The following is a 57,671-nucleotide window of genomic DNA, read 5'->3' as shown; positions in this document are numbered from 1 at the left end:
CGAGCGGAGCATGCCGAGCCCCGCGTACTGGGTGAAGGTGTCGCGGTCGACCATCGTCATAACGGTGTCGAGGTGCATCAGAGCCCGTCGCTTGGGCATGTCGAGCGCCACGATGGTCCGGGCCGAACCGGCCGCGAACAGCCCGCGGGCCAGCATCTCCACGGCCTGCGGAGTGGTCCGCTCACTCATCCCGATCAGTACCGCGCCATTGCCGATGACCAGGACGTCGCCGCCCTCGATGGTGGAGGGGTAGTCGTCCTGCCCCTCCGACCAGTGGTGGAACTCGCCCGCGCGCGGACCGGTGAAGAGCGGATGGTGCTTGTAGATCGCCTCGAAGTGGACGGTCTCACGCTGCCGGGCCGGCCAGCGCATGGCATTGATCGAGACGCCGTCGTAGATCCAGGCGGAGGTGTCGCGGGTGAAGAGATGGTTCGGCAGGGGCCGGAGGAGAAAGTCGTCGAGATCCATCACATGGAAGCGGACGGACGTCGGCTCGGGATGACCGGCGAGGAACTCCCGCTTGGTCATCCCGCCGACCAGCGCCTCGACCAGGTCGGCCGTGGACAGCTCGTCGAAAGCGGCTCTGAGATGGCTGGTGGCGAGCGGACCGTACTCCTTCTCGGCGAAGACCCGGTCCAGCACGAGCTTTCTGGCCTCCGGGATCTCCAGCGACTCGCGGAGAAGATCGCCGAAGAGGTGCACCTCCACCCCGCGGTCGCGCAGCACGTCCGCGAACCCGTCGTGCTCCTGCCGGGCACGGCGCACCCACAGCACATCGTCGAAGAGCAGGGCGTCCTTGTTGCTGGGTGTGAGTCGCTTCAGCTCCAGATCTGGTCGGTGCAGTATGACCTGGCGCAGCAGCCCGGTCTCGGAGTCGACATGGAATCCCATGCCCCCATCCTCACCGCGCGGAGCGCTGTTCACCCGGCGAACGACCTGACTTCCTACGTGACGCTCATCAGCGTCACGATCAGAACCACAGCGACCACGAGTACGCCGCCGAGAGCGAGGACGACCAGACGGCCGTCCTGTGCCGAGGAACGGGCAGACTCACGCGCGGCGGCGGCCGACGGCGGCGGGGGCCGGTCCGGGAGACTCCGCGGCGTCGCCGGTAGATCGTGGGCGCCGACGACGACACTCGGCTCGTACCCTCCGTGTGCCGCCCTGAGCAGTGCCAGCCACGCGGCTTCGGGCAGTCCGGGGCGCTCGCCCACCACGATCTGCCGGACCGCGGCCCGGCCGGCCCGGTCGGAGCCGGTGCTCAGCCGTGGCAGCAGCTCGGTCAACCGGTCCTTCGGCCGTGGGTCGTCCAGCAGGGGGCGTACCACCCAGCGGTAGAGGGATGCGGCGTTGGCGGCCCGGATCTCGTCGCCGGGACCACCGCCACCGCCGCCCGGACCGTACTGACCCGTCAGGAAGAGATCCAGGTCGAGGACGGTGTCGCGCAGTCCCCGCCGCAGGGTCTGGTGCCAGTACGGCCACCTCTCGGCGATCTCCGCCATCAGGAGCGTCACCGCCTCGTAGTGGATGGCGGCCCGCAGCGCGCGAATCAAGTCCCGGTCCACGGCGCACCGCACCAGCTCCCTGGCATCGCTCGGGGGGCCGGCATAACGCTCGGGGAAGGCGGAGAGCACGGTCAGCAGGTACTGGTAGTCCACCGTCGGCCGCCGACCGCGCCGGCGCAGCCGACGCAACCGGCGCAGCCGACGCGGGCTCACCTGCGGGGCCTTCCACTCCGCCGGGACGACCCGGACCTCGGACTCGGCAGTGCGCGAGGCCGCGGGCGAGCCGGCATGCGGCGGCTGCGCCGGGAGCGGCTGGTGGTGTTGCTGCGTGTGCGGCTGGTCCTGGTGCGTGGCATGCGGCTGGTGCTGGTACGTCGCATGCGGCTGGTGCTGGTGATACGTATGCGCCTGCGGCTCGCGCCCGTCGTACGGGTCCCGCGTCGACAGCGTCGACGACTCCCGCCCGTCGTAAGGTTCACGCGCCGGCAACTCCCGGCCGGGCGCTTCCTCCCATGGCGGCGGGCGATGCTCCTCCGCCCGGCGGCCGCCGGGCCCGCGTTCGGCGCCGTCCAGCGCCGACAGCGCGCGTTCCACCGCGTCCAGCAGCGTCCGCCCGCCGACGCCGTTCCCCGCCCGCTGCGTCGCAACCGTCCGCAGCGTCCTGTCCACCTCGAACTCCCGCCCGTCCCCCTGCGCCACCCCGCGCAGATGGTGGCGGACCAGCTCGGCCGCGAGTTCCTCCGCGCGGTCCCGGCAGCGCTCCCGCGGATCCGTACGCAGCCGCTGGGTGTCCTGAGCCGCTGAGCCCGGCCAGCTCCGTACGAAAACGAAGCGCAGCGCCGCCGTTTCGGCGGTGTCATGCGTCGCGAACGTCCAGCCTCGTGGGACGAGTCCGCTGAAGATGCCGGCCATGCCCCAGAGCACCCGGCAGGCGCTGTCCCCGCCCTGACGGTCCAGCAGAGTGAAGCGCTGACGGGGATGGCGCAGGAACTCCGCGACCGCGCCCGTCAGCTCTTCCTCCACTCCGGCCAGGGTCGCCGCGAGCCGTCGCTGCCCGTCGAGGGCCGAGGGCAGCAGCGCCGCCTCGCGCACCTGGTCCAGAGCTCCGCGGACTTCGCCCAGCGCCAGTTCGCTGCCCTCCCAGGACCAGTCGTGCAGCCCCAGACAGGTGTCGGGGTCCAGTACCTGGGACGATCCGAGCAGCGCATGGCAGACCGTGCTCGTACTCCCGCCCGCATCGCGCCAGGGAGTGCGGTGCAGCAGCAGCGCGCTGCCGTCGCGCTCGAGCCGGACGAGCGCGGGCACCGTGTCCTCGCCGGTCGCCCGCAGCAGCGCGGCCGCGCTGCGAAAGACGCCGTCGGCCTGCTCCGGGCCGCAGGACCAGGCCACCGGACCGAAGCCGGTGGTACCCGACGCGTTGTCGGCGTCCCAGCGGAAGACGATCTGGTCCACCGACTCCTCTTGCCGGACCATCAGGCGCCCACCTCTCTCGGCTCCGCTCCCGGCAGGAGCCCGCACATGGCAAAGATCGACAGCAGTGGCGCCAGCACCCGGCGGGGTCTGACACCGTGTGGAAACTCGTCGCCCCTCGCCTGACCGCCGGTCGCCGCGACGAAGTGCAGGGTGCAGCGGGCACAGTCGTCGAACGGCTTCAGCCAGGCGGAGCTGGCGTGGTGCGACACGAAGGCATAGGCGTCACGGCTCTCCGCGCGCACCGCGTCCGCGTCGAATCGCGTCGGCAGTGCGCGGCCCAGCCAGCGGTCCACGGAGGGGTCGAACCGCACCAGGTCGCTCTTGTTCACCGCGACCGCCGCCGGTGCGTCGATGTACGGCCCGCGCCGCGGTATCCGGTTGAGGACGGTGGTGAACGCCTCGTCGCCCAGATCGCGCCGGCGCAGCTTGTTCCGCTCGCGCACCGGGTCGAGGAACGGCAACCGCAGCGCGCGCAGCGGATCCAGTACGAAGATGAAGGCACCGACGCCCATCAGAAACCCGGTCACCTCTCCTTCCTCCGCCAGGTCCTCGCCCGCGAGGTCGAAGAAGACAACCGGCCGGGTCGCCCCGCGCCCGGAGACCAGGAGACCGTCGGCGAAGCGCGCGAAGGTCTGCTGGCCGGTGCTGGCCAGCTGCTTCCCCTGGTGCAGGCCCTGCACCCGCTCCCGCAGGAACGTACGGTGCGAAGCCGGGTTGAGCGGCAGGCACTTGAGTCCGTACGGCTCCAGTCCGCCCTGCTCGATCTCGCCGAGCATCGCGGCCAGCAGATGCGTCTTGCCCACGGCCGAGCTGCCCACCAGGGCGATGGAGAGAGGCTCACCGTTGGTGAGATACGGGACGGGCAGTTCGTGCGACCTGTCCCCGTCGGCGTGCGGGCAGCGGTGGAACGCCTGGCGCAGCGCGTCCTGCCGGTGCGCGGGGCGGTGTTCCGCACTGAGGTCGAGCGGGATGCGGTCGCCCTTGGGGGAGATGGTGAGAAGCATGCTCTCGTCGAAGGTGACCGGGAGCAGGCAGTGCGGGCACAGCCGGGGGCGTGGGGACGCCGGCGGCTCCTGCGCGGGCTCTGCGACGGATCGGGGGGCGGCCCCGTTCGGCGGAGGAACGGCTCCCAGCAAGGAGCGCAGCGAGCGGCGAGTGGGCCCGGGCGTCGGTGCGGCCGCCTCCTCCACCGGCCGGTCGAGCCCCAGCTCTCGTCTCTTGCGGGCGAGTTGGGCGTCGAAGTCGGCGCGCGCCCGGCCGAGCGGATCGTTGACTCCGGGTGCCGAGACAAGCGGGTCGGTGACATTGAGCAGCCGCATCAGTTCCGTCGGTGTGGGCCTGTCGGCCGCCAGCGGAGCGAACACACCGCCGTGGTCGAGCGCGGCCAGCCGACGGAAGTCGGCGAGGTCGGCAGGCGGGCCCGAGCCCCGGTCCGCCCGTCCGGAGAGCAGGAAGTACATCAGCTGGGCGACGGCCCACAGATCGTCCCTGGCGTCGGCCCCTCCCCTGCCTTCGCGCTGCTCCGGCGACGCCCACGGCGCCGCACCGAACGCGCCCCTGGGCTCCCCGGTGCGCAGCGCGCCGTACGGCTCGGTGAGCCGCACATGGGTGCCGTCCCAGCTGACGGTCTCCGGCGCGATGGCCCGGTGCACGAGCCCCACGTCCTCCAGCAGCCTTACCGCCAGAGTGAGTTGGGCGAGGACCTGGTGCTGCTCGTCCACGGTCAGGGCGCCACGCCGGGCACTGATCGGCTCACCGCTGTGGATCCGGTAGAGGATGAAGGGCTCGGGAGCCTCCAGATCGAAGCCGATCATCCGCGTGAACACTTCGCCGTACCGCTCGGAGCCGTACCTCCGCTCCAGGGCGACGGCCGCGGCCACTTCCCGCTCCAGCGTGCCGTACGCCTGCGGATCCGCCTGGCCCGACGCCGGAAGCCGGTACTGGTGCACCGGCCAGCCCGCGCCGAGTGTCACCTTGCGGGCGACCAGCGACGGCCGCCCGGGCAGCCGTTGGTCCGGCCCGAACCGGGCCGCGAACCCGACGGGATCCTCCTTGTGGGTGAGGAATTCCAGCACCTCGGACCACTCCGCCGATGCGGAGTACGCGCCACCTCCGGGTTCGGTCACGGCGCACCGCCCTCCTCTCCCCTGACGGTACGGACGGTCTCGGCACGCAGCGGTACGAGCCGCAGCACCCCGGCGTGCCGGCCGGTCGCCGTCCACACCACGTCCTCGGCCGCGCCGCGCCAGCTGTCCTGGTTCTCGTCCTGCTCCGCGCCACGGCGCATCGCCTCCGGCACGAACCGCACCTGCCGTACCGCCACCGGATCCTTGGACAGCATCCGCCGGTGCTCGGCGCCGCACAGCGGCACGGCCTGCTCACCCGCGCTGCCCGGTCCGAGGAGCCAGGCCACCCGGTCCGCGGAGACGCCGAGCAACTGGGCTGCGCCCGGGCGCCGTTCGGGGTGCGGGTCAAAAGGCGGCGGCGAGGCCGCTCCGTCGCGCTGCAGCCGTGCGTGCACCTCGTCGAGCAGCTCGCCCATCGGCCGGTCCAGCTGCATCCGGCCCGCGCCCGACGGGTCCTGCTCGACGGCTCCCCAGCAGGGCTCGACGATGCGGGCCACTCCGTCCATGAGATCCGAGACGAGCGTGTCGACCAGCGCGGGGCCGCCGTCGCCGCGCTCCCGTTCCAGCCAGGCCGGATCGGCGGCCGCCTCGAACTGCCAGGTGTCGTCGGCCGGTTGCTCCTCGCCGGTCGGCGCCTCTGCCGTCTCCGCCGTGTGAGGGCGCTCGAAGGAATCGACGGGTTCCACAGGGTCGACAGGGCGGCCGGACGGCTCCGGTGCACCCGTGAGGTCGGGCGCCGGTGCGGCGTCGAGCCATCCGTCACCGGCGGCGCTGTCGCCCCAGCTGTCCCAGCTCCAGGGCTCGGCCGCCGGCTCCGCTTCTGCCGAAAGCTCCGGCACCGGCACCGGGCCGGCCCCCGGCGCTTCCTCGCGGCGCGTTCCGGACGGCTGCGAGCCGCCCGGAGTGTGCCGCTCCGCCGTATCGGCGAGACCCCGCAGCAGCAGAGAGACAGCTCTGGCACCGTCCGAGCAGTGGTAGCGGGCATCCGCGAACAGCCAGTCGTGGACGGCCGTTTCGATCAGCAGCTGATCGACGTCCCGCACCAGCTGGGCGGCGAACTCCGCGTCCATCCGGCTCCACCAGGAGTCGACGGCCGCGCTCCAGTGGCGCAGCGCCAGCAGCACCAGCAGGGCGAGCGAGAGCACCAGGGAGGCCGCACCGGCCCACGAGGGTAGCCCGAGGAACTGCCCGGTTCCCGCCCCGGCCACGCCGCCCGCCAGCCCGCCGAACAGACGGGGCGCCGCCCCCGTGCTCCCCCCTCCGTCGAGCCTGCCGTCCGGTGAACGGCTGGGCCGGCGGCGCAGCATGAGTACGGCGAGTGCCGCCCCGGCCAGCCCGGTGGCCGGCCCCAGTACCCAGCCGAGTCCCGGCCACAGGCCGGCGGCGAACGCCAGCAGAAAGGCCACTAAGGCCGCGATGCGCCCGGAGCCGCCCGCCGTGAAGGGTACGGGCGAGGTCAGATGCGTCAGATAGTCCCGGTCGCAGATCTCGTCGAGCCGCGCGAGCCTGGCCGCGCTGCCGGCCGGAGCGGAGCGGTCCGACAGCGCCGCGAGCCGCGCGGCGACCGAACGCAGCGGAAGCCGCTTGGCGATCAGGCTCTCCGTGAAGCCGCGCAGACCGGGTCCGACACTGCTGCGGGAGACCTCGGGGATCTCCGGCAGGTCGATTCCGCGCTCCACCAGCCGGCCGCGCTGCTCCGGGGCCAGCCGCACTCCGCCGCCGTCCGAGAGCGCCCCGGCAATCGTCTCCTGGTAACCGGCGAGTGCCGCCGAGAGGCGTTCGAGGCGGCCCGGCAGGTCGGCCTCCCCGGCCGTCGTGAACAGCCCGGCCCAGCTCCGTACATGCTCATATCCGTCCACCGCGTGGCGCAGCGCCGCCCCGCACTCCCGGTGCCGTGCCTCGGCCCGGCCGCCGGGCAGCAGCCAGGCACGGCCCTCCAGGTTCCGCGGTACGGAGTCGCCGAGCAGGAGCGCCAGTTCGGCGGGGAGAGTGTCGCCCAGGACGGGGGCGGGGACTTCCTGGCCGACCAGACTCTCCAACGCCTGCCGCCAGGACCTTCTCCTGGCGTCATCCGTCAGATCGTGTTCCAGGATCCGCACGGCCGGGACCGCGACGCCGTGGACGACGTCCCCGAGCGCCCGCAGAACGGCGTCGAAGACCGCGGGGACAACGAGGAGTTCGACGAGGGGGCGCAGGGCTTCGTCGGCTCCGTGCGTTCCGGAACTCCGGCCGTTGCCTCTGGTGCCGGTCCCGCCGGACACGTCGATGAGCCACAGCACACCGGCGGCCGGCGGCCGCAGGGTGAGCGGCCGCCGCAGGGTCCGCTCCTCGCCCGGACCGACGGCCAGACAGATCACCTGGGCCGGTCCGTACGAGTAGAGCTCCTCGTAGAGCAGCTGATGGGTGATGAGACCGGGCGCGTCGTCGATGACGAGGAAGCGCCGCTCGTCGCCGGCCTGCGGCTCGTCCAGGGCGTCGGCCACGGCGCGGTGCAACGCGTCCCGTCCCGCGGTCGCCGGGGCCGGGGACCTCAGGTCGAGGCAGACCGCGTGGGTGGGAATGCGGTGTTCGGGTGTCACGGTCGGCTTCACTCCTCACCGCCCTCCCGGTCCCAGGGGTACTTCGCCGAAGACGCCGACGTGTCACGCTCCGACCACCTGTGCTCCGACGTCTCGCGTGCCGATGTCTCGCGTGCTGACGTCTCGCGTGCCGAGCTCTCGCGTGCTGTGCTCTCGCGCTCCGGCCGCTCCCACTCCGGCTTCTCGGGGTCCGGCCTCTCGAACTGCGGCCTCTCGTGGTCCCGCTTCTCACGCTCCGGCCACTCCGGTGCCGGTGACCCCGCGGTGCGCCCGCCGTTGGACCGCGCGTCCGGCTCCGCTCCTGCCCCCCGCGCATACCGCTGGTCCAGCGCCCACAGCGAGGGCCTGGTGGGCCGGGACGCACCCGGGAAGCGCATCTCCAGGGCTCCCTTGAGGGTCTTCTCCCAGAAGTGCCGCAGGGGTACGAGCCACTCCTCGTCCTCATCCCCGTACCGCCCGGAGAGCTCGTCCAGGAGCGCGATCTGCTGCGGAGCCACGTCGTGAACGAGCGTCTTGAAGAGCTTCGACGCAGGTACGGGAGTGTTGGCGAGCCCGGTCGGCTGGGTCCGCATCAGCCGGTCGCAGAAGTCCTCGATGATCTGCCCCTCGTCCAGCAGCGCCCACCGCTCGTACGCCGCCAGCAGCCCGGCCCAGCTGGAGACGGAGCCGTCGAAGGCCTCCAGCCGCAGGGTCATGGTGGCCGAGTCGCCTTCCTGGAGCCGGATCCGTATCAACTCGGGCGATGTGGCCGGACCCTCGAAGTCGACGCGCCCGTTCCACATCGCGCAGAGGATCCGGTGCAGAATCCGCTGCCGGTCGTCCTCCGTGCTGGCCAGCCAGTCGTCGCGGTGGCCCAGCCGCTGCCGCCAGTGCAGGAAGTCGTCCACTCCCGCCGCGTCCCGCGCCTCCGACCAGAGCCTGAGCACATGCCGTACCTCGGAGACATCGGTGAGGCTCATCCCGCTGCGGAAGAGCACCACCGTGATGGACTCGGTGTCCACGGCCCGGTACTCCTGGGTCGCCTGAGGGTCGCGCGGCAGATTCAGCTCCTGCTTCAGGAACTGTTCGGCACGTCCGTCCGCCTCGCTCGCCGGGTGCACGATGAGGACCTTCAGCGGACCGCTTCCGTCCGGGGTGAAGCCGACCGGCAGCAGTCCCGCCAGCTGCGAGCGGAACTGCTCCAGCCAGCGGCTGTCCACGGTGGCCTCGGCGTCCTCGTCGCCGGCCGCGGCCCGCAGCAGTACTCCCATCGAAGGCAGCAGGGGACGGTCGTTGAGCACACTCGCCTCTCCGAAGAGCCCCTTCACCCGCTGCTCGACGACCTGCTTGATCTCCTTGACGGCGGCGCGCGGCGAGCGGCGTACGGCCTCCAGCGCACGCTGCCAGTCCTCCGGCTGGACCAGTCGTGCCAGCAGCCCGGCGGGATCCGTGTTCTCCGGCAGCCCCTCGTGCTGGACGAGGCGATCGAAGACTTCGTCGTAGAAGGCTCTGAGGTTGTTCTGCGGCGGCAGCAGATAGGAGACTCCGGTGCGGTCGTCGCGGTAGAGCTCCTTGCGGCGTTCCATGAACAGCTTGCGCTCGTCCTCCTCGTGCGCGCGCAGCGCCCTGGCGAGCTCGCCGATCTCCTTGATGGCGCGGGCCATGGGTGGCCGCCACCGGGATTCCTGTTCCTTCCAGCCGCGGTGCCACAGCCGGTTGGCCCGCCAGCGGTACCAGTCGTCCTGCTCGATCACGGCCTCCTGGACGTCCGGGTCCCCCCAGCGGGCCGGCACGAGCCCGCCCACTCCCCCCTTGATCCGCGGGATCTGCGGGGCGGAGGGCTGGACGCCGTCCGGCCGTTCCGGATCGTTCTTCCGGTTCTCCAGCATTCCGGCGAACCCGGCCTCGGCGGCCCGCTGCGGATGGCCGTGCAGCCCGGCCAGTGTCCGTTCGAGCTGGAACGGTCCGATCAGGCCCAGGAGTTCGCGTGCACCGGTCTGCGGCTTGAAGTCCTCGACCAGCCGCGGGATCTCCCGGTCCAGCTCACGGCCGAGCCGGCCGAGCCGGTCCTCCATGTCACCGATCCGGTCGCGCAGCGCCTGGCCGATCTTGTTGTTTCCCTTGGGCAGCGGATCGGGGACCGGGATCTCCGGGGCCTCCCGGGTCCACAGCCGGCCGATGCCCGATCGCTCGAAGAGCTCCTGGACCCGTTCGGCGCCGTCCTCACGGGGGCGTCTGGCATCCTCGGCCATCCCGTGGACCGCCTGGGCGAGCAGCCGTCCGGCGACGATCTCGGCGAGGTCGTCCACGGGTACCGTCAGTGAGGCGGCCAGGCTGGTGGACATTCCGCGGTAGCCGATGCCGGAGCGGGCCGGGGTGGAGCGCTCCACGCTCTTGTTGACGAAACTGGCCGCGAACGACTGGTAGTCGTCCTCGGTGCGTCCCTGGCCGCTCTCCTCGCCCAGCTCCGTGCCGATGAGCGACATCACCATCGCGGTGATGGAGCGGCGCAGGTCCTCCGGCCTGATGACCGCGGGCCTGCTGAAGAGGAACGCGGTCTGCACGGTCGACGGGCGCAGCGCGACGACCCCGTCCACGGGATAGTGCACGCTGATCGAGCCGCGCTGTTTCACATCGCCGAAGTCGTTCCGGGCGTCGGGCACGTTCTGGTCGTCCACCAGCCGGGCGAGGTCCACCAGCGCGCGGGCGGAGTTCAGCTCGGCCTCGCGTCCGCCGCCCGCCTCGGGTGTGAAGGCCGAGGGCATGACCACCAGTGGGTAGATCTTCACCCCGGGCACCTTGGACTTGCGGAACTCGTGCCCGATGAGATGGATGAAGTCGTAGTAGATGCCGGCTCCGGTGCCTCCGGCCACCGAGAACGCCACGAACACATCGCAGCCGCGGATCTGCCGTCCGCCCAGGTCGCGGAGATCACCCGCGGAGTTGCTGATGGTGCTGATGGCCGCGCGCAGTTGCCGCAATACCGGCTCCAGGCCGCTGCGCAGCGTGGCGAAGAGCGCGGCCCGGCCCACCGTCGGAAGCTGCCCGGCACCGTTGTGCAGCGGGGCCACGCGCGGCTGCCGTTCCTGCGGCGGCAGCCAGCCGTGGGTCTCCTCGTGCAGGGCGACCCGCAGCATGCGGGTCACCTCCGGAGAGCTGTCGTAGCCGGTGGGCAGCAGATCGTGGATGACGCGTGAGGTACGGGCGTACGCGGCGGCCTCGGTGCCCTTGGCACTGAACTGCGGAAGCCGGTCGAGCTCCGACTCACTGAAGTCCGCGTAGACGAACTGCAGGTAGTCCGGCAGCTGGAACGGTGCGCGCCGGCCGGCGGCGACCAGTTTGGTGCCGTCGGGTCCGCACAGCTCCCGGCGCAGTCCGCGTTCCAGCTCGGCGCCGATCCGACCGCCGGTTCCGCCCAGGCCGACGAAGAGCATGGGCTGGTAGATCTTCATCTCGTCTCCCCTTGAGCCGTCGTACGACGGCCCGTCGTGACTCAGAAATTGGGGTCGAACCGGCGCGTACCGGCCGTCTGTTCTCCGGTGTCGGCCGGGTCACCGCCCGGGCGAGGGCGGCCGGCCGCATCGTTGCCGCGGTTGGGCCGGGACCAGCGGCCGCGCGATGGTGTGCCCGCGTCGCCGCCGGCCCGCCCGCCCCGGGCGCGGCCGGGCCAGCTGCGACCGCGCTCGCCACGCGAGGGCCGGCCGGCCGGGCCGCGCCGGTCGCGTACGACGAGTTCCAGGCCGTCGGCGATGCCGGTCGACTCCCCCGCGCGTACGGCGTGTTCGCGCCCCTGGTGCGGGCGGAGCAGGAGCTCGCCCGCCCCGGTGCGGCGCAACCGGTGGGAGGCGGGCGCTCCGGGGGTGCTGCGCTGGAGCGAGGGAGCGGCTCCCGTGGCCCGGTCCACGGTGAAGTGGAATTCGCCGCCGGTGCTCTGCCCCGAACGTATGGTGAGCTCGTCGAGCGATCTGCCCTCCGTGCTCAACTCCAGCTGTACGCCGACGAGATCGCGGCGCCGTCTGCGGGCTCCGAGCCGTACGACGGCGAAGGCCGCGAGCAGCAGCACCAGTGCGGCGCCGCCGATCACCGCGCCCCACCAGCGGTCCCACAAGGTGGGCGGCGCCTCGACCCGGAGATCGAGGAACGAGGTGTCCAGCACGCGCCCGTCGTCGCCCGTGTCGACGACGGTGATGCTTCCTCCCACCTCGCCGAGCGGAGTGCCGGGACCGAGCGAGAGAGCGAACCTGGCGCGGGTGCGCTCGCCCGGGGCAGCCGTGACGGTGGCCGGGCTGATCCGCAGTGCGGAGCCGGGCGCCTGGTCGTCGAGGGCCAGCCGCAGTGTGTGCGGTCCGCTGTCGTTGTTGGTGATGTCCAGGGTGCCGCCGACGGTGGCGCCGGGGTGCACGGTGGCCCGGTCGACCGTCAGCCCCGCTGTGACGGGCGGAGTGCCCGAGGTGACTCGGGCGTGCAGCGGACGGTGGTCGGCGGTGACCCCGGGTGCGGCCATCTGCGTGGTGAGTTCGAGGTCTCCCGATGCGCCGGCCGGCACGGTGAGCGTGCCCGTGAAGCGCACGTCGTCGGCCCGCTGGTCCGGTGCCCGGCCGTCGTCCGCCAGCCGCACGGTGACCGGGGCGAATCCACTTCCTGACAGCCGCGCGGAGACCTTGACACCGGCCAGCTGGCGCGGGTCCGTGAGCACGACGCCGCGCCTGGTCTGCATCCGGATCTCGACCACGGCCTGCTCTCCGGCACGCGGCGCGGCGGGGTCCAGGGTCACGGCGGAGCGCAGCCGGCCCTGCCAGATGGCGCGGACGGCGACCTCACGGTCCCGGTGGCCCTCCGGTGCCTCGACCCGGACCCGCCAGCGGCCGGGCAGTGGATTCTTCACGCGCAGCGCCTCGACCGGGCCGTCCTGGCCGCTGACTTCGAAGGTCGAGCCGTCGAACGCCCCTTGCGTGGGCACCTTGCGGCCGCTGGGGTCGTAGTAGGTGACCGACACCTTGGGGTCGTGTTTGCCGACCGTGATCGATCCGTCGGTGGCGATCGGCGGGATCGTCACCGTCAGATCGGCCGGCGGCTTTCCGACCGTGCCGTGTGCGATCTGGGCGCAGCGTGCCGCGGCGAAGGTCTCCTGCAGCGCCTTGTCGATCTGCGCCGAGCTGTCCACCACCCGCATCCGCGGGGTGGCGTCGGGCAGATCGGCGCAGCCGTTGCGGTAGCCGCCCTCGGCCATCTCGGTCAGGGCCGCCCGGTCTATCTCGCTCCCGAAACCGAGCGGCCAGACCTGGACGGATTCGCGGCGGGCGCGGGCGAGCGCCTCGGTCAGCCGTTTGGCGCCGTTGGCCTGGCGGCTGGCGGCGTCGGTGCCGTACTCCGGGCTGTCACGCACATCCAGTTTGCCGTCGGTGAGCAGGAAGACCACCTTCGGGGTGGCTTTGTTGCTCTCGGACAGCCGGTCGACGGCCTGGCTCAGGGCGGCCGGGAAGTCGGTTCCCGGACCGGTCCGCCGCGGATCCCGGCGGGACAGCTCCTGTACGCAGTCGCTCAGTCGCTGCCGTCCCGCGGCGTCGGCCACGGTCAGTCCGCAGACCTCCCGCACCGCTGTCTGTCCCGCCTTCTCGGAGCTGCCGAACCCGATGACGGCGGCGCGGGAGCGCTCCGAGATCTCGCCCTGGCTCAGCAGCGCGGCTGCTTCCACCTCGCGTGTCAGATCCTTGTCGGAGAGACTCTTCGACTGGTCGACGACCACGGCGAAGTCGATCGGGTCCGGGCCCTCGGTGGCGGGCGCCGGGGCGCGGGCGCTCCCCGTCGCCGTCGCCGTCGCGGGCGCCGTGAGCGGCCCGGACAGGGCCAGCAGCGCGCCGGCCATCACCAGGGCGCCCGCCTTGCTTCTCAGGTGCATCGTCTCTCACCACAGTTCGCTGAAGAGGGTCAGTAGCGCGCCGAGCGCGAGGGAACACACGCCCATGCGCAGCCACCGGTATTTCGCGGCGAGCACCGCTCCGTGCACGCTCGCCTGGTCCAGCAGCCAGCCGGTGACGTCCTCGCCCGCTGAGGCGAGGCGGGCCAGCAGTTGTTCCGAAGAGGCGCGGGCCGCCAGGTCGCGCAGCAGGGTGCGGTCGGCGCCGATCCTGGTGCGCGGCAGGATCACGGCGACGAGCATCAGCACTCCGGCACCCCAGAACAGGCCGCCCACAACAAGAAGCGCCGGTGTGGAGCGCGACTCGGGCAGCGGAGTGGATCCCTTGGAGAGGATGACGGCGAGGAAGGCGACGGCGCCGGAGAGCAGGATCGCCGCCTTCGTGTCGGCCCTGCCGATGTCCTCGCGGACCGACATGAGCAGACGCTCCGCCATGAAGCGGACATCCTCCGGTCCGGGCCGGTCCGGTCCTGGCCGTAAGGCGCCGGAGCTCATTCGTCGTCCCAGTCGTCGAATGCCTCACTGGGCCTGGACGTACGGGGCCGGGACGGCCGGCGCTCCTCCGGGTCCCGTTCCGCCGCGGATTCGACCCGGGTCGGTTCGTACACATGCGGCGGGTCGTCGCTCCCGGCCGGGCTGCCGCCCGTGCTCGCTCCCTCCGCGTCCCAGGAGGGCCGGTCCGGCTCCGGTCGCGCGGGCGCTTCCCCGAGCGCGGGTCGCTGCGGCCCGCGCTGGGGCAGCACTCGGTCGACGACGCCACCGAGCACGCCACCGGTGCTTTCCCGCAGGTACTGCAGCACCTCGTACATCGGCTCTCCGATGTCATGGCGCTCCAGGACCCCGGTGTCGATGAGCCGGTTGAACACCGTGAGGAAGTCGGCCTGGCCCTCACGCCGCTCCTGCCGGATCGCGCGACGGATCTCCCACTGCTTGTCCGGGTTCTGCGCCATGTGGTGGGCGATTTCGGCCTCTTCGCCGCTCCGCAGCAGGATCTCCAGTTCACGCGCCCGATCGGCGACCAGCCGCCGTTCATGGGCGTCCTTGCGCCGCTGGGCCTCCGCCATGCGCTCGTCCTTGGCCATGTCCAGATCGACCTCGTGCCGCTGCTGGACCTTCCTCTGGACCACCTTGCTCAGATCGATGAAGACATGGACACGGGTGCGCAGGCCGAGATCGCGGCCCAGGGCCAGCCGGCCCGCGCTCAGTTCGTCGCGCACCGCCTCGTCGGCGCGCTGTGCCTCGGTGAGTGCGAAGCGCCGCGATACCGCGCGCAGCCCGTCGAGGAGTTCGTCGTGCAGCAACTCGGCTACGTCCCAGACCCGTTGGGTGACCACCAGATACGGGTCGGTGACCTCCCAGTGCACCTTCGCCGACGCGTCGAAGAAGACTCCGTCGCCGGCGGCGGGCAGCCGGAGGTCGAATTCGGTGACGTTCCGGCCGAGCAGCACCTCGAACACGGTGTACGCCCGGCTGAGCCACTGTCTCTGGTGGTTCTCGCGGCGCTCCGGCCACACCACGCTGTGCCCGCCGTTTCCGTACATCACCACCGCGGCGATCTGGCCGCTCCGGCGTTTGTACGGCGGCGAGCACTCCCGTACGAGCGGCCCTTTCGGACGCTCCCGGTGCTGTTCCCTTTCCTGCTCCGGGCGCTGCTGTTGGCGAAGTTCCCGTTCCTGCGCCCAGTTCTGCCCCGGCTGCTGCATCTGCCGTTGTTGGCGCTGCTGTCCTTGGCGCTGCTGTGCCGCCTTCGGCCCCTCGTCGGCCCCGGGAGTGGTCATCGATCGGCTCCTTCTCCCACGGCGTCCCACATCCGGCTGGCCGCGGCCCTGTTCAGTGGCCTGTCGCGGTCTCTGACGAGGTCCTCCAGCAGACTTCTCAGCCGGTCGCGGTCCCGGCGCTGTTCGGCGAGCAGCGGGAGAAAGTCACAGACCAGCCGGAGTGCTTCCTCGTTGCGCGAGGCCCGGCGCAGCAGGCTGCCCAACTCGTCGAGCGCCGTCTCGCCGGCGCGGGCGGTGGCGAGGGTGTGCCGCAGCAGGGCCGCCAGCTCCGGCGCGAGCTGCGGCCGGGTCGCCAGCAGCGCGACGAGCAGCGGCTGTGCGTCGTACGGCTCCAGTTCCGGGACCTCCCTCAGACCCCAGAGGTAGGTGGTGCGCATCGTGAGCGTCCCGATCATGGAGATCAGCACAAGATTGGCAAGCTTTCGGCGCCCGTCCTTCAGCCAGTCGGCGAGCCGGCCGGTCACCGTCTCGGGCTCCCCGGAGGCGAGCAGCCTCATAACGCTGAACGAAGCCGTGCCGAGCACGTCGACGTCGTCGTCATCCTGCCTGCGCACCACACTGACCAGCGCGTCGAGCGAGGCGCTGACCGAGCCGGCCGGCAGGACATAGCCGTGGGCCAGCACGGCGGTGGCGAGCAGGGCGTCGTCGTCGCTCTTCGCCCAGTCCTTCACCAGCGACTTGACCGCCGGCTGTACCTTCGGGTCGCGCGCCGCCTCGGCGAGCGCCGTCGCCGCGGCCATCTGCGGTACGGGGTTGTCCAGTGCGGCCATGGGGCGCACCAGTTCACCGAATCCGTAGATCCAGTCCCAGGAGCAGAGAACACCTGCCGCAATGGAGGCGCGCACCCATACCTCGGGGCGCGGGTCGTCGCACAGGATCCGCAGCCAGCGCGCCATGGGGCCGCGGACATTGTGGTAGCCGTGCCACACCTCGCGGAGCACGGCCGTGGCCAGGCTCTCGCCCTGGAACCGGATGGCGCGCATCGGGACCCGGGCGTCTCCGAGGTCGATCTCGCCGTCCTCCAGTACGGACCGGGCGACCATCGGGCGGATCTCGGCGTGCGTGCCGAAGAGCCGGCGTCCCACGGGCTGTTCCGGGTCCAGGGTCACCGCCAGCTCCCACGCGAGCAGTTCGGCGGCTTCCGCGGTAAGGCTGTAGGCGGAGCCGTTGAACACGGCCACGGCGATCCGGAAGGCGGCGGCGCTCAGCGTCGGCAGTGCCTCGGGAAGCATGCCGGGCCGGTCGGCCCCGGCGAACCACGCCCGCGCCTGTGCCCGGACGAAAGTGGCGCAGTCGTCGAGCAGTTGCTCGTCCGTCAGCTCCCCCTTCTGACGGCGGGCCAGATGGTCGGCGAGCCGTGCGGCCTCGCGGGGCCGCAGTTCGTCGAGGCCGAGGGCCTCGGTGACATCGGAACGCCCGGCGAGCGCCCGCGCGCTGTCGAGGGCGCCTTCGGGCTCACTCTTCAGCAGCACCCGCAGATGACGGTGGAGCACCTCCTCGGCGGGTGCGGGCGGGCAGTACATGCCGTAGCGGCCGCGGAGCAGTCGGTCGGCCAGGTCTCCGCTCTCGACCAGCACCACTCCGTACGCATTTGACTTGCGCAGCAGTTCGCTGAACCTGTCGAGGTGGAGCTCGGAGAGGCGGCTGGGCCTGCGGGGCTCCTTGCGGGTCTCGCCCCGGTGGCGCTCGGGCTCCCGGCGTCCGTCGTCCGGCGGCAGCTCCAGGAGATGGCCGGCCCCGGCTTCGATCATCTGCTCGGTGATCTCGTGCACCGCGTGGCTCGGATCCAGCCGGGTCACTTGATTGTCCGCCAGTTCGGAGAGCAGGGCGAGGGCGGTGGCCTTACGGCCGCTCCCGGATTCGCCACACAGCACCAGAAGCCCGTCCGTACGCAGGAGTTGCTTCATCCGGTGGTAGCCGGAGGCCTCGCAGTAGACGTCGGCGAGGTGCTTCAGCGCCTCCAGCGGGACCGAGCCCTGGACCACGGGCGGGCTGCTGTCGGGGCCGAACTGGCCGATGAAGTAGTTGCCTTCGAATACCTGGCCGTCGCCGCGGATCTCATAGGTGCGTTCGGCGCGGCCCGGCGCGAAGGTTCGGCGCGCGGCGTGTGCGGTGCCGGCGCCGCCGGTGCCGCCCGAGCCGCCCAGCGGGTTGCGTCCGGCCTGCTCGAAGGGGTTCGCCTCGGGCTGCTGCTCCGCTGTGTCGGCACCGCTGTTCTCCGAACCGGAAGGCGGCGGTGACTGCGGTTCCTCGTTCTTCTCGTCCTGCGGCGGGGAGTCGTCCTGGTCGCTCATGCCTCGCCTCCCTCGCCGCGGGCGGAGCGGTCCCGGCCCTTGTTGATGCCGGTGAATCCGCCGCGGATCTCATTGCCCTTGAAGATCTGCATGTCTCCCTGGGCGTTGTACTGATTCGCGTGGTCCGGATCCGCGTAGTCCTGATCCATCGGCGACGGGGCGCCCGGAACCGGGTCGCCGGGTGTCCGGCCGGCGGACGTAGGTGGCGGTGGGCCGTCCCCCTTCACCGGCCCACCGCCGGTCTGCTCCGCCGCCCGGTCGCCGAGCGGCGGCTCGGGCCAGCGGGGTATGTGGAACCAGGCGGTCTCGTCGGTCTCCTTGTACTGGACCGGCGCCTGGCGGTAGTGACCCGGTTCGACGTAGCGCCCGCCCTCGGCGACCACATTCACGTACAGCCAGTCGGAGACCACGATCAGCAGGTCAGCCTTGTCGGCAGTGGTCATGATCTGCTTCGCCGTGGGGCTGTCGCAGAGCCGGCAGGCAAGATCCACCGCACGTCCCACGAGGCCCTTGCCGTCGTCGAGGACGAGGCCGGCGTTCATGCCGACGCGTAACCGCAGTGGCCGTGCGCTGCCGTCGTTGAGTTCCCGCAAGCTCTCGTACAGGGTGTCGACCCACCGGCCGACCATGAGGGTCGGCGGCACCTCGGGCCGCAGGGCCACGAGGATGCCGTCCCCCCTGTCCTCCTGGTGGACCCGCCCCGGCTCGATACCGACGGACGCGTGCGCCTCGGTGAACGCCTCGTACATGGCGGAGCGCATCCGCTTCTTGGCTTCCAGACCCAACTTCCCCGATCCACAGGCGTCTCCGAAGATCACCAGTCTGTGGACGGCTCCCGCACTGCTCACTAGGACTCCCTGCGTGCTGTGGCGCTTGGTGACAGGTCAACTCTGGGCGCGCGCGGCGGCCGGCGATGTAGCGGTTTACACAGCCGGCGGAGATTTCTCGGGCGGCTGTGTCCCGGGCGGCTGCCCGCGGCCCTGGGCGAGGAGGAGCAGCACCTGCATATCGGTGACGATCACCCGGCGGTTGGCCGTACGGACCACGTCCTGCTCCCGCAGCAGGCGGAGCGCCTTGGCGACCGCCTCTCGGGTCGCTCCTATGGCCGCCGCCAAGTCGTGCTGCGGCAGCGGGAGTTGCAGAACGGTGCCGTCGTCGCCGCGGCGGCCGGCCCGCTCGGCGAGCTCCACCAGCCGGGCGGCGAGCCGCTGCAGCACGGTGCCGGAGGCGAGGGAACGGCGCTCGATGTCCGCGCTGCGCAGCCGCGTGCTCAGCTGGCGCATGATCAGCGAGGTGGCGTGCGGTCTGGCGGCCAGGAAGCCCCTGAACCGGACTCCGGACACGGCCACCGCCTCCACCGGGCCGAGTGCGGTGACGGTGGCGCTGCGCGGCCCCTGATCGACGGCGGCGAGATCGCCCACGACCTCGCCCGCACCGCGCAGGGCGAGTATCAGCCGGGCGCCGCGCTCCGTCTCGACCGAGACAACGGCCCATCCGGAGAGCAGCGCCAGCACATACGTCGTTGTGTCGCGTTCGCGGATCATCACGTCACCGGGTTCGTACGCCCGCGGTGCACCCGCGCCGAGCAGCGCACGGCGGTCCTGAAGGGTGAGGGCGTCGAGGAACGAGCGGTCCTGGCCGAACAGACTCATCGTTCCCCCACAACGATCCAACTGGCCCTTTCCGGGGGACCACGCGATCTGCTGGTGTGCTCTTCCTCCCACGTCACGTGGCGCCCTCAGCACCAGAATCGATGGCTTGAATCGCGTCACGCGGTGGGGTGAAAACGCTAGGTGCTCGTCGAGACAGACGTCAACGAGAACGAACCGTGCGCCCCCTCAACCGCACCTGTGCGCCCCTTTTACAGCCGCGGGTCGACCGGCTCCGACTCCAGTGCGAGCACCGCGAAGACCGCTTCATGAATCCGCCACAGCGGCTCGCCGTCGGCCAGCCGGTCCAGGGCCTCGAGCCCCAGCGCGTACTCCCGCAGCGCCAGCGAGCGCTTGTGGTTGAGGAACCGGTTGCGCAGCCGCTCCAGATTCTCCGGGCGGGTGTATTCGGGGCCGTAGATGATCCGCAGGTATTCGCGGCCGCGGACCTTGATGCCCGGCTGCACCAGTCGGCCCTTCTCGTCGCGCGCGAGTGCCTGGAGCGGCTTGACGACCATGCCCTCGCCGCCTCTGCCGGTCATCTCCAGCCACCAGTCGACACCGGCGCCGACCGAGGCCTCGTCGCCGGTCTCGACGACGAGGCGCCGGGTGACCTGGAGCAGGCCGGTCGGGTCATGCTCCACCAGCCGGTCCAGCCACGCCAGTTGCTCGTCGTGCGGTACGGCGGCGAGCGAACGCCCCTGTACCGCCAGGATCTGGAACGGAGCGAGACGCACCCCTTTCAGCCCCTCGGTCGTCCAGCAGTAGCGCCGGTACGCGTCGGTGAACGCGGCGGCGTCGGCGGCGCGTTCGCGCTGCTCGGCCAGGAGTCCGTCCACATCGACGCCGCGCCCGACGGCAGCCTCGAGAGCCGCCGTGGCACCGGGGAAGACGGCGGCGGACGCGGCGCCGACCGCCGCGTACTGCGAGCGCAGCAGTCCGGCCGCCTTGAGCGACCAGGGCATCAGCTCGGCGTCGAGCAGCAGCCACTCCGTACCGAACTCGTCCCACAGGCCGGCCGCGGTGACAGCCGTACGCAACCGGTCGAGGACCGCCTCGGTGACGGACTGGTCGTCGAAGAAGGGCCGTCCGGTACGGGTGTGCAGCGCGCCGGTGGGGCCGTCGACCCCGAACCGCTCGCGCGCGGCCACGGCGTCACGGCAGACGAGCGCCACCGCCCGCGAGCCCATGTGCTTCTCCTCGCACACGACCTTGGCGATGCCGTCCGCCCGGTACTGGGCGAAGGCCTCGGCCGGGTGCTCCAGGTATCCGGGCTCCTTCGATGTCGCGGTCGGCGACATGGTCGGCGGAAGATAGGCGAGCAGTCGCGGGTCGACGGCGAAACGGCTCATGACCTCGAGCGCCGCCGCGGCGTTCTCCTCGCGCACACCGATACGCGCCATGTGCCGGGTCTCCACAACCCGCCGGCCCTGCACATCGGCGAGGTCCAGGGGACGGCCCTCGCGGCCGCCCGGCGCCTCGGTGGTCAGCGGCTTGGCCGGCTCGTACCAGACCTTCTCGGCCGGTACGTCGACGAGCTCGCGCTCCGGCCAGCGCAGCGCGGTCATCCTGCCGCCGAAGACCGCTCCGGTGTCCAGGCAGATGGTGTTGTTGATCCACGAGGTGCTGGGCACGGGTGTGTGCCCGTAGACGACGGCTGCCCGTCCTCGGTAGTCCTCCGCCCACGGGTAGCGCACGGGCAGGCCGAACTCGTCGGTCTCGCCGGTCGTGTCGCCGTACAGCGCGTGTGAGCGGACCCGTCCCGAGGTGCGCCCGTGGTACTTCTCCGGCAGACCGGCGTGGCAGACCACGAGCTTGCCCTCGTCGAGTACGTAGTGGCTGACGAGTCCGTCGATGAACTCCCGCACCTGCTCGCGGAAAGTGTCGTCCTCCTTCTCCAGCTGCTCGATGGTCTCGGCGAGTCCGTGCGTGTGCTGGACGTTCCTGCCCTTGAGCCAGCGTCCGAGCTTGTTCTCGTGGTTGCCGGGCACGCACAGGGCATTGCCGTCGGCGACCATGCTCATCACGCGGCGCAGCACACCGGGGCTGTCGGGTCCCCGGTCGACGAGGTCGCCGACGAAGACCGCCGTACGCCCTTCGGGATGAGCACCGTCCTGGTAGCCGAGCTTGGCGAGCAGGGTCTCCAGCTCGGAGCGGCAGCCATGGATGTCGCCGATGATGTCGAACGGGCCGGTGAGGTGCCTGAGGTCGTTGTAGCGGCGCTCGAGGACGACCTCGGCGCTCTCGACCTCCTCCACGCTGCGCAGGATGTGCACCTTGCGGAAGCCCTCGCGCTCCAGTCCGCGCAGCGAGCGGCGCAGTTCGCGCCGGTGGCGCTGGATGACATGGCGGGGCATCCCGGCCCGGTCGGGGCGTGCGGCGTTGCGTTCGGCGCAGACCTCTTCCGGCATGTCGAGGACGATCGCGATGGGCAGCACGTCGTACTGGCGCGCCAGCTGCACAAGCTGCCGGCGGCTCTCGGGCTGCACGCTGGTGGCGTCGACGACGGTCAGCCGCCCGGCCGCGAGCCGCTTGCCCGCGATGTAGTGCAGTACCTCGAACGCGGCACCGCTCGCGCTCTGGTCGTTCTCGTCGTCGGCGACGAGCCCGCGGCAGAAGTCGGAGGAGATGACCTCGGTGGGCTTGAAGTGCTTACGGGCGAAGGTGGACTTGCCGGAGCCGGTGGCTCCGATGAGGACGACGAGGGACAGGTCGGTCACCGGGAGCATGCGCTTCGCCGGCGCGGTGGTCGGAGTGGTACTGGTCATGCGGCCTTCGCCTCCTTCTCGGCCTCGGTCTTGTCGGTGTTCCGGTTCTTGTCGGTGTTCGGGGTCTTGCCGGTGTTTCGGGTCCTGCCGGTGTTCTTGGCCTTCTCAGTCTCGTCGCTCCTGGTGAAGACAGCCATCTGGGTGGGCGGCCCCACCTCGGGGTCGTCGGGCCCCACGGCGACGAACTCGACTCCGTAGCCGTCCCGTTCGCCGACGGCGTGCGCCCAGGAGCGGAATTCCGCGCGCGTCCACTCGAAGCGGTGGTCGCCGTGGCGCACATGCCCGGCGGGCAGCGTCTCCCAGCGGACGTTGTACTCGACGTTCGGCGTTGTCACGACCACGGTCTGCGGCCGGGCGGACCCGAACACCGCGTACTCCAGCGCGGGCAGCCGCGGCAGATCGAGGTGCTCGATGACCTCACTCAGCACGGCGGCGTCGTACCCGCCGAGCCGCTTGTCGGTGTACGTGAGCGAACCCTGCAGCAGCTTGACGCGCGCGGCCTGCCGCTCACCCATCCGGTCCAGCTTCAGCCGGCGCCCTGCGACGGTGAGCGCCCGCACGGACACGTCCACCCCGACGATCTCGGTGAAGCGCACATCCTTGAGCAGCGCCTGCACCAACTGGCCCTGCCCGCAGCCCAGGTCGAGCACCCGGCTCGCCCCGGCCGTGCGCAGCGCCTCAAGAATCGCGTCCCGCCGCTGCTCGGCGAGCGGCACCGGCTTCTCCTCGGTGTCCGTCGTCTCGTCCACTGCGTTGTCCACGTCCTCGACCTCGAGGTCGTCGGCCTCGGCCAGCCGCACCAGCTCAAGACGTTCCATCGCCTGCCGGGTCAGCCCCCAGCGGCGCGACAGATAGCGGCTGGTGATCAGCTTCTGCTCGGGGTGCTCGGCCAGCCAGCCCTCGCCCGCCCGCAGCAGCTTGTCCACCTCGTCGGGAGCGACCCAGTAGTGCTTGGCGTCGTCGAGCACCGGCAGCAGGACGTACAACTGCCGCAGCGCGTCGGCCAGCCGCAGCTCCCCTTCGAGCACCAGCTGTACGTAGCGGGAGTCGCCCCATTCGGGGAACTTCGCGTCCAGCGCCACCGGCTCCGCCTCGACCGAGGCCCAGCCCAGCGGCCCGAAGAGCTTTCGGACCAGCTCGGCGCCACCGCGCGCGGGCAGCGCGGGCACCTCGACGCGCAGCTGCATCGGCTCCTCGGCGCGCCCGGGCAGCGCGGCGCACACACCCCGCAGGGCGCTCTTGAACACGGTGCTCAACGCGACGGCCAGCAGCGAAGACGCGGCGTACGGCCGGTCGTTGACGTACTGCGCGAGCGCCGAATCCGGCGCGCCACCACGGCCCTTGCCCTTGCCGCGCCGCACCAGCGCCACCGGATCCACCTCCAGCAGCAGCGCGGACGTGCAGCGTTCGGCGGACGCCTCGGGGTAGAAGACATGCGCCGTACCGTGCGAGGTGGAGAACGTCTGCGCCTTGTCGGGATGCTTGTGCAGCAGAAAGCCGAGGTCGGTGGCGGGACGTTCGGGGGTACCGGTCGTACTGATCGTCAGGAACATCCGACGTACCTCTTTGACCTTCGCTTAGACGGGCTGAAACGGCTGTGACCTGCTAGGACGGGTTTCAGAGGCTATCGGAGGCAGTCAGAGGTAACCACTGAGTTTCGGACCCGGATTCGATCCGGTCCACTCGGAGCCAGGCATACGAAAGCCCCCAGCACGGCAACTTGGAGGCTTCGCTCGGCACCGATCGGAGGTCGGTTCCGGACACCACCCCTGGTTTGCCCTCCGCCGAGGGGAGCCCGGCGGAGGTTCGGGGAGGGGTTTGGCGCTACAGGCCGATGTCCCGGCGGCTCATGTCGTCCAGCGATTCACGGCGTATGAGCATCCGTGCCTGGCCGTCGGAGACGGCGACGACGGGCGGGCGGCCGACAAGGTTGTAACCGGAGGCCATGGACAGGTGGTACGCACCGGCCGCGGGTACCGCGAGCAGGTCGCCCGGGCGTACGTCACCGGGCAGTGGCACACCGTCCGCCAGTACGTCGCCCGCCTCGCAGTGCCGGCCGACCACAGTGACAAGGCGGGGCGGGACCGATGAGGGGCGGCCGATGAGCCGGGGCGCGTACCGCACCCCGTACAGCGCGGGCCTGGGGTTGTCGCTCATGCCGCCGTCGACGGCGACGAAGGTGTGCTCCCCGGTGCGCTTGACGGCGAGGACCCGGTAGAGGGCGACGGGGTGCACGCGGGCGCCGGGCAGGGACGGGTCGACGTCCTCAGGCTGATCCGCGCTGACGCCGTGTCGCTCGATGGTGGGTGGCCGGTTGCGGGACTTGGGGCGCCGTAGCTGTGCGCACACGGCTCACGCATGAGCGGGTCAGCGTTCCATGGCTCGATGTGTCCAGGCCGCATCCCGGGGCGCCGAGGCTCGCATCGAGTTGCCGTGACCAGCCGAATCACCCATGGGCGGCGTTGCGTACGCTGACTGCGCCGTCCCATCGATGGCTGATTTCCGTTTGCATACGACAGGAGTACCCGGTGGCCAGCCCAGCCCCTGCGGCTTCCGATTCCGCCGTCACCCCACGGCAGCGCCTGCGCGCTTGGATGCTGGAGGGCCTGTCCGACATGGCCAGGCACCAGCAGGGGCCGCAGGCCGAGACGGAACCCGCGCCCGCGCACAAGGGGCAGCGGTGGTGGCGGGTGATGTGCCTGACCGGCGTCGACTACTTCTCCACACTCGGCTATCAGCCGGGCATCGCCGCGCTCGCGGCCGGGCTGCTGTCGCCGGTGGCCACGATCGTGCTGGTGATCGTGACCCTGGCGGGCGCGCTGCCGGTGTATCGGCGGGTGGCCGAGGAGAGCCCGCACGGCGAGGGCTCGATCGCCATGCTGGAGCGCCTGCTGTCGTTCTGGAAGGGCAAGCTGTTCGTCCTGACCCTGCTCGGCTTCGCCGCCACCGACTTCCTGATCACCATCACCCTGTCGGCGGCGGACTCCTCCATTCACCTGGTGGAGAATCCGCATGTGCCCAGCGTGCTGCACGGACAGCAGATGGTCGTCACGCTGGTGCTGATCGCGCTGCTGGGAGCGGTGTTCCTCAAGGGCTTCCTGGAGGCGGTCGGCGTAGCCGTCGTCCTGGTCGGGTTGTACCTGGCCCTGAACGCGGTCGTCGTGGTCGTGGGCCTGTGGCACGTCGCCACCGCCGCGCACGTGGTCACCGACTGGTCCAGCGCACTGACCGCCGAGCACGGAAACGTTGTGGCCATGGTCGGGGTGGCGCTGCTGGTGTTTCCCAAGCTGGCGCTGGGCCTGTCCGGCTTCGAGACCGGCGTGGCGGTCATGCCGCACGTCGAGGGCGATGCCGGCGAAACCGAGGAGAAGCCCGCAGGACGTATCCGCGGCACGAAGAAGCTGCTGACCACCGCCGCGCTGATCATGAGCGTGTTCCTGATCGCCACCAGTTTCATCACCACCCTGCTCATCCCCGCAAAGGAGTTCGAGCCGGGCGGCGAGGCCAATGGGCGCGCGCTCGCGTATCTGGCGCACGAATACCTCGGAGACGTCTTCGGCACGGTCTACGACGTCGCCACCATCGCCATCCTGTGGTTCGCCGGCGCCTCCGCCATGGCCGGACTGCTCAACCTGATGCCCCGCTACCTGCCGCGGTACGGCATGGCCCCGCACTGGGCGCGCGCCGTGCGCCCCATGGTGATCGTCTTCATCCTGGTGGCGTTCCTGGTCACCTGGATCTTCGACGCCGACGTCGACGCCCAGGGCGGTGCCTACGCCACCGGCGTACTGGTGCTCATCTGCTCCGCGGCGATCGCGGTGACCATCGCCGCCCACCGCGCCCGACAGCGCAACTGGACGATCGCCTTCGCCGTCATATCGGCGGTCTTCCTCTACACCACCGTCCTCAACGTCATCGAACGGCCCGACGGTGTGAAGATCGGCGCCTGCTTCATCGCCGGGATCATCCTCGTCTCGCTCCTGTCGCGGCTCGCCCGCGCCTTCGAGCTGCGTGTCACCAGCGTGACGCTGGACGACATGGCCGAGCGGTTCGTACGGGACGTCGCCAGCCGCAGGATCCGGTTCATCGCCAACGAGCCCGACAACCGTGACATCACCGAGTACCGCGAGAAGATCGAGCAGATCCGGGCGGACAACGACGTCCCGGCCCAGGAGGACTTCGTCTTCGTCGAGGTGACCGTCCTTGACCCCTCGGAGTTCGAGGCGAGCCTGAACGTACGCGGCGAAGTGCTGCACGGCCGCTACCGGGTCCTGACCCTGGAGTCCTCCTCCATCCCCAACGCCCTGGCCGCCCTGCTCCTGCACGTACGCGACAAAACCGGACAGCAGCCGCACGTCTACTTCGAATGGACCGAGGGCAACCCCTTCACCAACTTCCTCCGCTTCTTCCTCTTCGGCCAGGGCGAAGTCGCCCCTGTCACTCGCGAAGTCCTGCGCGAGGCCGAACCCAACCGGTCGAAGCGACCCCGCGTCCACGTCGGCTGAGCTGCGCCGCGCCACGGCAATCGGAGCACGGGCCGCCGCGAGGCCCGCGTGAGCGGTAGGGCCCGGAAGGAGGGCGGACGGCTCCCGCTTCCCCTTGAGCGCCGGTCTCCGCGTGTCGTCGCGATGGGGCGGACGTATTGTCCGTATATGGGTGATGGTGGGTGTGGCTGGCGAGGCGCAGCCCTGCCGGAGTCGGCGGGACGTGGCCGCCGCCCGCCGGGGCCGGCCGGCGGGTGTCCTTGTGCTGTGGTTGCCGAGGTTCCGCAGTGGGCGGGGCAGCTGGTGCGCTCGGCGGTGCCGGCCGACCGGCAGGCCGGTGCGAGCTGGGCGGAGACCGGGACGAGCCTGGGCGTCAGTGGTGTGGCGGCCAGGGCGCGTTTCGGTCGGAGGCGGAGCTCTGCGCCGGCCGATGCCCGGGGAGGCTGAATGAGCCAGAACCGGGTCGGCTTCCTTGCCGATGCGGGTCCCGGCAGGCAGCTGATGGACGCCGCGTTGGTGGACGTGGTGCGGGAGAGCGTCGCGTCCAGGGGCATGCTGTATGTGCTGCCGCCGGGCGGGAACGCTCTGTGGCTGGCGGCGGTGACGGGGACTCCGCGTGAGATCGCGGCTCCGTGGACACGGGTGGGGCTGGCCAATCCGATTCCGGTGGCGGACGCCGTGCGGGAGCGGCGCCTGGTCTGGGTCGTCGGCATGGAGGAGATGGCTCGCCGTTACCCGCGATTGTCGCTCGTGCTGCCTTATGACTTTGCGTTGGCTGCTGCCCCACTGGCTTCCGGCAGCACGGTGTGGGGCGGGCTGGTGCTGCTGTGGCCGGGGGCGCATCCGCCGCAGCTGAGCCCCGGCGAGCGTGACGCCATTGACGCAGGTTGCCACCGTCTGGGCCGCATCCTGCGGGAGGTTGCCGATCACGGCGACCTGGTGCCGCAGGACCGGCCGCGGATCCTGGTCCCAGCGCCCGGCCGCGCACTGGGACCGGCCGAGGAGATGGCTGCGTTCATCGACCGCCTGCCTGGCGGGTCCTGTGCGCTGGACCTGAGCGGCCGGATCACCTTCATCACCGCAGAGGCCGCCGACCTCGTCGGAGCCGACGCCGGCGATCTGCTGGGCGCCCGGCCCTGGGAGGCGCTGCCGTGGATGGACGTCCCCGAAGTCGAGGACCGGTACCGGGCTGCGCTGGTCGGCCAGCTGCCCACCGCGTTCACCGCGCTGCGCCCGCCTGATACGTGGCTGTCGTTCGAACTGTATCCGGACACTTCCGGCATCAGCGTCCGCATCACCCCCAGCAGCCCCGCCGAGGACAGTCCTGCCACCCAGCCCGCGTCGGCCGCCGGACCGAGCCGCGCCACTGTGCTCTACCACTTGATGCACCTGGCCGCCACACTCACCGAGGCCGTCGGTGTGAAGGACGTCGTGGACCAGACGGCCGACCAGCTCCTGCCCGCACTCGGGGCGCAGGCCATGGCATTGATGGCCGCGGAGGAGGGCCGTCTGAAGATCCTCGGCTACCGCGGCTACGACGACGCACTCATGGACCACTTCGACGCCATCCCTTTGACGTCGGACATCCCCGCTGCCCGCGTGCTGGCCACCGGCGTCCCGAGCTTCGTCGCCAGTTTCGACGACCTCAAGCGCGCCTACCCTCCGGCCGTGGATGAGGACGGCATGGCGTCCTGGGCCTTTCTGCCGCTGATCGCCTCCGGCCGCACGATCGGCTCCCTCGTCCTCGCCTACGACCGGCCCCAACGTTTCCCGCCCACCGAACGCGCGGTCCTCACCTCACTGGCCGGACTGATCGGTCAGGCCATGGACCGCGCCCGCCTTTACGACACACAGCACAACGTCGCCCACCGCCTCCAGGCCGCCCTGCTGCCCCACACCCTCCCCCACATCCCGGGCCTGAACGTGGCCGCCCGCTACCTGCCCGCCGGACACGGCCTGGAAGTCGGAGGCGACTTCTACGACCTCATCCGCCTCAATGACACCACCGCCGCCGCGGCCATCGGCGACGTCCAGGGCCACAACATCGACGCCGCCGCCCTCATGGGACAGGTCCGCACCGCTGTCCACGCCCACGCCACCATCGGCGCGCCCCCCGGCGACGTCCTCAGCCGGACCAACCGTCTGCTCATCGATCTCGACCCGGGCCTGTTCACCAGCTGCCTCTACGCCCACCTCGACCTGGCCCGCCACGCCGTCTGTCTGGCCAGCGCAGGCCACCCCCGGCCCCTGGTGCGCCACGCCGACGGCCACACCGAAGTCCTGCGCGTTCCTCCCGGCCTTCTGCTCGGCATCGACCCAGAAGCCGACTACCCGGCCCTGGAGCTCCCCCTGCCGCCCGGCTGCGTGCTCCTCCTCTACACCGACGGACTCATCGAAGAACCCGGAGTCGACCCCGACGACGCCATCGCCGCGCTCGCCGGACTCCTCGAACACGCAGACGCAGGCAACCTCGATGCCATGGCCGACACTCTGATCCGGCACGCCCCCACCCCCGTCGACGACATCGCCCTGCTCCTCATCAGCCTCCAACAGACCCTCGAATGACCAGGCTGCTTCCGGTACGCCGCCGAGCGCCATCGGCACGACTTCGTCCAGGTCGATCTCGCGGATGAGCGGGGTGACCGTGCCGGTCTGCAGGCGGGACATGTCGAGGAGGTTGACCACCGCCGGCTGGACGAGCAGGGCGACAGAGTCCGTCCGCAGACCCCGTACGGCCACCGGAACCGTCGACCTTGACGACTCTCTGACACCACTCGGACACGGAAGCTCAGGCGCGGAACTCGGCCAGCCGCGGGCGCAGCGCTGCTCCTCTGCCTGCTGCTGGTGATCGACTGCGGCTCCGGCGGCCTCACCATGCTGCGCGCCGCCCTGTGGGCGGGGCTCGCGATCCTGCTGTTCGTCGTGCTGCTGCCGCCGCGGGTGACCGCCGGCGAGGGCTGGCTGGCCTCGCGCGGCCTGCTGCGTCAACGGAAAGTACGCACGGACTGCCTGGTGGCGGTGCGCTGGTCCGACGGCGTCGCGCAGCGGCTGGTCCTGCGCGACCTCGACGGCGGACGGGTCGAGCTGGACCCGCATGTGCTCATTGCCAATCCGCAGCTCTGGCGTCTGCTCGATGCGGGCGCCCGAACCTCCCTGGACCGAGGGACGCTGCTGTGCGGGGCAACGGCATTGCGGCAGCTGTCGCGGAGGATCGACGGTGAGACGGCTCATTCGGTGTTCAAGGTCTCCGGCCTCGAGTAGGGACAACCGGCCACTCCACCTGTGCCGGCTGTGACCGGCCCTACAGCTCGCCTCCCGCAGAGGTCGCGAGTGCCGCGAGCTCCTCGATCTGTCCCGGTCCCACTCGGCAGCAGCCGCCGACCAGCCGGGCCCCGGACGCCAGCCAGTCCCGCACCCTCAGCGGGTCGTAGGTGACTCCGCCGCGCCACGCCCCCTGGGCGGCGTCCCACCGCTCTCCACTGTTCGGGTAGACGACCACCGGCTTGCCCGTCACCGCCGCCGCGAGCTCCACCGCACGGTCCGCGTCACCCGGCTCGCAGCAGTTCACCCCGACGGCGATCACCTGCTCCCGGCCGGCGGCGAGAGCGAAGGCCGCCATCAGCTCCTGGCCTGCCCGGGTCCGCTCACCGGCGATGCTGTACGAGAGCCAGACCGGCACCCCGCACCCCTCGACCGCCCGCAGCAGCGCCTCCGCCTCGTCCGCGTCCGGCACCGTCTCCAGGGCGAGCACATCGGGGCCCGCCGCCGCCAGGGCTTCGATCCTCGGCCGGTGGAAGCGCTCCAGCTCCGGCACGGACAGCCCGTACCGGCCCCGGTACTCGCTGCCGTCCGCGAGCATCGCGCCGTACGGCCCCACCGAGGCCGCGACCCACACCTCCCGCTGAGCCGCGTCACCCGCACTCCGTGCCAGATCCACGCTGCGGGCGAGCAGCTCCGCGGCCTGCTCCCGCGCCACGCCTCTGCGCGCGAAGCCCTCGAAGGTGGCCTGGTAGCTGGAGGTGATGAGGACCTGGGCGCCCGCTCGTACATACGCCGTGTGGGCCGCTTCGATCTGCCGTGGATCGTCGGCCAGCAGCCGCGCCGACCAGAGGCCGTCGGACAGATCGCAGCCCTGTGCCTCCAGCTGATTGGACAGCCCGCCATCGAGGACGACGACCCCTTCGGCGAGCGCGGCGGCGAGTGTGCGGCCGGGTTTCACGAGAACTCCCGGGTGCTCGGGTCGGCGGCGGCTCAGCCCAGCTGGGACTGGACCTGCGACGAGATCAGCTCAAGATGGTCGAGGTCATCGAGGTCCAGCACCTGGAGATAGATCCGGGACGAACCGATCGCGCCATACCGTCCGATCTTGTCGACAACTTCGGCGGGCGAGCCGGCCAGCCCGTTCGCCTTCAGCTCGTCCGCCTCCCGTCCGATGACCGCCGCTCGGCGTGCCACCTCCGCGTCGTCCTTGCCCACGCAGACGACCAAGGCGTTGGAGTACACCAGGTCGTCCGCCCCGCGTCCCGCCGCCTCGGCTGCGGCGCGGACCCGGCCGAACTGCCGCTCGCTGTCCTCGACGGAGGCAAACGGAATGTTGAACTCGTCGGCGTACTGCGCGGCCAGCCGTGGGGTGCGGCTCGCCCCGTGCCCGCCGATCAGCACCGGCACCTTTCCCTGGGCGGGCTTGGGCAGCGCGGGCGAGTCGGCCAGCTGATAGTGCGTGCCCTCGTACGAGAAGGTCTTGCCGACCTCTGTGGCCCACAGTCCCGTGATGATGGCCAGTTGCTCCTCCAGCCGCCCGAACTTCTCCTTCGGGAACGGAATGCCGTACGCCTTGTGCTCCTCCTCGAACCAGCCTGCGCCCAGGCCCAGTTCCACCCGGCCGCCCGACATCTGGTCGACCTGCGCGACCTGGATGGCCAGCACGCCCGGCAGCCGGAACGTCCCGGCGGTCATCAGCGTGCCGAGGCGGATCCGCTTGGTCTCGCGTGCCAGCCCGGCCAGGGTGATCCAGGCGTCGGTCGGCCCGGGCAGTCCGTCGGCGGAACCCATGCGCAGGTAGTGGTCGGAGCGGAAGAAGGCGTCGAACCCGAGGTCCTCGGTGGCCTTGGCAACGGTCAGCAGGGTGTCGTAGCTCGCCCCTTGCTGGGGCTCGGTGAAGATTCGAAGATCCATGCATCCATCCTGCACCTTCGTACGCCCGTCAACCCCACCGTCCCTGCCATGCCCCCACCGGCTCGCCCGGGTGAAAACCGTCAACCCGGCGGCCCGCAGGAAGCCGTACCCGAGGTCACGACGGCCCCGCCGCCGAGTCCACCGCATCCATCTCATCCGCTTCCTCCACCGAGTCGGACAAAGAAGGCGAAGAAGGCGTGGAAGGGGAAGAAGGCGAGGAGCGCGGGGGGAGCAATCGAGGCGGCGCGGGAGGAGGCGAGGGAGGCGAGTCCGCCATCGTGTCCCGCGCAGCCACCGGCCCGGCTCTGCCCCGGATGGTGTCGGGCGGTCTCTCCGAATCCCGCACCGCGAGCCTGCGCAGCATTCCCCGCACCCGGTCGCTCGACTCGTCAGCGGCGTCTATCGCCTCGATGCACTGCCAGTACAGCCCCTCCTCGTCGGTGGCGCACGCGACCCCGACCAGGGCGATCCCCACATCGCCCAACAGCACTCCCAGCCCGATCAATGTCCGCCGAGCGTCCACCACCTCGGACAGCTGCGCGGCACGGACCCCGCCACTGCGCACCATCGGATGGTCGAGCACCCCGCACCCTCGACCACCGATCTCGCTGAGCCCGCGCGCCTCGCTTCTCAGCTCCAGTGGCCCGTACAGCGCCAGCCGGCTGCCGATCGCCTGGGCGAGGGCTTGCGCCTGCCAGGCCTCGGCGACGATGTCCGGCACTGCCCGGCTCTGCGCCAAGGCGTGCCGACTGAGCCCGATCAGCCGTTCCGCATCCATCTGTACGCCACCCCCGTTCGTACGACTTTCTGCCCACTCAGTTCATTACCCAGAGTGAAGCTCCTTGAGCCTGAAAGCCAGGGGAATTCGGAAATCTGTGGACACCAAGGCCGTTGTGGATATCTCAACAACTCCATAGAGTGACGAAGGTCTGTGTGGAGGGGCCGCGAACCGGTCGAAAATCACTTCGCCGGGAAGCGAATCTCATTCCGGTCGATCTTGTCGGAGAGCGCCGCCAGCGCGTCGATCCCGAGCACCTCACAGAACTGCAGCAGATACGCGAGCACATCCGCGACCTCGTCCCGCACCCGGTGCGCCGCCCCCTCCTTCTCCATCACTCGCGCCGACTGCTCGGGCGTCAACCACTGGAAGATCTCCACCAGTTCGGACGCCTCGACGCTCAGCGCCACCGCCAGGTTCTTCGGGGTGTGGTACGGCTGCCAGTCCCGCGCCGCCGCGAACTCGGCCAGCCTGCGCTGCAACCCCGCCACATCCAGTCCGTCTTCTCTCGTCACGGCACCAGGTCTACCACCGTCACACCGTCCACCCCGCGCGCATACGACGCATCGGCGACCGCCCCCACCAGCCGAATGTGCCCGCGCGCGCACATCTCCGCGCCCAGCGACAGCAGTTCGCGCGACTGCCGCGGGTCCAGGCAACGGTCGAAGCCGTCCGCCAGAACGGTGAGCGACTGGTACGCCGCCGGCACCTCGGCCGCCTGATCCATGGCCAGCACCCCCGGCCCGGTGAGCAGTACCAGCGCCAGCGCCAGATATCTCAACTCGCCCTCGCCGAGCCGCCCCACGGGCGTCGCTCCCCGTGCACCGCTCCGGCCGAGCAGCGCCCGTACCGTCCCGTCGCCGAGCTCTTCGACGGCCAGATCCGCGACGTCCCCCGCGCATCCCACCCGCGCCGCCGCGGCCAGCCGGGCATGCCGTTGGGCGCACTGGCTCCGCGTGCGGTGCAGCACCTCCGCCAGGTTGTCGCAGCCGCGCCGCAGCCTCCCCTCCCCCGCCGCCACCGGCTCGCGCATCCGCTGCGGCTGCGGGTCACAGGCGAAGACCGACCGCAGTGCCACGACGACCTGCTCGGCAGCAGCGAGGACTTGTAACTGGCCTTGCGTCTTGCCGGCCACACGCAGCGGCAGCAGCGCCGTGCCGAGCCGGTCGTCCGGCAGCGGGGCCCGCGTCACGGTCGCGGCGCCCGCCGTGTGCCAGGCAGCTTGCACCGAGGACCGTCCGGGATCGCGCAGCGCGGTGGTCAGCAGGGTGCGCCCGCCGCTGGTCAGCCGCTCGCCCACCACGCGCAGTTCGGGTTCCGCCTGTACTGCGAGATCGAGCTGTACGGGACCGGCCGGGCCGTCGACCGTGCAGCCGATCCGAAATCCCCGTCGGCCCTGCCCGTCGGCCTCCGCCCACTCCGGCACACAGGCCGCGGGTTCCGGGAAGGCCGTTTCGAGCTCGTCGCCCGCGCCGAGCCTCGCCAGCGCCTCGTACATCTGCAGGACGCTCGACTTACCGCTGCCGCTCGCGCCCGCGAAGAGGGTCAGCGGACCGAGGGGCAGGACCACGCCCCGGTGCGATTTGAAGGCGGAGAGCCGCAGTTCGGTGACTGTGGGGCGGGTGCAGTTCGCGCCGTTGAGCAGCGTGGTTACGTCCATGAGCGGGACGGTACGCAGCACGAAATGCGCCGAACCGTTCCGCCTCGATGACCTTCCTACGAACGGGGGACGGCTGCGGCGATCCCCTCGACCTCCGTGCCGACCGGGGCGAGCAGGAAGACATTCCGGTCGACCCGGTGCATCCCGCTGCCAAGACCGAAGACGACACCACTGCTGAAGTCCAGGATGCGCTTGGCCACTTCGGTTTCGGCGCCGGTGAGGTCCAGCAGTACCGGGATCTGGGCGACGAGGTACTCGGCGACCTCGCGCGCGTCGGCGAAGACCTGCACCCGCAGCACGACAAAACGACGCTGCTCGGCGGCCGCGTCCTGCGGGATCGTGTTGTGGTCGACCCGCGAAGGCCACTCGTTACGGCTGCGCAACGGGACGACCTGTGCCAGCCCCTCCCACTGTTCGTCGGTGACGTCGTACCTCTCGTACCTACTCATGCGCCCCATCCTCGCCCCCCTCACCCGTTCGGCCCAACAGCGACACGGGTGAGTGGGGCGCGGATCGGCTTGTTCGAATCGTCGCGAACGGCCCCGGCGATCCGTCCGGCCGTGACCTCGGCCCCATGTCCGGGCGAGAGGTCCGCGGGGGTCAGCTGCGTCGTCCGATCAGCTGTTGTCGTCCGGCTCGGCGCCGTGCCACACCGTGGTGACATTGCAGAACTCCTGGATACCGTGCCTCGACAGCTCCCTGCCGAAGCCGGAGCGCTTGACGCCACCGAAGGGCAGCGCGGGGTGGGAGGCCGTCATTCCGTTGAAGAAGACGCCGCCGGCGGCCATGTCGCTTTCGAACCGCTCCACTTCCCCTTCGTCGCGGGTCCACACATTGGAACTCAGTCCGAAGGGCGTGTCGTTGGCGATGGCCAACGCCTCGTCGAGGTCGGCCGCGCGGTAGACCGTGGCCACCGGGCCGAAGGCCTCTTCGTGGTGGATCCGCATACCGACGGAGATGTCGGTGAGGACGGTGGGCTCGTAGTACCAGCCCCGGTCCAGCTTCTCGGGACGCTTGGCTCCGCACCGTGCCGTCGCGCCGAGGCTCACGGCGTCGTCGACCAGCGCTTCGAGATCCGTACGGCCCTGTTCGCTGGCGAGCGGGCCGACATCGGTGGACTCCTGCATCGGGTCACCGACGGTCAACTCCCGCATTCCCGCGGTGAAACGCTCGCAGAAGTCTTCGTACACGTCGGAGTGGACGATGAAGCGCTTGGCCGCGATGCAGGACTGGCCGTTGTTCTGCACCCGGGCCGTCACCGCAGTCCGGGCCGCCCGTTCGACATCGGCCGACGGCATCACGACGAAGGGGTCGCTGCCGCCGAGCTCCAGTACGGTCTTCTTCACCTCGTCGCCGGCGATGGCGGCGACGGAGCGCCCGGCCGGCTCGCTGCCGGTGAGTGTCGCGGCAGCCACCCTGGGATCGCGCAGGATGTTCTCGACCGCGCCGGATCCCACGAGCAGCGTCTGGAAACACCCCTCCGGGAAGCCGGCCCGGCGGAAGAGGTCCTCCAGGTACAGAGCGGTCTGCGGCACGTTCGAAGCGTGCTTGAGCAGACCGACGTTGCCGGCCATGAGCGCGGGGGCCGCGAACCGTACGACCTGCCAGAGCGGGAAGTTCCACGGCATCACGGCCAGGACAACGCCGAGCGGACGGTAGCGGACGGTGGCGCGGGAAGCACCGGAGTCCTTCAGGTCGGCGGCCGAAGGATGCTCGTCGGCAAGGAGCTCCTCGGCGTGCGCGGCGTACCAGCGCATCGCCTTCGCGCACTTCGCCGCCTCCGCGCGGGCGGCCACGATCGTCTTGCCCATCTCGGTGGTCATGGTGCGGGCGATGTCCTGCTGGTCCTGTTCCAGAAGGTCCGCGGCGCGGTTGAGCAACTCCGTCCGCCGGCTGAACTCCGTGGTGCGGTGCTGCCCGAAGGCGGTCACGGCGAGCGCCAGGCGCCGTTCGATCTCCTCGGCTCCGAGCGCGTCGAACGTCCTGAGCCTCTCTCCGGTGGCGGGATTCACCGTGGCGATGGGCATGGAGCTGTCCTCCTCGAGCTCGGTCTTTCGACACTTGCGCGGTACGGACGGTCCGGCAACGCAGAGCGCCCGGGTGTCGGCCGGACATCCGGCCCGGCCGCACTGGCGGGCGCCGGGCCGTACTGGCGGACTCCCCGCACTGGCGGCTTCCTGGCCGGCCTGGTCTCTCCTGGACCGGACTAGCGGATTCCGCTCTCGAGTCGCAACTGGACGTCCTTCTCCTGATCGCCGGCGGCCATTCCCTCCACCTGCACGACGAACGCGGCTGCCAGCGTCTCGCCCAGCCGGTCCACCCCCCAGTAGGTGCCCTGCACACCGACTACACACGGTGCTGCCAACTGCACAGGTACGGCAGGGGCGTGCGTGGGGCCCACCTCGAACGTCGAGGTCCACACGGTTGTGTGCGGGTGGGACGTGTACTGCGGTGCATCGTCATCGGCACGGTCCGAGATGAAGGACTGCGCCAGCACGCGGAAGACGGTGTCGGCGTCCTCCTTCGAGCAATCGCTGAGCGTGACGACGACCGGTGTCGTGTCCTGCTGATCGCTACTCACGGTCATTCCTGCCTTTCCGTACCTTGCCCGCCGATGGCCTCCAGTCCGCACGGCGGACTGGAGGCCATGGGCCTGTGATGGCCAGGTGCTTCACGCAGGCGGGGACTGCTCCTGCCCACCCATCGCGCCCATCGAGCCCTCTTGCTGGCTCTGCTCCTTCAGTCGGCGCGCCTTCTCCTGCAGCTTCTGACGCTCCTGCGGGTCAGTCGCGCGCTCCGCGGCTTCGGACAGCTGCTGCGCCTTGTCGCGCATCTGCTGCGCTCGACCTCGGGATTCGCCTGCAACGCTCATTGTCACTCCTTGACAGTAGGAAGAGCGGGCTCAACCAGCGAACCAGGACCCCGTCACCCCCGCACGTCGAACGGTGACTGTCCGCTACCGCCCCAGGTCTTACGACAGCTTTCCGGCGGTGCGCAGGGCGACCGACACCGTGTTGACGGCCTCGGACGACTGGTCCTCGCCCGTGACGCGCCGGTGATGGTTCAGTCCGCCAGGGTTCTCCATGTTGATCTCAATCACCTACGGGAAGGCGAGGTCGACGCCCACGTAGAAGATGCCGTGGTCCATCATGCGCTTGCCGCGTCGGCGTACGAGCTCACGTTCGTCGGGGGTGGGTTGCAGCACCTCGTAGCGTGCTCCCACAGTGGCGTTGGCCCGGTTGTCGTTCTCGCGGTGGAAGCGGAGAAAGCCGGACACCGGGGTGTCGCCCGCGACTTGGCGACATGGGTACGGCAGGTCCGCACGCTCAGTCCGATGCGGCGGGGCGCACTGTTCCGGGCGCACTATTCCGGGCGCGAGGTGCGCGGTTCGACGTGGAAGTCGAACGCGACGGTGCCGGGGTCGACGGCCGTCACACCGCCGTCCACCGTGAGCACCGCTCCGTTGACGAAGGAGGCGGCGGGAGAGAGGAGCCACGCAATGGCCTCGGCGACCTCGCGCGGCTCGCCGGGGCGGCGCGCGGGAATGAGCCGGGTCGCCATCTCGTACGCCGCATCGATGCCGCGCTCGCCCGCATCGGTGCCGCCCTCCCCCGCGTCGCCACCGACCAGGCCCGCCTCGTCGGCGAAACGTGTCATCCGCCGGTCGGCCATGTCGGTGCGCACCCAGCTCGGGCACACGGTGTTGGCCCGTACGCCGCGCGGCCCGTAGTCGACGGCCAGGGATCGGCAGAGCTGGAGCAGAGCGGCCTTGGACGTCGCGTACGCGGCGTTGCCCACGCCGTTGCGCAGCGCGGACACCGAGGCGACGGCGACGACCGAGCCCCGTGCCTCCAGCAAGTGCGGGAGCGCGGCGCGCTGCAGAAGGAACGGACCGGTGAGGTTGGTACGCATCACGGCCTCCCAGTCCTCGACCGACAGCTCACCCACACCGCCGCCACGCCCGATGCCCGCGTTGAGCACGAGCCCGTCGAGCCGGCCGTACGCGGCCACTGCGGTGTCCACGAGACCGCGCACGGCGTCGGGGTCACCGATGTCGGCCGGGTGGGCCAGAGCTCCGGTCTCCTCCGCGAGGCGATGCAGCGGATCGGGTCGCCGCCCCGAGACGACCACGTGGTGCCCACTCGCGCGCAGCAGCCGGGCGGTGGCGGCACCGATACCCGTTCCTCCGCCGGTGATGATGACAACGCGCTTGTCCGCCATGCCTGTTGGCCTTCCAAGTGGTCCGTACGGTCTCCATGATCGTATGCGCGCCCGCTTCTCAACCGGTCATCTCTCAACCGGTCATCGCGGCTGCCCCTCCACGGGCCCACCCGCTACGGGCGGCGGTGCCAGTCCATGACCGACCAGGGCAGGGCGAGGTCGGCGAGACCGTCGCGTCACGACGTACATCGGTTCCGGGAACCGCATGACCCTTTGCACACCGGGCCGGATCGGGCGAGCCCGGGGGCCGGCCCCCGGGCGTTACCGGCTAGGGATGACCTGTCGCACGACCCTGGTCAGGATCCACGAGGGTACGCAGATGGCGGTGGAGAATCGCGCGCGCGGCATCGGGCGCCACCTGATCGGGATGGAGCACTCCGCCGAGGGTCAGACCGTCCAGGAGCGCGGCCAGCCGCTGGGTCTCCAGTGCGATGTCGAGATCGCCGGGGACACCACCGGACCGCTGGGCCTCGTGCAGCACGCGCGCGATCAGCTCGCGCGCCTCCTCATACATCCGGCGTGCGCAGGGCCGGAATTCCGGGCGGGTGCGCGCAGCGGTGATGAACGCCAGCCAGAGCACCGCCTCTTCGCGACGGGTCTCGTCGAGGGGAAGGAATTCGGCGAACAGTTCCTCGGTGCGGGTACGGCGGTCGATGCTCGCGCCCGGGTCGAGGAGCTGCTCGGCATGGCTGCGGATCCGGCCGTCGATGCGCCGCCGCAGCTCCTCCATCGTAAAAATCATCAACTCGGTCTGGCTGGCGAAGTAGTGCCTCACAGAACCGATGGCCAGCCCGGCCTCCTGGGCGACGTTACGCAGTGAGGCGCTTTCCAGACCTTCCCTGCCCACGATGCGGAGAACGGCCTGCGCGACATCTTGGCGCCGGGTTTCGGCTACGACGACTCTTGGCATGTTGCTGTTATAGCACGGGCGCGCTAAATTAACTTTCACGCCCTGCGGGGGCACGGACAGGCCGGGAACAAAGGGGTGCAGTGGTGGACACATGGTTGCTCGTAACGATCATCGCCGTCGGGGCGGTCGCGGTGGTGATCAAGCGACTGATGGGCGAACCGCTCAACGCCCGGGATCTGTTCGCACCACCGCTGGTGCTCACCGGCCTCGGTATCTGGGCTCTGACCGAAGTGAAGGGGCTGACCGGTACGGACCTCGGCTGGGTCATCGTCGGTTCGGTGCTCGGTGTCGGGCTCGGCGCGGTGCGTGGCGCCACCATCCAGGTCTACCCCAAGGATGGAATCCTCTATCAGCGCTACACCGGTAAGACGTTCCTCGTCATCATCGGGTCCCTTGCGGTGATGGCCGCCTTCGGCTTCCTGGCGGTGCACATGGGCATGCAGGCGGAGGCACGGCCCATCAACCTCTCCATCGGCGTCGGATTCCTGGGCGAGGCGCTGGTCGTCGGCGCCCGGGGACTGTCCACGGGAGTCCCCTTCGCGCCCGAGAAGCCGCGCTTCGAGAGGCCGCGCATCTGACGGCCGCACAGCTCGACAGCATGACGATGGGCCCGGAGACAGTGACTGTGACTGTCTCCGGGCCCATCGTCATGGCCGGGTAGGGCGACCTGGGATTGCGTGCGTTACGCGTAGAGCTCCGGGCGTCGGTCGCGCAGATACGTCGTGGAGGCACGGGCGCGCTTGAGGACCATCGGGTCGATGTCGACCACGAGCAGGTCCTCACGGTCCTCGGTGATGGCGTACGTCGTGCCGTTCGGCGCCGCGACCGTGGTGTGGCCACAGAAACTGAGGCCACCGTGGTCTCCGGTCCAGTTCGCGTACGCGATGTAGAGCTGGCTCTCGAAAGCACGCGCCGGCACCAGGGTGCGTGCCACGACCTCCCAGGGCCGCATCAGCCCAGTGGGCACCAGCAGCAGATCGGTGCCGGCCAGGGCGTGCGCCCTCACGGCCTCCGGGAACTCCACGTCGTAACAGATCAGCATGCCGAGCGTCATACCGCCGAAGGACGCCTGCACCACTGCTTCCGCACCGGGGGTGAACAGGGTGCGCTCGGCCCGCCCGTACAGATGCGCCTTGCGGTAGACCGCGAGAGTCTCACCCCGGGGCGCGACGAGGCGCGCGGAGTTGTACACGTCAGGGCCGTCCGTCTCGGGCCAGCCATGGACGATGGCGATGCCGAACTCGCGTGCAATGGCGGAGACTTCCGCGCATTGAGGTCCGTCGACGGGACCCGAGGCCTCCGCCAGATTGCCTGCCTGAAGGGGATAGCCGCCGATCGAGACCTCGGGGGTGACGAGCAGTTCGGCCCCCTCATCGGCCGCGCGGCGCGCCGCTGTCCGCAGTCGCTCAAGAAACTGCTGTACACCGGTCGCGCCGCACGCCGCCTGCAGACAAGCGATCCTCACTGGGTGTTTCCTCCGGGGGAACCATCGGGCCCGGCCGCCTGCGATTCCCGCGCGAGCCGCTCCAACTGCCGCTTGTCCGGCTTGCCGTTGCGGTTGAGCGGGAACCGGTCCAGGACGACGACCCGGTCGGGGTGCTCATAGGTGGCAAGCATCCCACGCAGCCGGTCCCGCCAGTACGCGGCCTCCTGCCCCTCCTCGTCCTCGACGAAGAACACCAGCTGCGCCCCACGCCGCTCGTCGGGCAGCGGAATGATCCGGGCGGAGCAGTCCAGAGCGGCGACCTTACGTTCGATCAGCTCGGGGTAGAGCGTGTATCCCATCCGGTGCACGGCGAACTTGCGGCCGAGCGGAAACACATTGCCGTGCTCGTCCAGGTGACCGAGATCCCCTGTGCGCTGCCAGCCGGTGTCCGCGGGGAGCAGAGTGCCGTCCTCGTCGAGGTGGCCCTCCATGCCGTCGGGGGTGTCCACCTCGATCTCGCCCGCCACGCCCGGTGCCACCTCCAGGCCGTCCTCGTCGACCACCCGCAGCCGGATGCCGTCCATCGCCTGACCGCAGGCGATCGGGTTCTCGATGGTGGCGAAGGCGATATTGCCCAGTTCGGTGCTGCCATAGCTGTCCAGCAGCGGCCGGCCGAACTCGGCGACGTACCGGTCGACGAGCGGCCCGTCCAGGGGCGCGGCGCCGACACAGAACATCCGTACCTGCTCGACATCGGCGCGCAGCGCGGGCTTGCGGCCGATCAGATTGAGCATGCTGCGGTAGCTGGAGGGCGTCGCGTCGATCACCGTGACCCCGGTCTCGCCCGCCATCCGCAGGGCGCGGTCCAGCCGCTTGTACGGGGCGATCACCAGCGAGGATCCGGTCATCCAGGCGATCAGCACCATGGACAGTCCGTACTGGTGGGAGAAGGGCAGCAGCGGCATGAGCACATCGTCCGCGACATGTCCGACCTGATCGGCGTTGCGCTGCAGGTTCTTGAGGAACTTGGCGCCCGACTTGACGACCCCCTTGGGGGAGCCGGTCGAGCCCGAGGTCCACATGATCAGGCCGTCGGGCCGCTCGCCCCACTCGTCGAACGACAGCCGCTGCTCGGCGACTTCGCGGCCGGCCGCGGCCACCAGGATTTCGTAGAGGTGGATGGCGTCCAGGTCGTCGTCGATCGGGGCGTCGTCGTCGACGAGGAGGACCTTGGCCCCGGTGCGCAGGATGATGCGCCGGGTCTCCTCGGCGTGCTCCTGCTGGTCGACGAGCACGATGGAGGCGCCGAGGTGCATGAGCCCCAGCAGCGTCCCGACCCAGCCCGCCGAGTTGCCTGCCTTGAGCAGAACGCGCTGGCCCGGGCCGACGCCGCGATCGCGGAGGGCGTCGGCGATGCGCAGGGCTCCCTGCTCCGATGCGGAGAGGGTTTGAACCGAGTCGTGGGCAAATATCTTCGAGGTCACTGTCGGGAGGTTCCTTCCTCGGGCTCGGACGTGACCGGCGCGCAGAGGTCGCGATCCGGGAAGGCGACCATCTGAGAGGACGGGCCGTCGTCCGGGACGGCTGAGGGACCGCGCTGCTACTGATGCGTAACACGGTTCCCACCAAGGAAGTTAGGCAGTATGCCCCGACCCGGGAACCCTTAACCTCCCCCTAGGCTCCCTTGTTCTCGGAAACGAGGAGCTGGTCGTGGACGAGGTTGGCGACCTGCCGGCGGCTGATGTCGAGATAGCCCCGCGCTCCCGGGAACACCTCGAGGTCGAAGGTTCCGCTGGTGCGGTGCCGCCAGTTCCGTACCGCCGACACCGGAGTCCTGCGGTCCGTCTCGCCGGTGAGTGCGACGATCGGGCAGCGCAACTCGGGTCCGCTGTCCGAGATTTCGGCCCGTTCGGCTCCGGCTCCCGAGACGAACAGCGTCGCCGGGATGGTCCCTGTCTCCCGCTCCAGCCGACGGGCCACCCGGTACGCCAGATGGGCGCCCCTCCCGTGCCCGAAGAGCGCCAGCGGCCGGTCCGTCCACTCCGCGAGGGTCTCAAACGCGTCGCCGGCCAGGTCCGAGAGGTCTCCGATCCGTGGTGGCGCGCTGCTGTCGTAGGCGTAGGAATGCTGGAACATCAGCATCTCGACCGTGGGCAGCAGGAGTTCCGCAAGACAGAGGAACGAGGATGTCGATTCGACACTGTGCGGAAAGCCGGCCAGCCTGAATTTGCTGGAGATCGAGGCGTGCCGGATGCATATCAAGTCGAGATCGGCACACTCATTTGACACCAATGACCTTCCCCTTTCGAATCGATAAGTGCATATCGCATGCATTGAGTGGTGCGACATTACGGTGCGACGAAACCGGCAACCTCGACCCTGTGGTTGAGGTCCGGGTGGAGATACTGGCATCCTAGGGCTCATTTCGGCCACCGTTGGCGGACCAAAGCTCCGACCTGGTCTGCACCACACCTCGCCCCTAGCCCCCAACTGCGGTCCGCAGGGGAGACTAGGGGTTGTCCGCCGAATTGAACGCGCAATACATTTTCCCCTACACGTACGCGAGTCTGCGTGTCACTGCATCTGCCACATCGCGCCGATCAGGATATTCCCTTCCGATGGAGACGGCGCGTTTTTCCATGCGCTCAGCGCAATCATGCGAGACCGGATGAGGCACCGCCGATGATCAAGGTACGAGACCTTGCCAAAACGTTCCGCAGCCGAAAAAACACCGTAGAAGCCGTCCGGGGCGTGGACATCGACGTCGCAGAAGGCGAACTGGTCGGATTCCTCGGCCCCAATGGCGCGGGAAAGTCCACCACCCTGCGGATGCTCTCCACGCTGCTGCGCCCCACGTCGGGCGTGGCGATGGTTGCCGGCTGCGATCTGCTCTCCGATCCCGCCGGAGTACGCCGCCGCATCGGCTATGTGGGGCAGGGCAACGGCGCCGGAGGCGACCAGCGCGTCGGGGAGGAGTTGATGACGCAGGCCCAGCTGTACGGCATGTCCCGTGGCCGGGCCCGCCATCGGGTCGAAGAACTCCTCGGCCAGTACGACCTCGCGGGTATGGAGACCCGGACCGTGTCCACTCTCTCCGGTGGCCAGCGGCGGCGTCTGGACATCGTGATGGGCGTACTGCACCGACCCCAACTGGTCTTCCTGGACGAGCCGTCCACCGCACTGGATCCGCAGAGCCGCAGCAATCTGTGGGAGCACATCAGGTCGTTGCGCGATCTGCACTCCACCACGGTCTTCCTCACCACGCACTACCTCGACGAGGTGGACGCCCTCTGTGAGCGCATCCTGGTGATCGACGACGGGCAGATCATCACTGAGGGCACCCCCGACGGACTCAAGAGCGAGATCTCCGGTGATCTGCTCGTCCTGGAGACTTCGGACCCGGCGGGCACGGCCGCGACCGCGGCACGCTTCCCGGGCGCTCGCGAGATCGCCGTCGACGGCTGGACCGTACGGTTCCGGGTGCCGCTGGGCGGTTCCGTCCTACCCGTTCTCCTGCGGGAACTTGACCGGTGCGGGATCTCTGTCATGTCCGTACAGACTCACCGCCCGACCCTGGACGACGTATTCCTCACCCTCACGGGCCGCAGTCTGCGGGACACGGACGCCGACTCCACCAACGATCAAGGAGAGTGACGGTGCATTACCTGAAGCAGACGCGACTCATCTTCATTCGCTCCACCCGCCCGTGGGCTCGCAGCCCGCTCCAGCTCATCGTCGGGATCTCCGGCCCGCTGGTCTATCTCGTGCTCTTCGGCCCACTGCTGAAGAACACGCTGCCCGGCAACGTGGACGCCTGGCAGTGGTTCGTGCCCGGCATGCTGATGCAGCTCACCCTGTTCGGTGCCGCCTACGCAGGGTTCTCGCTCACCCCTGAGCTGCGCTCCGGGGTCATGGAGCGGCTGCGCGTCGCACCCGTCAGCCGCGCCGCGCTGCTCTCCGGCCGGGTCCTCAGCGACCTGGCCCAACTGGGCATCCAGGGCGTCATGCTGCTCGCCGCGGCCACGGCCTTCGGATTCCGTGCCCCCATTCCGGCCGTCCTGCTGCTGCTGGTGCTGGCCTCCGTCCTCGCCGCCGGGATCAGCTCCGCCTCGTACGCGCTGGCGCTCATCCTCAAACAGGAGAACCGGTTCGCTCCGCTGCTCAGCATGGTGCTGGTGCCGCTCATGCTGCTCTCGGGCGTGCTGCTTCCGATGAGTGCGGCGCCGGACTGGCTGTACCACCTGTCCCGGGTCAATCCGCTGTCCCACGTGGTCGATGCGCTGCGCGCGATCACCGCCGGGGAGTACGCCTCCCGCACCACGCTGACCGGCGCCCTGGCCGCCCTCTCCCTGGTGGTCATCTTCGGCGCCTGGGGCATGCGGACCATGAACCGCGAACAGGGCTGACCGCCCGCGCGACAGCCGGACCAGGCAGACGCAACGAAGACATGAGCCGGCCTCCACAACCCGATCGGGTGTGGAGGCCGGCTCCGTCGTATGCGTCCGCCGACAGGCGGTCAGTCCTTGATCTCGCAGATGACCGCTCCCGCCGAGACCGTCGCGCCCACCTCCGCCGACAGATCCTTGACGATCCCGGAACGGTGGGCGGTGAGCGGCTGCTCCATCTTCATGGCCTCCAGGACCACGATCAGATCGCCCTCCTCGACATGGCTGCCGTCCGCGACGGCAAGCTTCACGATGGTTCCCTGCATCGGAGAGGTCAACGACTCGCCGGAGGCGGCCGCCGACGCCTTGGGACCGCCCTGCCGCCGCGGAGCCTTTCTGCCACCACCGGGCGCACCGCCGGCGACTGCTGCCCCCAGCGACTCGGGGAGCGAGACCTCGAGGCGCTTGCCGCCGACCTCGACGACCACGGTCCGGCGGGCCGCGTTCTCGGTCTCCGCACCGGCATCGGTGGGGACGGCGAAGGGCTTGATGTCATTGACGAATTCGGTCTCGATCCAGCGGGTGTGGATCGTGAACGGGTCGGCGGTGAAGGCCGGGTCGGTGACGACCGCGCGGTGGAAGGGGATGGCGGTGGCCATGCCCTCGACGGTGAACTCCTCCAGGGCCCGCGCGGCGCGCTGCAGTGCCTGTTCGCGGGTGGCGCCGGTGATGATGAGCTTGGCCAGCAGGGAGTCCCAGGCCGGGCCGATGACGCTGCCGGACTCGACACCCGCGTCCAGACGGACACCGGGGCCGGTCGGCGGCGCGAACGTGGTGACCGTGCCCGGGGCGGGCAGGAAGCCGCGGCCCGGGTCCTCGCCGTTGATGCGGAACTCGAAGGAGTGGCCGCGCACGGCCGGGTCGCCGTAACCGAGCTCCTCGCCGTCGGCGATGCGGAACATCTCGCGGACCAGGTCGATACCGGTGACCTCTTCGGTGACCGGGTGCTCCACCTGCAGACGCGTGTTGACCTCGAGGAAGGAGATGGTGCCGTCGGTGCCGACGAGGAACTCGACGGTGCCGGCGCCGACGTAACCGGCCTCCTTGAGGATGGCCTTGGACGCGGCGTACAGCTCCGCGTTCTGCTCCTTGCTCAGGAACGGCGCCGGGGCCTCCTCCACCAGCTTCTGGTGGCGGCGCTGCAGCGAGCAGTCACGCGTGGAGACGACGACGACATTGCCGTGGCTGTCGGCCAGGCACTGGGTCTCCACATGCCGCGGCTTGTCCAGGTACCGCTCGACGAAGCACTCGCCGCGGCCGAACGCGGCAACGGCCTCACGCACCGCCGAGTCGTACAGCTCCGGAACCTCCTCCAGAGTGCGGGCGACCTTCAGACCACGGCCGCCACCGCCGAACGCGGCCTTGATCGCGATCGGCAGCCCGTGCTCCTCGGCGAACGCGACGACCTCGTCGGCACCGCTCACCGGGTCGGGCGTACCGGCGACCAGCGGCGCACCGGCACGCTGGGCAATGTGCCGGGCAGCGACCTTGTCACCCAGATCACGGATCGCCTGCGGCGGCGGCCCGATCCAGGTCAGACCCGCATCCAGCACGGCCTGGGCGAACTCGGCATTCTCCGAGAGGAAGCCGTACCCGGGGTGGATGGCATCCGCCTCCGCATCCTTCGCGGCCTGCAGCACCTTGGCCATGTCCAGATAACTGGCGGCCGGGGTGTCACCGCCCAGGGCGAACGCTTCGTCGGCCGCGCGGACATGCAGAGCGTCCCGGTCCGGATCGGCGTAGACGGCTACGCTCGCGATCCCGGCGTCCCGGCAGGCCCGGGCAACGCGGACAGCGATTTCGCCACGGTTGGCGATCAGGATCTTGCGCACAATGAACTCCCTCGTCCCATGTGGTCGTTGATGTCGGAGATCGCACCGCGGCTGCGGACGGCCTGCCCGGCCGAGTCCTGGTCAGCCACTGAACCCGCCTCGCTCGGGCCAGTGCGTCATACGCTGCGCGGGAGCGCCCCAGCGGCGGCCCGCGCGCGGCGGTGCGGTTCCCCGGCCGGCGGCCCGCTCGATCAGCAGCGCCGTCACCGCGACCACCGCCGCGGCGAGTTCCTCTTCCGTCGGACGGCCGCGCACCACGCGCAGGCCGTCTGCCTCGTGGGGGGTGGCGGCCCCCTCTTCCGGTCCGCTCACAGGGGGATGTTGCCGTGCTTGCGCGGCAGCCGGTGGGCGCGCTTGCCGCGCAGTGTCTCCAGCGCGCCGGCAATGCTCGCCCGGGTCTCGTGCGGCATGATCACCGCGTCCACATAGCCGCGTTCGGCGGCCGCGTACGGATTGCAGAGCGCCTGCTCGTACTCCTCCCGCAGCCGTGTCCGCTCCGCGGCCGGGTCGTCGGCCTCCGCCACCGCACGGCGGTGCAGCACGCTCACCGCGCTCTCGCCTCCCATGACCGCGATCTCGGCCGTCGGCCAGGCCAGGTTGACGTCGATGCCCAGGTGCTTGGAGCCCATGACTCCGTATCCGCCGCCGTACGCCTTGCGGGTCACCACGGTGACCATCGGCACTGTGGCCTCGGCATAGGCGTAGATGAGCTTGGCGCCCCTGCGGATGATGCCGCCCTGCTCCTGCTCCAGACCCGGCAGGAAGCCCGGCACGTCGACAAAGCTGAGCACCGGCACGTGGAAGGAGTCGCACATGCGGATGAAGCGCGCCGCCTTCTCGCTGGCGTCGATGTCCAGAGCGCCCGCCTGGACAATCGGCTGGTTGGCGACGATGCCCACACTCTGGCCGTTGACACGCCCCAGGCCACAGACGATGTTCTGCGCGAACAGCGGCTGCACCTCGAGCAGTTCACCGGAGTCGAGGACGGTACGGACGACCCTGCGCATGTCGTACGGCTGGTTGGGGCTGTCGGGGATCAGAGTGTCCAGGGCCCGGTCCGCCTCGGTGAGGCTGTCGGGCTCGGTGACGTCGTAGGCCGGCGGGTCCTCCATGTTGTTGGAGGGCAGATGACTGAGCAGCAGCCGGACGTATTCGAACGCGTCCTTCTCGTCCTGCGCCAGGTAGTGGGCGTTCCCGGACACGGTGTTGTGGCTGAGCGCCCCGCCCAGCTCCTCGCGGTCCACCGTCTGGCCCATGACGGTGCGCAGCACCTCGGGTCCGGTGACGAACATGTGGGAGGTCTCCTCCACCATCACCACGAAGTCGGTGATCGCCGGCGCGTACACCGCACCACCCGCGCAGGGGCCCATCATCAGCGAGATCTGCGGAATGACGCCCGAGCCCTCGACATGGCGCTTGACCAGCTCGGCGTAGAAGGCGAGCGAGACCACACCCTCCTGGATGCGGGCGCCGCCGGAGTCGTTGATGCCGATGATGGGGCAGCCCGTACTGAGGGCCAGATCCATCACCTTGACGATCTTCTCGCCGTACTTCTCACCGAGGCTGCCGCCGAAGACCGTGAAGTCCTGTGCGAACACGCATACCTTGCGGCCGTCCACCTTGCCGTAACCGGTGACCACGCCGTCCCCCAGCGGACGGTTGCGCTCCATGCCGAAGTCATGGCTGCGGTGGCGGGCGAAGGCGTCCAGTTCGACAAACGTCCCGGGGTCGAGAAAGGCGTCGATGCGCTCCCGCGCCGTCATCTTGCCCTTCTCGTGCTGGCGCTTGACCGCGTCGGATCCGGCGTGCGCGGCAAGTTCGTCGCGACGTCGCTGCAGCTCGGTGAGGCGCGAGGCGGTGCCGTTACGGGAAGGGCTTTTGGGGGTTTCTTCCGATGCCATCAGGCACTCCGCTCCGCTGCCGCGGCAGGCTTCAGCTCGTTGTTCAGGTATCGCTTGCGGCAGGCGCGACGCTGCACCTTGCCGCTGGTGGTACGGGGCAGGAGGCCGCGCCGTACGATCACGACCTCGTCCGTCTCGAGTCGCTGCCGTTCGTGGACGGCCTTGCGGACGAGTTCCTTCAACTCTTCCGTGCCGGTGCCGCGCAGTGCCCTGCCGTCGGCTTCGACGACGACGATCAGGCGCTCCGTCTCGCCGTCGTCCACAGAGAACGCCGCGGCGGCGTTCGGGTGCAGGCCCGGTGCCGCGTTCTCGGCCGAGAGCTCGATGTCCTGCGGGTAGAAGTTGCGGCCGTTGCGGATGATGACGTCCTTGAACCGGCCGGTCACATACAGCTCGCCGTCGAGCAGGAAGCCCAGGTCGCCGGTGCGCAGATAGGTGCTCCCGCCGGGGCCGTCCTCCTGTCCGGCGATGACCGCCCGGAAGGTCTCCTCGCTCTCGCGCTCCCGCCCGAGATAGCCGGCGGCGACACATGGCCCGTCCACCCAAATCTCACCGACCCCGCCTTCGGCGCACTCGGTCAGCGCCACGGGGTCGACGATCCGCACCCGGGTGCCGGAGACCGCGAAGCCCGATCCCACCAGGGGCTGCGCTCCGTCGGCCTCCGGGGCGAGCAGTTCGGCCCGGCCGGCCAGCAGTGCTTCTGCGGCCACCCACAGCACGGTCGGCTCCTGGCCGAGGCGGCTGCCGGTGGCCTTGAGGGTGTTCTCGGCGAGGCCGTAACCCGGGGACATGGCGCCGGGGCGGAAGCCGGCCGGGGCGAATGCCTCGGCGAAGGAGCGCACAGCGCGCCAGCGCACGGGCTCGGCGCCGTTGGCCGCCACCCGCCAGGTCGACAGGTCGATGTCCGTGGCGACCTTGCCGTCCTGCTGGGCCCGTACACAGAGCTCGTACGCGAAGCTCGGCGCGGCGGCATGCGTGCCGCGGAACCGCGCTATCGCCTCGAGCCAGCGGCCGGGCCGGCGGATGAAGGCCTCCGGGGCCATCAGATAGGCGGGGACACCGGAGCACAGCGGCATCAGCACGCCGAAGAGCATTCCCATGTCGTGGAAGAGAGGCAGCCAGGAAACGACCACACCATCGGGTCCGGCCGGCCACAGCTCGTCGGTCTCGGCGACATTGCTCAGGAAGTTGGCGTGGGTGACCATCACGCCCTTCGGATCGCCGGTGGAGCCCGACGTGTACTGGAGAAGTGCGGTGTCGTCGGGGCCCGGACCGTCGCCCGTCCACGGCGCCTCCGGCAGCGCCTCGGTGTCGATGAGCGTGAGTCCGGCCAGCTCAGGCAGATCGCCGAACCGTTCCTCCAGGTCTCGCTTGACGGCTCCCGTGGTCAGCACAGTGCTGGTACCCGCGTCGTCCGCGATCCGGCGCAGCCGCTCCACCCCACGCTGCCGGGTGGGTACCTGAACCGGGGCGCCGGCCACTCGCGCGTACATGCAGCCGAGCAGCGCCCGTACGAACTCCAGACCCGAGGGGTAGAGCAGTACGGCATTACCGCCGCTCAGCCCGGCCCGCTCCAGGGCGGCAGCGCGGGAGCCCGCGTCGATCTCCAACTGCCGGTAGGTGAGTGACCCGTCGGGCTCTTCACCGTCGCGCAGGAATACGTATGCGACTTCGTCGGGCTGCTTCTCGCAGCGCAGGCGAAGCGCCTCCGGCAGAGTCGAGACATTGCCCGCCCGCACATCCGGTCCGGTCCTGGTCATGATCGTGATACCTCGTTCCGCGAGGAGCATGGGGATTGATGGACAAACACGGCCGGCTCAGGCGTAGGGCAGCTCCACCGGAGCGAGCTGATCGAAGAGATCGCCGGGTCCGGGGTTGGCCGACGGGGTACGGCCGCCCAGATGGTTGACCACGCCCCACACCGCGTTCAGGGCGGTGGTCACCGCGCCTTCGGCGAAGCCCGCGGTCCAGGAGACGTCGTCGCCGCCGAGGAAGAATCCGCGGTGCGAGGCGTCCATCCCGTCCTGCATGAAGTGGGTGAACAACCGCCGCTGATACCGGTACTGGCCCGGCAGGTTCGCCTTGAAGGCACCCATGAAATGGGGCTCTGTCTCCCAGGTGACGGTGATCGGCTCGTCGATGATGTGCGACCGGATGTCCACACCCGGATAGATCTCGCCGAGCCGGTCCAGCAGCACTTCGAGGCGCTGCTGCGCCGACAGGGTCGCGAACTTCAGCGAGTCGTCGTTCCATGTGTACGACAGGCACATCACGCCTGGCCGGTCGACACCGTTGTCGAAGAGGTACACGCCGCGCGCGATCCGGTCGGTGAGGGTCATTCCCATCGTCTCCCGGCCGGTGCGCGGGTCGATGTCGCGCCAGAACGGACGGTCGGTGAGGACGAAGACCTTGGAGGAGCCCATGTAGTGCGTACGCTCCACCGCCGTCCAGTGCTCGGTCGGCAGCAGCCCCGGCTCGCAGTCGATCCGGCTCAGCAACGTCCACAGATGCGGTGTGAACACCACGGCCGGGTAGACGCTGACGTCTCCGGACGCGTCCTCGACGACGAAGTCGGATCCCTTGCGCCGCAGCCCCACGACGGCCGGCCGCGGACCCCCGCCGTGCAGCGAGGAGAGTGAAGTGCCTTCGGGCCAGTGGGCCGGGGACTCGGGCCGCTGCTCCCACAGCCCCTGCGGCAGCTGCTGCACACCGCCGACGATGGAGAGCTGATCGTCGTCGGCCTCGGTGAAGACCACCCTCAGGATCTCCAGAACCGAATTGGGGAAGTCGGTGTCCCATCCGCCCGTACCGAAGCCGACCTGGCCGAAGACCTCGCGGTGCTGGAAGGAGTGGAACGAGGACGAGGATGCCAGGAAGCCGTAGAAGGACTGGTCGTCGAGATCGCGTACCAGACGGTTCCACACGGCCTTGAGGGTCACGATGTCGCGCTGCTGAATCGCGCCGCGCACCGTCGACAGCTCGGCCAGCTCCTGGAGCGTCTTCTCCCAGGCGTCCGCGACCTCCTGATAGAGCATCGGGAGGTCGTCCTGCGAACGGGCCCAGTGCTGGCGTCCGTTGACGTCGATGAGTGTGCCCGGGGTGTCCGGCGCGAGCGGGTTGGGGAACGGGCGGGTGCCCAGGCCGAGCAGGTCGATGTAGTGGAACAGAGCCCGCGCCGACTTCGGGAAGCGCATCGCCCCGAGCTCGGCGACGTACTCGGGGCGGGTCGCGAAGGGAACGGCTCGCATACGGCCGCCCAGATCGCCGGCCTCGTACACAACGGGCCGCAGACCGAGCCGCATCAGCTCGTACGCGGCCGTCAGCCCGGCGATGCCACCACCGACAACGGCCACCGGCGTACCGGCTCGTTCGGGTGGCAGCTCGCCGAGACCGGCGGGATGGCGCAGCCAGTCGTCGTAGGAGAAGGGGAAGTCCGGAACGAGCATGCTCATTGAAGCCGGGCTGGGTGACGTCATCAGGAAAACCCTTCGGGCCGTTTCGGCGATGCTGGTCGGGGAATCAATGAAATTCCGGGAGGGCTCCGCCCGCTCACGCCGCGCGAGCCGCATGTCGATGCCGTCAGCGTGGCCCGGCCGAATGGTGAACTGTCGGCCGAGGACTGCCTGCGCCGGCAGGCACACGCTATTTTTCGCCGGGAGCGACTGGCAACCCCTATCCCCCCTGCCTATGTGGCATGCGGGATAAGGGAACCGGGCGGCTCGGCAAGGCGTCCGCACACGAGGCGGGCCGGGTGACCGCATGCTGCGGCACCCGTGAAGGTCAAGGGGTGCCTACGGGGTGGGATTAGGGGGCCTATGGGGTGGCCCGCGGCCCGCCCGCCCCCATAGCGTCGACCATGCTGTCCGCTGGCTGACTGTGGGTGAAATCTGATGGAAGAGAAGACAGCTGTCGTATTTCCAGGAATGGGACCGTCAAGCTTTTCCGCGGTCGGCAAATTCATGGTTCTCGACAGGTACGCTAGGCGCCGCGTATCGGCTGCAGACAAGGCGCTCGGGTACTCGCTCCTCGACCGGTTCTACGAAGCCGAGGACGACTACTCGGAGTACACGCAGGTGGCCTTCCTGGTCAACTCCCTTGCTCTGGCCGACCGCGCCGAGGACCTCCTCGGGATGCGCCCCGACTACTGCGTCGGGCCGAGCTTCGGCCAGAAGGCCGCGGCCGCCTGGACGGGGGCCGTCGACTTCGCGGACACCGTCCGTATGACGGCCGATCTCGCCCGCTGCGAGCAGGAGTTCTTCGCCGTCGAACACCAGGATGTGGTCACCCACTCCTGTGTGCGCGTCCCGGACGAGGCCTTCCAGGAGTATCTGGACGGGCTCGCCGCGAACGGCGACTGGTACGACATCTCGGGCCGTCTCGACGAGGGCTTCTGCATGGTGTCCATTCGCGAACACCTCCTGGACGGCCTCAAGAAGGCCATCAGCGCCATGGGCGGCTACTCCATGTACACGATGCGCCCGCCCGTGCACGCCGAGGCGTTCGGCGGTCTCCGCCGCAAGGCCGAGGAGGAGGTCCTGTCCCGGTACGAGATCCGCGACCCGAAACTCACTGTCGTCGCCGACCAGGACGGCAGTGTCGTGCGCACCGCGGATGCCATGCGGACAATGATGCTCGACACCTTCGACAAGGCCATCAACTGGCCCGATGTCGTCGACTCGCTGCTCAACCTCGGTGTACGAAAGCTCTACATCACCGGCCCCGACAATCTGTTCCGGCGAGTGAAATGCACCACGCGGAACTTCGATGTCGTGGCCGTCGACCCGAAAAGCGTTCTCCGGTCCACTCTGCGGCCGACGAAAAGCTGATGCCCGGTGGTGACGAATACAGCTGTCGTGGCGGTATTCGTCAACCACTGATGCCTCAGCAATCGTGAACGGTTGCTGCGTCGGCATTCGTTGGCCGTCGTCGTGGCGGCGCCGAAAGCCGCCACAACACCAACCCCCATATCGGCAATGCCCCCAAGGGGTGCGTAGGGGTGTGACCGCCACTTGGTGTCCACATACTCTCGCGTGAAGTCCGGTTTCTTTGAACAGCCATGTCGGCAGAGTTGTGGAGCGAGCGATGGTAGGCCAGTCCGGAGAATTCCGTTCGCAGGCTGAACTGACCGGGCCGGAGCAGGAACACCACCTGCTCGCCTTCGTCACCGGTCTGACCAGGGACGTGCTCAAGAGCGCGGACCGAGAGGTACCGAACGGGATCGACCCCGAGAGCTCCTTCCTCGAGCTCGGCTTCCACTCGCTCGCCGCCGTCGACTTCCACAGCCGGCTCGTCGCGGCGACCGGGCTCCGCGTGCCCGTCACCCTGCCCTTCGACCATCCCACCCCGCGGGCGCTCGCGCGCGAACTTCAGCGCCTCCTGTACGGCTCCGCCGCCGACCCTGGCGACCAGGGTGAGCCGCTCGGGACCGCCGGGGCCGACGACGAGCCGATCGCCATCGTCGGCATGGCCGTGCGCCTCCCCGGCGGCGTCACCACCCCCGAGGAGCTGTGGCAGCTCCTCGCCGAGGGCGGCGACGCGATCTCCGACTTCCCCACCCGCCGCGGCTGGGACCTCGACAATCTGTACTCTCCGGACCCCGACGACGCGGGCAAGAGCTACACCCGCCAGGGCGGATTCCTGCACGACGCGGGCGAGTTCGACGCCGACTTCTTCGGCATCAGCCCGCGCGAGGCGCTCGGCATGGACCCGCAGCAGCGGCTCCTGCTGGAGAGCACCTGGGAGGCCCTCGAACGCGCGGGCATCGATCCCAGGGCCGCCCGCGGCAGTCAGACCGGTGTGTATGTCGGCGTCGAGAACCAGGAGTACGGCCCGCGCCTGCAGGATGCCGCCGAGGGCTTCGAGGGGTACCTGCTGACCGGCAACGCCGCCAGCGTCGCCTCGGGCCGTCTCGCCTACACCTTCGCCTTCGAAGGTCCCACCATCACCGTCGACACCGCCTGCTCCGGCTCGCTCGTCGCACTCCACCTCGCCGTACAGGCGCTGCGTCGTGGCGACTGCCCACTCGCCGTGGCCGGCGGTGCGGCCGTCATGTCGAGTCCTGGCGGGTTCCTCGCCTTCAGCCGGCAGCGCGGCCTTTCGGAGGACGGGCGCTGCAAGGCGTACTCCGCGGACGCCGACGGCACCGGATGGGGTGAGGGCGTCGGCATCGTCGTCCTCGAACGGCTCTCGGAGGCCCGGCGCAACGGCCATCAGGTGCTCGCGGTGGTGCGCGGCACCGCCATCAACTCCGACGGCGCGTCCAACGGCCTGACCGCTCCCAGTGGTCTCGCCCAGCAGCGTGTCATCCGGCGCGCCCTCGCGGGCACCGGCCTCGCCGCGACGGACATCGACGCCGTCGAGGGCCATGGCACGGGTACGCGGCTGGGTGACCCGATCGAAGCTCAGGCGCTGCTGGCCACGTACGGGCAGGGGCGCGAGGGCGGGGAGCCGCTCTGGCTCGGCTCGCTGAAGTCGAACGTCGGGCATACGCAGGCTGCGGCCGGTGTCGCCGGTGTCATCAAGATGGTTCTGGCGATGCGGGAGGGTGTGCTGCCGCGGACGCTGCACGCGGACAAGCCGTCCCCGCACGTGGACTGGTCGGCAGGGACGGTGTCGCTGCTGACGGAGGCACGCGAATGGCCGGAGACCGGGCGCCCGCGCCGGGCGGGTGTCTCGTCGTTCGGCATGAGCGGCACAAACGCGCACGTAGTTCTGGAGCAGGCGCCCTCTGCGGAAGCCGAGGCTGTTTCCGAGGCTCCTGTTGTCGGTGGGGTCGTTCCGTGGGTGCTCTCGGGCAAGACTGAGGATGCGCTGCGAGCGCAGGCCGAGCGGCTGTACTCCTTCGTGGAGGAGAAGTCCGAGCTGGGTCTGGCCGATGTGGGTTACTCGCTGGCGGTGTCACGGGCACGGTTCGAGCACCGGGCCGTGATTTCAGGCGCGAGCCGTGAGGAGCTGCTGGCCGGACTGGAGGCTGTCGCCGGCGGTGAGGTATCGGGGGGCGCGGTCACCGCGGGGAGCGTGAACCGTGGGCGGGTCGCGTTCCTGTTCACCGGGCAGGGCAGCCAGCGGGTCGGAATGGGCCGGGAGCTCTACGAGACGTACCCCGTCTTCGCGGCGGCCTTCGACGAAGTCTGCTCCTACCTCGACCTGCATCTTGAGCGCCCGCTCAAGGACCTCGTCTTCGGCACGGACGACGACAGCTCCGGTCTGCTGGACCAGACAGCGTTCACGCAGGCCGCGCTGTTCGCGGTCGAGGTCGCACTGTTCCGGCTCGTCGAGTCCTGGGGCCTGACACCCGACTTCCTCGTCGGCCATTCGGTCGGTGAGCTGGCTGCCGCACACGTGGCAGGCGTCTTCAGCCTCGAGGATGCGGCTGTTCTGGTGGCTGCACGGGGCCGCCTTATGCAGGCCCTCCCGGCCGGCGGCGCGATGGCCGCGATCCAGGCCACCGAGGCCGAAATCCTGGCGACGATTGAGGGCCGCGAACACGAGATCGCCATCGCCGCGATCAACGGACCCTCGTCGGCGGTCATTTCCGGTGACGAGAACGCTGTGGTGGAGGTGCTGGAGCACTGGCGCGGCCAGGGCCGCATGGTCCGCCAGCTCCGCGTCAGCCACGCCTTCCACTCCCCCCGCATGGAACCCATGCTGGACGAGTTCCGCTGGCACGCCCGCGTGATGACCTACTCCGCGCCGCGGATCCCGATTGTCTCCAACGTGACCGGCGAGCCGGCCACCGCGGAGGAGCTGTGCTCACCGGAGTACTGGGTACGGCATGTGCGTCAGGCTGTGCGTTTCCGGGACGGCATCACCTGTCTCGCCGAGCAGGGCGTCACGTCCTTCGTGGAGCTCGGCCCCGACGGCATCCTCTCGGCGATGGGCCAGGAATCCCTGCCCGACGCCGAAGACGTGGTCTTCACGTCGGTCCTGCGCAAGGGCCGCCCCGAAGCGGAGGTTTTCACCTCCGCCATCGCCCGTATGCACGTAAACGGCGCGGAGTTGGACTGGGACGGCGTATTCGCAGGCCGCGGCGGGCAGCGCGTGGACCTGCCGACGTACGCCTTCCAGCACCAGCACTACTGGCTGGACACGCCCACGCTCTCCGGTGACGCCACGGGCTTCGGCCAGTCGGCGACGGGGCACCCGCTGCTGAGCGCGGCGGTCGCGCTGCCGGAGTCGGACGGGATGCTGCTGACGGGCCGCCTGTCTCTCCAGTCGCACGCATGGCTTGCGGATCACGTGGTGCTGGACTCGGCCGTCGTGCCGGGCTCGGCACTGATCGAGCTTGCGATCCACGCCGGCGACCAGGTCGGTTGCGGCGGGGTCGAGGAACTGACGCTCCAGGCCCCGCTGGTCCTGCCCGAGCAGGGCGCAGTGGTGCTGCGACTGGCCGTGGACGCCGCTGACGAGGCGGGCCGCCGCCCGGTGCGGTTCTTCTCCCGCGCCGACGAGGCGGTCCCCGGCAGCCAGTGGACACTGCATGCGACCGGCACACTGTCCGCGGCTGCCGAGTCCGCGGCGTTCGACCTGTCCGTATGGCCGCCGCAGGGTGCCGCGTCGGTCGAGGCCGACGGCATCTACGACAGCCTGGAGAGCATTGGTCTCTCCTACGGACCGGTCTTCCAGGGCCTGCGTGCGGCTTGGCGGCTCGGCGGGGACGTGTTCGCCGAGGTCGCGCTTCCCGAGGGAACTGCGACCGACGGCTTCGGACTGCACCCCGCACTCCTGGACGCCGCCCTGCACGCACTGCCTCTGGATTCGCACGAGCGGGC

At 70.1% G+C, this 57,671-nt stretch carries 41 protein-coding genes and 2 pseudogenes (1 of these 43 running past the window's edge); 8 read left to right on the top strand and 35 right to left on the bottom strand.

What is annotated here, in order from left to right; genetic code table 11:
- The 14 genes and pseudogenes from ACFWDI_RS04540 to ACFWDI_RS04475 form a co-directional block, all read right to left on the bottom strand.
- Positions 1-891, bottom strand: partial view of an arginine deiminase gene (locus tag ACFWDI_RS04540; RefSeq protein WP_385301288.1) — the 5' portion only. Its footprint begins 342 nt before the window's first position; 891 of the gene's 1,233 nt are visible here — the first part of the coding sequence; the start codon lies at positions 889-891; the stop codon falls past the left edge of the window.
- 53 nt (positions 892-944) lie between these two features.
- The gene (locus ACFWDI_RS04535; RefSeq protein WP_385301287.1) at positions 945-2,978 is read right to left on the bottom strand and encodes a hypothetical protein; all 2,034 of its coding nucleotides are present in this window, start codon (positions 2,976-2,978) and stop codon (positions 945-947) included.
- Positions 2,978-5,104, bottom strand: coding sequence for a hypothetical protein (locus tag ACFWDI_RS04530; RefSeq protein ID WP_385301286.1), 2,127 nt, complete (start codon positions 5,102-5,104; stop codon positions 2,978-2,980). Before ACFWDI_RS04530 ends, ACFWDI_RS04535 begins: the two co-directional genes overlap by 1 nt.
- Complete coding sequence (locus ACFWDI_RS04525) at positions 5,101-7,683, bottom strand: hypothetical protein (RefSeq protein WP_385301285.1); 2,583 nt, start codon at positions 7,681-7,683, stop codon at positions 5,101-5,103. The genes ACFWDI_RS04530 and ACFWDI_RS04525 overlap by 4 nt, the downstream gene beginning before the upstream one ends.
- An 8-nt stretch (positions 7,684-7,691) precedes the next feature.
- Positions 7,692-11,114, bottom strand: coding sequence for a tubulin-like doman-containing protein (locus ACFWDI_RS04520; protein ID WP_385301284.1), 3,423 nt, complete (start codon positions 11,112-11,114; stop codon positions 7,692-7,694).
- 41 nt (positions 11,115-11,155) lie between these two features.
- The gene (locus tag ACFWDI_RS04515; RefSeq protein WP_385301283.1) at positions 11,156-13,561 is read right to left on the bottom strand and encodes a VWA domain-containing protein; all 2,406 of its coding nucleotides are present in this window, start codon (positions 13,559-13,561) and stop codon (positions 11,156-11,158) included.
- Between the two features lie 6 nt (positions 13,562-13,567).
- The gene (locus tag ACFWDI_RS04510; protein ID WP_385301281.1) at positions 13,568-14,014 is read right to left on the bottom strand and encodes a Pycsar system effector family protein; all 447 of its coding nucleotides are present in this window, start codon (positions 14,012-14,014) and stop codon (positions 13,568-13,570) included.
- Positions 14,015-14,070: 56 nt separating this feature from the next.
- On the bottom strand, positions 14,071-15,357 hold the full coding sequence (locus ACFWDI_RS04505) for a hypothetical protein (protein WP_385301280.1): 1,287 nt from the start codon (positions 15,355-15,357) through the stop codon (positions 14,071-14,073).
- Positions 15,354-17,651, bottom strand: a complete 2,298-nt coding sequence (locus ACFWDI_RS04500; protein WP_385301279.1) for a hypothetical protein — start codon at positions 17,649-17,651, stop codon at positions 15,354-15,356. Before ACFWDI_RS04500 ends, ACFWDI_RS04505 begins: the two co-directional genes overlap by 4 nt.
- Entirely contained in the window at positions 17,648-18,499 is an 852-nt protein-coding gene (locus ACFWDI_RS04495; RefSeq protein WP_385301277.1) for a hypothetical protein, read from the bottom strand. Before ACFWDI_RS04495 ends, ACFWDI_RS04500 begins: the two co-directional genes overlap by 4 nt.
- 75 nt (positions 18,500-18,574) lie before the next feature.
- The gene (locus tag ACFWDI_RS04490; RefSeq protein ID WP_385301276.1) at positions 18,575-19,303 is read right to left on the bottom strand and encodes a Crp/Fnr family transcriptional regulator; all 729 of its coding nucleotides are present in this window, start codon (positions 19,301-19,303) and stop codon (positions 18,575-18,577) included.
- A gap of 209 nt (positions 19,304-19,512) precedes the next feature.
- Positions 19,513-22,068, bottom strand: coding sequence for a polynucleotide kinase-phosphatase (locus ACFWDI_RS04485; protein ID WP_385301275.1), 2,556 nt, complete (start codon positions 22,066-22,068; stop codon positions 19,513-19,515).
- Positions 22,065-23,621 (bottom strand): 3' terminal RNA ribose 2'-O-methyltransferase Hen1, encoded by a 1,557-nt coding sequence (locus tag ACFWDI_RS04480; protein WP_385301273.1) that lies wholly within the window; start codon positions 23,619-23,621, stop codon positions 22,065-22,067. The genes ACFWDI_RS04485 and ACFWDI_RS04480 overlap by 4 nt, the downstream gene beginning before the upstream one ends.
- 271 nt (positions 23,622-23,892) lie before the next feature.
- Positions 23,893-24,294, bottom strand: a pseudogene (locus tag ACFWDI_RS04475) (diaminopimelate decarboxylase family protein); the annotation flags it as partial.
- 368 nt (positions 24,295-24,662) lie between these two features.
- On the opposite strand from ACFWDI_RS04475, the gene ACFWDI_RS04470 reads away from it, so the two are divergent.
- The 3 genes from ACFWDI_RS04470 (at position 24,663) to ACFWDI_RS04460 (ending at position 29,813) form a co-directional block, all read left to right on the top strand.
- Positions 24,663-26,573: an amino acid transporter gene (locus ACFWDI_RS04470; protein WP_385301628.1), complete on the top strand. Its 1,911-nt coding sequence runs from the start codon at positions 24,663-24,665 to the stop codon at positions 26,571-26,573.
- 480 nt (positions 26,574-27,053) lie between these two features.
- On the top strand, positions 27,054-29,117 hold the full coding sequence (locus tag ACFWDI_RS04465) for a SpoIIE family protein phosphatase (protein ID WP_385301627.1): 2,064 nt from the start codon (positions 27,054-27,056) through the stop codon (positions 29,115-29,117).
- Positions 29,118-29,396: 279 nt separating this feature from the next.
- Positions 29,397-29,813 carry a hypothetical protein gene (locus ACFWDI_RS04460; RefSeq protein ID WP_385301271.1) on the top strand — a complete coding sequence of 139 codons (417 nt, stop codon included), beginning with the start codon at positions 29,397-29,399 and terminating at the stop codon, positions 29,811-29,813.
- 40 nt (positions 29,814-29,853) lie between these two features.
- Here the strand turns inward: ACFWDI_RS04460 and mmuM are convergent, their stop codons facing one another.
- The 13 genes and pseudogenes from mmuM to ACFWDI_RS04395 form a co-directional block, all read right to left on the bottom strand.
- On the bottom strand, positions 29,854-30,771 hold the full coding sequence (gene mmuM / locus ACFWDI_RS04455; protein ID WP_385301270.1) for a homocysteine S-methyltransferase: 918 nt from the start codon (positions 30,769-30,771) through the stop codon (positions 29,854-29,856).
- Between the two features lie 32 nt (positions 30,772-30,803).
- Entirely contained in the window at positions 30,804-31,727 is a 924-nt protein-coding gene (locus ACFWDI_RS04450; protein WP_385301269.1) for an LLM class F420-dependent oxidoreductase, read from the bottom strand.
- Between the two features lie 289 nt (positions 31,728-32,016).
- A pseudogene (locus ACFWDI_RS04445) lies at positions 32,017-32,505 on the bottom strand (DUF6099 family protein); the annotation flags it as partial.
- Positions 32,506-32,687: 182 nt separating this feature from the next.
- Positions 32,688-33,020, bottom strand: a complete 333-nt coding sequence (locus ACFWDI_RS04440) for a nucleotide pyrophosphohydrolase (RefSeq protein WP_385301267.1) — start codon at positions 33,018-33,020, stop codon at positions 32,688-32,690.
- Positions 33,017-34,165, bottom strand: coding sequence for an AAA family ATPase (locus ACFWDI_RS04435; protein ID WP_385301266.1), 1,149 nt, complete (start codon positions 34,163-34,165; stop codon positions 33,017-33,019). The genes ACFWDI_RS04440 and ACFWDI_RS04435 overlap by 4 nt, the downstream gene beginning before the upstream one ends.
- A 56-nt stretch (positions 34,166-34,221) precedes the next feature.
- Complete coding sequence (locus ACFWDI_RS04430; protein WP_385301265.1) at positions 34,222-34,623, bottom strand: cell division protein SepF; 402 nt, start codon at positions 34,621-34,623, stop codon at positions 34,222-34,224.
- Between the two features lie 159 nt (positions 34,624-34,782).
- Complete coding sequence (locus ACFWDI_RS04425) at positions 34,783-36,192, bottom strand: NADP-dependent succinic semialdehyde dehydrogenase (protein ID WP_385301264.1); 1,410 nt, start codon at positions 36,190-36,192, stop codon at positions 34,783-34,785.
- A gap of 179 nt (positions 36,193-36,371) precedes the next feature.
- A complete protein-coding gene (locus ACFWDI_RS04420; RefSeq protein WP_385301262.1) occupies positions 36,372-36,746 on the bottom strand; it encodes a hypothetical protein in 375 nt (124 codons plus the stop codon).
- Between the two features lie 90 nt (positions 36,747-36,836).
- Entirely contained in the window at positions 36,837-37,037 is a 201-nt protein-coding gene (locus ACFWDI_RS04415) for a DUF6381 family protein (protein WP_385301261.1), read from the bottom strand.
- Positions 37,038-37,136: 99 nt separating this feature from the next.
- Positions 37,137-37,265, bottom strand: coding sequence for a hypothetical protein (locus ACFWDI_RS04410; protein WP_385301259.1), 129 nt, complete (start codon positions 37,263-37,265; stop codon positions 37,137-37,139).
- Positions 37,266-37,442, bottom strand: a complete 177-nt coding sequence (locus ACFWDI_RS04405; protein WP_385301258.1) for a hypothetical protein — start codon at positions 37,440-37,442, stop codon at positions 37,266-37,268.
- A gap of 86 nt (positions 37,443-37,528) precedes the next feature.
- Complete coding sequence (locus tag ACFWDI_RS04400) at positions 37,529-38,386, bottom strand: SDR family NAD(P)-dependent oxidoreductase (RefSeq protein WP_385301257.1); 858 nt, start codon at positions 38,384-38,386, stop codon at positions 37,529-37,531.
- Between the two features lie 268 nt (positions 38,387-38,654).
- Positions 38,655-39,296 carry a TetR/AcrR family transcriptional regulator gene (locus ACFWDI_RS04395; RefSeq protein ID WP_385301256.1) on the bottom strand — a complete coding sequence of 214 codons (642 nt, stop codon included), beginning with the start codon at positions 39,294-39,296 and terminating at the stop codon, positions 38,655-38,657.
- 83 nt (positions 39,297-39,379) lie between these two features.
- Between ACFWDI_RS04395 and ACFWDI_RS04390 the strand changes: the two genes are divergently transcribed.
- Positions 39,380-39,874 carry a DUF1453 domain-containing protein gene (locus ACFWDI_RS04390; RefSeq protein ID WP_385301255.1) on the top strand — a complete coding sequence of 165 codons (495 nt, stop codon included), beginning with the start codon at positions 39,380-39,382 and terminating at the stop codon, positions 39,872-39,874.
- A gap of 104 nt (positions 39,875-39,978) precedes the next feature.
- On the opposite strand, the gene ACFWDI_RS04385 is transcribed toward ACFWDI_RS04390, so the two are convergent.
- From ACFWDI_RS04385 to ACFWDI_RS04375, 3 genes are all read right to left on the bottom strand, one after another.
- On the bottom strand, positions 39,979-40,761 hold the full coding sequence (locus tag ACFWDI_RS04385) for a carbon-nitrogen hydrolase family protein (protein WP_385301254.1): 783 nt from the start codon (positions 40,759-40,761) through the stop codon (positions 39,979-39,981).
- Positions 40,758-42,206 (bottom strand): class I adenylate-forming enzyme family protein, encoded by a 1,449-nt coding sequence (locus ACFWDI_RS04380; RefSeq protein ID WP_385301253.1) that lies wholly within the window; start codon positions 42,204-42,206, stop codon positions 40,758-40,760. Before ACFWDI_RS04380 ends, ACFWDI_RS04385 begins: the two co-directional genes overlap by 4 nt.
- Before the next feature lie 190 nt (positions 42,207-42,396).
- A complete protein-coding gene (locus ACFWDI_RS04375; RefSeq protein ID WP_385301252.1) occupies positions 42,397-43,011 on the bottom strand; it encodes a thioesterase II family protein in 615 nt (204 codons plus the stop codon).
- Between the two features lie 462 nt (positions 43,012-43,473).
- Between ACFWDI_RS04375 and ACFWDI_RS04370 the strand changes: the two genes are divergently transcribed.
- Positions 43,474-44,376 carry an ATP-binding cassette domain-containing protein gene (locus tag ACFWDI_RS04370; protein ID WP_327326583.1) on the top strand — a complete coding sequence of 301 codons (903 nt, stop codon included), beginning with the start codon at positions 43,474-43,476 and terminating at the stop codon, positions 44,374-44,376.
- Positions 44,377-44,378: 2 nt separating this feature from the next.
- Positions 44,379-45,128 carry an ABC transporter permease gene (locus tag ACFWDI_RS04365; RefSeq protein WP_385301251.1) on the top strand — a complete coding sequence of 250 codons (750 nt, stop codon included), beginning with the start codon at positions 44,379-44,381 and terminating at the stop codon, positions 45,126-45,128.
- A 110-nt stretch (positions 45,129-45,238) separates the two neighbouring features.
- On the opposite strand, the gene ACFWDI_RS04360 is transcribed toward ACFWDI_RS04365, so the two are convergent.
- From ACFWDI_RS04360 to ACFWDI_RS04340, 5 genes are all read right to left on the bottom strand, one after another.
- Positions 45,239-46,999, bottom strand: a complete 1,761-nt coding sequence (locus tag ACFWDI_RS04360) for an acetyl/propionyl/methylcrotonyl-CoA carboxylase subunit alpha (protein ID WP_385301249.1) — start codon at positions 46,997-46,999, stop codon at positions 45,239-45,241.
- An 81-nt stretch (positions 47,000-47,080) separates the two neighbouring features.
- The gene (locus ACFWDI_RS04355; protein ID WP_385301247.1) at positions 47,081-47,311 is read right to left on the bottom strand and encodes an acyl-CoA carboxylase epsilon subunit; all 231 of its coding nucleotides are present in this window, start codon (positions 47,309-47,311) and stop codon (positions 47,081-47,083) included.
- The gene (locus ACFWDI_RS04350; protein WP_385301246.1) at positions 47,308-48,900 is read right to left on the bottom strand and encodes an acyl-CoA carboxylase subunit beta; all 1,593 of its coding nucleotides are present in this window, start codon (positions 48,898-48,900) and stop codon (positions 47,308-47,310) included. Before ACFWDI_RS04350 ends, ACFWDI_RS04355 begins: the two co-directional genes overlap by 4 nt.
- Positions 48,900-50,660 carry a fatty acyl-AMP ligase gene (locus ACFWDI_RS04345; protein WP_385301245.1) on the bottom strand — a complete coding sequence of 587 codons (1,761 nt, stop codon included), beginning with the start codon at positions 50,658-50,660 and terminating at the stop codon, positions 48,900-48,902. Before ACFWDI_RS04345 ends, ACFWDI_RS04350 begins: the two co-directional genes overlap by 1 nt.
- Before the next feature lie 57 nt (positions 50,661-50,717).
- Positions 50,718-52,352 carry a flavin monoamine oxidase family protein gene (locus ACFWDI_RS04340; RefSeq protein WP_385301244.1) on the bottom strand — a complete coding sequence of 545 codons (1,635 nt, stop codon included), beginning with the start codon at positions 52,350-52,352 and terminating at the stop codon, positions 50,718-50,720.
- 507 nt (positions 52,353-52,859) lie between these two features.
- Between ACFWDI_RS04340 and ACFWDI_RS04335 the strand changes: the two genes are divergently transcribed.
- Both ACFWDI_RS04335 and ACFWDI_RS04330 read left to right on the top strand, forming a co-directional pair.
- Positions 52,860-53,726 (top strand): ACP S-malonyltransferase, encoded by an 867-nt coding sequence (locus tag ACFWDI_RS04335; protein WP_385301243.1) that lies wholly within the window; start codon positions 52,860-52,862, stop codon positions 53,724-53,726.
- Between the two features lie 256 nt (positions 53,727-53,982).
- The coding region (locus ACFWDI_RS04330) for a beta-ketoacyl synthase N-terminal-like domain-containing protein (protein WP_385301242.1) at positions 53,983-57,671 on the top strand (3,689 nt) is incomplete at its 3' end.

The sequence above is a fragment of the Streptomyces sp. NPDC060064 genome, assembly GCF_042736455.1.
Taxonomy (GTDB): Bacteria; Actinomycetota; Actinomycetes; order Streptomycetales; family Streptomycetaceae; genus Streptomyces.
Note: the sequence above shows the minus strand (reverse complement) of the source record. Positions and strands in the feature narration are given on the sequence as shown.

Excerpts from the sequence above, each read along its gene's own strand:
- ACFWDI_RS04535 (WP_385301287.1), bottom strand. The coding sequence starts at position 2,978 with ATGGTCCGGCAAGAGGAGTCGGTGGACCAGATCGTCTTCCGCTGGGAC.
- ACFWDI_RS04520 (WP_385301284.1), bottom strand. The coding sequence starts at position 11,114 with ATGAAGATCTACCAGCCCATGCTCTTCGTCGGCCTGGGCGGAACCGGC.
- ACFWDI_RS04515 (WP_385301283.1), bottom strand. The coding sequence starts at position 13,561 with ATGCACCTGAGAAGCAAGGCGGGCGCCCTGGTGATGGCCGGCGCGCTG.
- ACFWDI_RS04510 (WP_385301281.1), bottom strand. The coding sequence starts at position 14,014 with ATGGCGGAGCGTCTGCTCATGTCGGTCCGCGAGGACATCGGCAGGGCC.
- ACFWDI_RS04505 (WP_385301280.1), bottom strand. The coding sequence starts at position 15,357 with ATGACCACTCCCGGGGCCGACGAGGGGCCGAAGGCGGCACAGCAGCGC.
- ACFWDI_RS04500 (WP_385301279.1), bottom strand. The coding sequence starts at position 17,651 with ATGAGCGACCAGGACGACTCCCCGCCGCAGGACGAGAAGAACGAGGAA.
- ACFWDI_RS04490 (WP_385301276.1), bottom strand. The coding sequence starts at position 19,303 with ATGAGTCTGTTCGGCCAGGACCGCTCGTTCCTCGACGCCCTCACCCTT.
- ACFWDI_RS04485 (WP_385301275.1), bottom strand. The coding sequence starts at position 22,068 with ATGACCAGTACCACTCCGACCACCGCGCCGGCGAAGCGCATGCTCCCG.
- ACFWDI_RS04480 (WP_385301273.1), bottom strand. The coding sequence starts at position 23,621 with ATGTTCCTGACGATCAGTACGACCGGTACCCCCGAACGTCCCGCCACC.
- ACFWDI_RS04470 (WP_385301628.1), top strand. The coding sequence starts at position 24,663 with ATGCTGGAGGGCCTGTCCGACATGGCCAGGCACCAGCAGGGGCCGCAG.
- ACFWDI_RS04465 (WP_385301627.1), top strand. The coding sequence starts at position 27,054 with ATGGACGCCGCGTTGGTGGACGTGGTGCGGGAGAGCGTCGCGTCCAGG.
- ACFWDI_RS04450 (WP_385301269.1), bottom strand. The coding sequence starts at position 31,727 with ATGGATCTTCGAATCTTCACCGAGCCCCAGCAAGGGGCGAGCTACGAC.
- ACFWDI_RS04435 (WP_385301266.1), bottom strand. The coding sequence starts at position 34,165 with ATGGACGTAACCACGCTGCTCAACGGCGCGAACTGCACCCGCCCCACA.
- ACFWDI_RS04430 (WP_385301265.1), bottom strand. The coding sequence starts at position 34,623 with ATGGGGCGCATGAGTAGGTACGAGAGGTACGACGTCACCGACGAACAG.
- ACFWDI_RS04425 (WP_385301264.1), bottom strand. The coding sequence starts at position 36,192 with ATGCCCATCGCCACGGTGAATCCCGCCACCGGAGAGAGGCTCAGGACG.
- ACFWDI_RS04415 (WP_385301261.1), bottom strand. The coding sequence starts at position 37,037 with ATGAGCGTTGCAGGCGAATCCCGAGGTCGAGCGCAGCAGATGCGCGAC.
- ACFWDI_RS04400 (WP_385301257.1), bottom strand. The coding sequence starts at position 38,386 with ATGGCGGACAAGCGCGTTGTCATCATCACCGGCGGAGGAACGGGTATC.
- ACFWDI_RS04395 (WP_385301256.1), bottom strand. The coding sequence starts at position 39,296 with ATGCCAAGAGTCGTCGTAGCCGAAACCCGGCGCCAAGATGTCGCGCAG.
- ACFWDI_RS04350 (WP_385301246.1), bottom strand. The coding sequence starts at position 48,900 with ATGGCATCGGAAGAAACCCCCAAAAGCCCTTCCCGTAACGGCACCGCC.
- ACFWDI_RS04345 (WP_385301245.1), bottom strand. The coding sequence starts at position 50,660 with ATGACCAGGACCGGACCGGATGTGCGGGCGGGCAATGTCTCGACTCTG.
- ACFWDI_RS04340 (WP_385301244.1), bottom strand. The coding sequence starts at position 52,352 with ATGAGCATGCTCGTTCCGGACTTCCCCTTCTCCTACGACGACTGGCTG.
- ACFWDI_RS04335 (WP_385301243.1), top strand. The coding sequence starts at position 52,860 with ATGGTTCTCGACAGGTACGCTAGGCGCCGCGTATCGGCTGCAGACAAG.